The 57671-nt window shown below is 53.6% G+C and carries 42 protein-coding genes and 1 pseudogene (1 of these 43 running past the window's edge); 40 read left to right on the top strand and 3 right to left on the bottom strand.

The features are described from left to right. The 10 genes and pseudogenes from AC0YNV_RS37070 to AC0YNV_RS37025 all read left to right on the top strand — a co-directional run. Window positions 1-1671, top strand: the 3' portion of a protein-coding gene (locus AC0YNV_RS37070) for a helix-turn-helix domain-containing protein (protein WP_475772563.1). The gene continues 663 nt to the left of window position 1, outside the view; the window shows 1671 of its 2334 coding nt (coding positions 664-2334); its start codon lies off the left edge, out of view; the stop codon is at window positions 1669-1671. A 298-nt stretch (window positions 1672-1969) separates the two neighbouring features. Further along, on the top strand, window positions 1970-2845 hold the full coding sequence (locus AC0YNV_RS37065) for an ABC transporter permease (RefSeq protein ID WP_475772572.1): 876 nt from the start codon (window positions 1970-1972) through the stop codon (window positions 2843-2845). Window positions 2846-2862: 17 nt separating this feature from the next. Beyond that, window positions 2863-3744: a carbohydrate ABC transporter permease gene (locus AC0YNV_RS37060; protein WP_475772562.1), complete on the top strand. Its 882-nt coding sequence runs from the start codon at window positions 2863-2865 to the stop codon at window positions 3742-3744. A gap of 121 nt (window positions 3745-3865) precedes the next feature. After that, entirely contained in the window at window positions 3866-5479 is a 1614-nt protein-coding gene (locus AC0YNV_RS37055; protein WP_475772561.1) for an ABC transporter substrate-binding protein, read from the top strand. 95 nt (window positions 5480-5574) lie between these two features. After that, on the top strand, window positions 5575-5778 hold the full coding sequence (locus AC0YNV_RS37050) for a hypothetical protein (protein WP_475772560.1): 204 nt from the start codon (window positions 5575-5577) through the stop codon (window positions 5776-5778). 70 nt (window positions 5779-5848) lie between these two features. After that, on the top strand, window positions 5849-7789 hold the full coding sequence (locus tag AC0YNV_RS37045) for an alginate lyase family protein (RefSeq protein ID WP_475772559.1): 1941 nt from the start codon (window positions 5849-5851) through the stop codon (window positions 7787-7789). Between the two features lie 105 nt (window positions 7790-7894). Next, the gene (locus AC0YNV_RS37040; protein WP_475772558.1) at window positions 7895-11320 is read left to right on the top strand and encodes a hypothetical protein; all 3426 of its coding nucleotides are present in this window, start codon (window positions 7895-7897) and stop codon (window positions 11318-11320) included. A 102-nt stretch (window positions 11321-11422) separates the two neighbouring features. Further along, window positions 11423-14533, top strand: a complete 3111-nt coding sequence (locus AC0YNV_RS37035; protein ID WP_475772557.1) for a heparinase II/III domain-containing protein — start codon at window positions 11423-11425, stop codon at window positions 14531-14533. A gap of 180 nt (window positions 14534-14713) precedes the next feature. Continuing rightward, window positions 14714-15166 carry a family 43 glycosylhydrolase gene (locus tag AC0YNV_RS37030; protein ID WP_475772556.1) on the top strand — a complete coding sequence of 151 codons (453 nt, stop codon included), beginning with the start codon at window positions 14714-14716 and terminating at the stop codon, window positions 15164-15166. Next, window positions 15108-15926, top strand: a pseudogene (locus tag AC0YNV_RS37025) (beta-xylosidase family glycoside hydrolase). Before AC0YNV_RS37030 ends, AC0YNV_RS37025 begins: the two are co-directional and overlap by 59 nt. Here AC0YNV_RS37025 and AC0YNV_RS37020 read toward each other — a convergent pair. Beyond that, window positions 15880-19185, bottom strand: a complete 3306-nt coding sequence (locus tag AC0YNV_RS37020; protein ID WP_475772555.1) for a sugar-binding protein — start codon at window positions 19183-19185, stop codon at window positions 15880-15882. The pseudogene AC0YNV_RS37025 and the gene AC0YNV_RS37020 overlap by 47 nt on opposite strands. A gap of 534 nt (window positions 19186-19719) precedes the next feature. Here AC0YNV_RS37020 and AC0YNV_RS37015 point away from each other — a divergent pair. From AC0YNV_RS37015 to AC0YNV_RS36990, 6 genes are all read left to right on the top strand, one after another. Beyond that, window positions 19720-19992, top strand: a complete 273-nt coding sequence (locus AC0YNV_RS37015) for a helix-turn-helix transcriptional regulator (RefSeq protein ID WP_475772554.1) — start codon at window positions 19720-19722, stop codon at window positions 19990-19992. 79 nt (window positions 19993-20071) lie between these two features. Beyond that, window positions 20072-21118 (top strand): LacI family DNA-binding transcriptional regulator, encoded by a 1047-nt coding sequence (locus AC0YNV_RS37010; RefSeq protein ID WP_475772553.1) that lies wholly within the window; start codon window positions 20072-20074, stop codon window positions 21116-21118. Between the two features lie 233 nt (window positions 21119-21351). Further along, on the top strand, window positions 21352-22434 hold the full coding sequence (locus AC0YNV_RS37005) for a glycoside hydrolase family 172 protein (RefSeq protein ID WP_475772552.1): 1083 nt from the start codon (window positions 21352-21354) through the stop codon (window positions 22432-22434). 22 nt (window positions 22435-22456) lie between these two features. Beyond that, a complete protein-coding gene (locus AC0YNV_RS37000) occupies window positions 22457-24559 on the top strand; it encodes a glucosidase family protein (protein ID WP_475772551.1) in 2103 nt (700 codons plus the stop codon). A 217-nt stretch (window positions 24560-24776) separates the two neighbouring features. Further along, window positions 24777-25754: an aldo/keto reductase gene (locus tag AC0YNV_RS36995; RefSeq protein WP_475772550.1), complete on the top strand. Its 978-nt coding sequence runs from the start codon at window positions 24777-24779 to the stop codon at window positions 25752-25754. Between the two features lie 15 nt (window positions 25755-25769). Further along, window positions 25770-27476, top strand: coding sequence for a glycoside hydrolase family protein (locus AC0YNV_RS36990; protein ID WP_475772549.1), 1707 nt, complete (start codon window positions 25770-25772; stop codon window positions 27474-27476). 94 nt (window positions 27477-27570) lie between these two features. Here AC0YNV_RS36990 and AC0YNV_RS36985 read toward each other — a convergent pair whose 3' ends face one another. Then, on the bottom strand, window positions 27571-27918 hold the full coding sequence (locus tag AC0YNV_RS36985) for a GNAT family N-acetyltransferase (protein ID WP_475772548.1): 348 nt from the start codon (window positions 27916-27918) through the stop codon (window positions 27571-27573). A 433-nt stretch (window positions 27919-28351) separates the two neighbouring features. Here AC0YNV_RS36985 and AC0YNV_RS36980 point away from each other — a divergent pair, with 433 nt between their 5' ends. The 23 genes from AC0YNV_RS36980 (at window position 28352) to AC0YNV_RS36870 (ending at window position 54964) form a co-directional block, all read left to right on the top strand. Further along, window positions 28352-29287 carry a sugar phosphate isomerase/epimerase family protein gene (locus tag AC0YNV_RS36980; protein WP_475772547.1) on the top strand — a complete coding sequence of 312 codons (936 nt, stop codon included), beginning with the start codon at window positions 28352-28354 and terminating at the stop codon, window positions 29285-29287. Continuing rightward, window positions 29277-30326: a hypothetical protein gene (locus AC0YNV_RS36975; RefSeq protein WP_475772546.1), complete on the top strand. Its 1050-nt coding sequence runs from the start codon at window positions 29277-29279 to the stop codon at window positions 30324-30326. Before AC0YNV_RS36980 ends, AC0YNV_RS36975 begins: the two co-directional genes overlap by 11 nt. Continuing rightward, window positions 30307-31317, top strand: coding sequence for a C-terminal binding protein (locus tag AC0YNV_RS36970; RefSeq protein ID WP_475772545.1), 1011 nt, complete (start codon window positions 30307-30309; stop codon window positions 31315-31317). Before AC0YNV_RS36975 ends, AC0YNV_RS36970 begins: the two co-directional genes overlap by 20 nt. Before the next feature lie 170 nt (window positions 31318-31487). Beyond that, complete coding sequence (locus AC0YNV_RS36965) at window positions 31488-32534, top strand: zinc-dependent alcohol dehydrogenase (protein ID WP_475772544.1); 1047 nt, start codon at window positions 31488-31490, stop codon at window positions 32532-32534. Window positions 32535-32592: 58 nt separating this feature from the next. After that, on the top strand, window positions 32593-33435 hold the full coding sequence (locus AC0YNV_RS36960; RefSeq protein ID WP_475772543.1) for a helix-turn-helix domain-containing protein: 843 nt from the start codon (window positions 32593-32595) through the stop codon (window positions 33433-33435). Window positions 33436-33648: 213 nt separating this feature from the next. Continuing rightward, window positions 33649-34701 carry a zinc-binding dehydrogenase gene (locus AC0YNV_RS36955; RefSeq protein ID WP_475772542.1) on the top strand — a complete coding sequence of 351 codons (1053 nt, stop codon included), beginning with the start codon at window positions 33649-33651 and terminating at the stop codon, window positions 34699-34701. A 25-nt stretch (window positions 34702-34726) separates the two neighbouring features. Beyond that, on the top strand, window positions 34727-35857 hold the full coding sequence (locus AC0YNV_RS36950; protein ID WP_475772541.1) for a glycoside hydrolase family 172 protein: 1131 nt from the start codon (window positions 34727-34729) through the stop codon (window positions 35855-35857). Between the two features lie 379 nt (window positions 35858-36236). Next, window positions 36237-37112, top strand: coding sequence for a sugar phosphate isomerase/epimerase family protein (locus AC0YNV_RS36945; RefSeq protein ID WP_475772540.1), 876 nt, complete (start codon window positions 36237-36239; stop codon window positions 37110-37112). Beyond that, on the top strand, window positions 37109-38179 hold the full coding sequence (locus tag AC0YNV_RS36940; RefSeq protein ID WP_475772539.1) for a Gfo/Idh/MocA family protein: 1071 nt from the start codon (window positions 37109-37111) through the stop codon (window positions 38177-38179). The genes AC0YNV_RS36945 and AC0YNV_RS36940 overlap by 4 nt, the downstream gene beginning before the upstream one ends. A gap of 22 nt (window positions 38180-38201) precedes the next feature. After that, on the top strand, window positions 38202-39035 hold the full coding sequence (locus tag AC0YNV_RS36935) for a sugar phosphate isomerase/epimerase family protein (RefSeq protein WP_475772538.1): 834 nt from the start codon (window positions 38202-38204) through the stop codon (window positions 39033-39035). Window positions 39036-39043: 8 nt separating this feature from the next. Continuing rightward, entirely contained in the window at window positions 39044-40420 is a 1377-nt protein-coding gene (locus AC0YNV_RS36930) for a glycoside hydrolase family 140 protein (protein WP_475772537.1), read from the top strand. A gap of 92 nt (window positions 40421-40512) precedes the next feature. Continuing rightward, complete coding sequence (locus tag AC0YNV_RS36925) at window positions 40513-42924, top strand: alpha-L-rhamnosidase-related protein (protein ID WP_475772536.1); 2412 nt, start codon at window positions 40513-40515, stop codon at window positions 42922-42924. A gap of 263 nt (window positions 42925-43187) precedes the next feature. Then, complete coding sequence (locus AC0YNV_RS36920; protein WP_475772535.1) at window positions 43188-44912, top strand: extracellular solute-binding protein; 1725 nt, start codon at window positions 43188-43190, stop codon at window positions 44910-44912. A gap of 99 nt (window positions 44913-45011) precedes the next feature. Then, window positions 45012-45905, top strand: a complete 894-nt coding sequence (locus AC0YNV_RS36915) for an ABC transporter permease (protein WP_475772534.1) — start codon at window positions 45012-45014, stop codon at window positions 45903-45905. Window positions 45906-45917: 12 nt separating this feature from the next. Then, complete coding sequence (locus tag AC0YNV_RS36910) at window positions 45918-46802, top strand: carbohydrate ABC transporter permease (protein ID WP_475772533.1); 885 nt, start codon at window positions 45918-45920, stop codon at window positions 46800-46802. A 93-nt stretch (window positions 46803-46895) separates the two neighbouring features. Continuing rightward, window positions 46896-48647: a sensor histidine kinase gene (locus AC0YNV_RS36905; protein ID WP_475772532.1), complete on the top strand. Its 1752-nt coding sequence runs from the start codon at window positions 46896-46898 to the stop codon at window positions 48645-48647. 1 nt (window position 48648) lies between these two features. Next, window positions 48649-50295: a response regulator gene (locus AC0YNV_RS36900; RefSeq protein WP_475772531.1), complete on the top strand. Its 1647-nt coding sequence runs from the start codon at window positions 48649-48651 to the stop codon at window positions 50293-50295. A gap of 458 nt (window positions 50296-50753) precedes the next feature. Beyond that, window positions 50754-51227: a hypothetical protein gene (locus AC0YNV_RS36895; RefSeq protein ID WP_475772530.1), complete on the top strand. Its 474-nt coding sequence runs from the start codon at window positions 50754-50756 to the stop codon at window positions 51225-51227. Window positions 51228-51477: 250 nt separating this feature from the next. Further along, window positions 51478-51996, top strand: a complete 519-nt coding sequence (locus AC0YNV_RS36890) for an HXXEE domain-containing protein (RefSeq protein ID WP_475772529.1) — start codon at window positions 51478-51480, stop codon at window positions 51994-51996. Between the two features lie 189 nt (window positions 51997-52185). Further along, the gene (locus AC0YNV_RS36885) at window positions 52186-52548 is read left to right on the top strand and encodes a pentapeptide repeat-containing protein (RefSeq protein WP_475772528.1); all 363 of its coding nucleotides are present in this window, start codon (window positions 52186-52188) and stop codon (window positions 52546-52548) included. 16 nt (window positions 52549-52564) lie between these two features. Then, on the top strand, window positions 52565-52894 hold the full coding sequence (locus AC0YNV_RS36880) for a hypothetical protein (RefSeq protein ID WP_475772527.1): 330 nt from the start codon (window positions 52565-52567) through the stop codon (window positions 52892-52894). Between the two features lie 167 nt (window positions 52895-53061). Next, a complete protein-coding gene (locus tag AC0YNV_RS36875) occupies window positions 53062-53772 on the top strand; it encodes a class I SAM-dependent methyltransferase (RefSeq protein ID WP_475772526.1) in 711 nt (236 codons plus the stop codon). Between the two features lie 217 nt (window positions 53773-53989). Next, window positions 53990-54964, top strand: coding sequence for a phosphotransferase enzyme family protein (locus tag AC0YNV_RS36870; protein WP_475772525.1), 975 nt, complete (start codon window positions 53990-53992; stop codon window positions 54962-54964). A gap of 238 nt (window positions 54965-55202) precedes the next feature. Here the strand turns inward: AC0YNV_RS36870 and AC0YNV_RS36865 are convergent, their stop codons facing one another. After that, the gene (locus tag AC0YNV_RS36865; protein WP_475772524.1) at window positions 55203-56177 is read right to left on the bottom strand and encodes an aldo/keto reductase; all 975 of its coding nucleotides are present in this window, start codon (window positions 56175-56177) and stop codon (window positions 55203-55205) included. A gap of 165 nt (window positions 56178-56342) precedes the next feature. Here AC0YNV_RS36865 and AC0YNV_RS36860 point away from each other — a divergent pair, with 165 nt between their 5' ends. Next, window positions 56343-57182, top strand: a complete 840-nt coding sequence (locus tag AC0YNV_RS36860) for a helix-turn-helix transcriptional regulator (RefSeq protein ID WP_475772523.1) — start codon at window positions 56343-56345, stop codon at window positions 57180-57182. Window positions 57183-57671: the final 489 nt, after the last annotated feature.

Raw genomic sequence — 57671 nt, 5'->3', positions numbered from 1 at the left:
ATCTCACATACGGACAGCAGCATGCTGAACGACGACCTCTCCGAAGAAAGTTACGTCCGGCGCATTTGGAACACCAGTCAGCCGAAAGGAACGTTCGAATGGAACAAGGACGGCCGCAAATACCGGGTTACCTATATCAAGTCGGACAGTCTGGGCTGGACTTTCATCGGTATGATCGATTACGAAACACTTCTTGGCAAAGTTAAGGAGATGAAGCAGTTTATTTTGCTGGTAACTGCAGGCATTCTTGTCGTCTTGCTCGGAATCGGAGGCTATTATACGCGAAGAATTTACGGACCGATTCATCGCCTTATCGCAAGTGTCCATAAATCCCCGCACGGAATCGGAAGAAACGAGCGTCCGCTTGCATCTGAGCTTGATCTGCTGGACGGAACATTCGCTTATCTGTCTGAGCGAATAAGCGACTTACAGGCGAACGTCGCCGATTACCAGTCGGCAAAACGCCGGGAGGTCCTTCAGCGGTTGACCGAAGGCATCTGGACGAGCGAGCTGGACATCGTCGGCAAGCTGAAGCAGGTCGGGATCGAGTTCGAGCATACGCTTTTCGCAGCTTGTCTAGTCCGGCTTGATCATTACCGGGATATTCTTGCATCGTACGGCCGAACGGATATCGCCTTGTTCAAATATGCGGTCTCCAATATTGTGACCGAGGTGGCTGCCGGGCATTTCCGGACGGCCGTTTTCGACAGCGGGGATGACGCCGTCGCCGTCATCGTCAATTTTCCGCAGACGGCTGACAAAGGGGAGTTTTTAGAGGCGGTTTTTCGCGAGGCGCAGGCCGGAATCAAGGATTATTTGAAGCTGTCCGTATCCGTAGCTGTCGGCCCCACCGAAGAGGGACTGGCTTCGATCCGGGTTTCGTGGGAAGCCGCTGTCCTCGCATCCCGCTACCGGCTAATCTGCGGAACTGGCAGTCTGATCGACCACGATATCGAGGAGACGAGAATGGCGCTGCAGGATATCGAAACGTCTCACTTGGAGAAGCAGGTGACCGACTGCTTGAAGCTGGGGGACTTGTCGAAAACAAGAGAGGCATTGCAGGAACTTACAGCCTGTATCCACTCCGCTCCGTACGACGAAATAATGCTGACGCTTGCCCAGCTCCTCATCGCAACCGCCCGGACAGCGAGAATGATGGGCGCAATAGACGATGGTGATTCGAACCTCAATATCGGTTTGCTTAGCCAGAGGCTGTATCAGTGGGAGACAATGGAGCAGATCGAAGAGTGGTATATCGCCCTGTGCGAAACGATCATAAACCGCCGCAAGCGGCATTCCGCCCATAAGAACCAGTGGGTCGTCGACAAAATTATCCGGCATATCGAGCAGCATTTCCACGAACCGAACCTGACTGCGGAAGCGCTTGCAGAGGTGGGCGGCCTGTCACTCAATTATATGCGCAAGGTGTTCAAGGATATAGCCGGAGAGTCGATTGCGGCATATTTGGCATCATACCGGTTCGAACACGCGCAGCGGCTGTTGGCGGAAACCGACCTTCCGGCAAACAGGATTGGCGAGCTTGTTGGTTTCGAGAACGCCAATTATTTCTATGTCTCGTTCAAAAAGCGTTATGGCAAAACACCCGACCACTACCGCAAAACGCGCCGATCCAATGCTGCGGAGGCGACGATACCGCCGTTTGAAGCATAAATCAAACAAAGTAGTGGAAATTCACACCCCATTGCCGCTGTATATCGATGTTTTTAATACTATTTCAAACTTTTCACCATGGGATTTCTGAATTACAGTAATCCCATCCGTTGCACAACCGCCTTCCAGGCTGCGCAGCAAATCATCAATGAACAGGAGGTAGATCGGTATGAACGACGCAGGGAAGCCGGTACATCCCAATTACGCCGGCGAACAGGCGGTTGTGCTGCCTGTTGCACACCAGAAGAAGCGCCGCGCTGTCTCGGCATTCTTATATGAGTTGAAGAGCAACAGGTTTATGTATGCACTTGCCCTTCCCGGCATAATCTGGTTTTTCGTTTTCGCTTATTTGCCCATGGGGGGAATCGCCATCGCCTTTCAAGATTTCAAGGCGGTCAAGGGCATTACAGGCAGCGAATTTATCGGCCTGAAAAACTTTCAATTCTTCTTTCATTCGGACGATTGGATCAAAATCGTGACCAACACGCTGTTTCTGAACGTTTTGTTCATCGGATTCGGGACAATTGCGGCGGTCGCAATCGCCATCATGATTACCGAGCTAGGCAGTCGATGGTTTAAGAAAGTGATGCAGTCGGTCATGATCTTTCCGCATTTTCTGTCCTGGACGGTCGTCGCCATGTTCATGACGGCATTCGTAGCTACGGACGGAGGGCTGCTCAACCAGATGCTTGGCATGCTCGGCATCGCTCCAATTCAATTCTTGTCGTCGCCAAAGTACTGGCCCGCCATTCTTGTCCTGCTGCAAATCTGGCACGGGGCTGGCTTTGGATCCATCGTCTATATGGCATCCATTGCCGGTATCAATCCGGAGGTTTACGAATCCGCTTCCATGGACGGGGCCAGCCGCTGGCAGAAAATTCGTTTCATTACACTGCCACTGCTCAAGCCGACCATCATCCTGCTGACGATTCTCGCCGTCGGTGGCATATTTAACGGCGATTTCGGGCTTATCTACGCAATCATCGGCCGCAATCCGGCACTGTATCCGACGACGGACGTCATCGATACGTACGTTTTCCGCGCCTTGATGGATCTGGGCGACATGGGGATGTCCGCCGCGGTCGCCTTTTTACAGTCGTTCGTCGGCTTTATTCTCGTGCTGACCGTCAACTACATCGCCAAAAAAACGGCGCCGGAGTCCGCTATTTTCTAATTGGAAGGAGAGTGCCCATGATCAGGGAAAGCTTCACGGACAAGCTGATCAAAAGTATATTTTATGCGCTGATCGCCTTGTTCTCGATTTACTGTCTCGTCCCATTCGTCGCAGTCGTGACCAGCTCGCTTGCCTCGGAGGCGGAAATTTTGCGCGGTGGCTACACGTTCTTTCCCAGGCAGTTCAGCCTGCAGGCCTATAAGCTGATCTTCCAGGACAATACGATTTACAGAGCCTACGGCGTTACGATATTCGTCACGTTGTGCGGAACAGTCCTGTCGATGCTGTTCACCAGCGCTCTCGCTTATGCCATCTCCGTCAAAAGCGTCAAATATCGTAATGCAATTGCGTTTTATGTTTATTTCACGATGCTGTTCCACGGGGGGCTCGTCGCCTCGTACCTGCTGATATCCAAATATCTGGATATGAAGGATTCCATATGGGTCCTAATCGTCCCGAGCATGCTCAGTGCCTGGAACATGTTCCTTCTGCGGAATTTTTTCGCCACGATTGACGAGTCTTTGGCGGAATCGGCCAAGATCGACGGCGCCAACGACGCGTACATCCTTTTTCGCATCATTCTGCCGGTTTCGCTGCCGGCACTGGCCACGATCGGCTTGTTCTATGCGCTGAGCTACTGGAATAATTGGTTCAATGCGATGCTGTACATCAACGATCCGCATATGTTTCCGCTTCAGTATTTAATCCAGCGGATCATGAACAATCTGGACTACGTCAACCAGTTGGCCTCGGATGTCAATATTCCGAACTTTATACCTCCCGCCGTCACAGTCCGGCTTGCGACAACGATCGTGACGATCGGTCCGATCATTTTTTTGTATCCGTTCCTGCAGAAGTATTTCGTCAAGGGCCTTATGGTAGGAGCCGTTAAAGGCTAAGTCCGCCCAGGCGGTTTAGTATAGATTGCAGAAAAAACTTGGTGTGTGCTTCCGAAGCGAGTTTTTTGCTCGCGATGCAGTGATCCGGGAAGCAACGCAAAAAACTTTTAGGAGGAAAAGAATGAAGGGAAAACGAATGATGGCTGTGCTGATGATGGCAGCGGCGCTACTGGGCACGGCGGCTTGCGGCAATAACGGTGCCGAAAACGGGAATGAGCAACAGTCTGCAACGAACGGACCTGCCGAATCGGATGCACCGAAAGCCGTGACGCTTAAGGGTATGCTATTCGGCGACCAACCGCAGGATATGCAGGCGGTATTGGATGAGTTTGATAAGAGGACGAAGGATTCACTGAATACCAAACTAAACATTCAGTGGAATCCGACTAGTGACCACAAGCAGAAAGTTAAGCTGATGATGGCCGCAGGGGAGGAAACGGACTTTGTCTTCGACGCCGAGTTCATGAATCTGAAGGAGCTGATACCGCAAGGTGCATATGCTGAGCTTGACAAGTATTTCAACAACGATGAATATCCCGGCCTGAAGGCGGCATTTTCCCCGGAATACGTCGAAGCCAATAAGCGGAACGGACATCTGTATACGATCCCATTTACACAGTACTTCTACGACATTCCCGTTGTTTACATCCGTAAGGACCTTCGTGAAAAATACGGATTTCAACAACCAATCGGAAGCTATGAGGAATTACAGAAATTTTACGATTCCGTCCTTGCTCAAGGGCGGGGAGTAACGCCGCTTGCAGTGCAGGGCAACGGAGGATTCCAGGAAATATGGGCCGGCGAAAACAAGGATCTGCCTACGGTGCGCCAGGTACTTATTAACGGCATCCCGTTCATGGTCCATCTGTCGGACGACCTGAAGACGGTGCAGGATATCGTCGTCATGGGCGACCCGGCGTCCGAGTGGGCCAAGCTGCCGGAGCCGTACAATTTGATGAAGACCGCCTTCCCGCAATTCGACAAGTGGGCAGAATGGAGCAAATATCTCGAGAAGGACGTTATCAGCCAGAAGGATAACAAAGCGTACTTTATGTCCGGCAAGGCCGCTTCCTATTACGGTACAATAAGCTCGTTCGCCGCCGACAGGAAAAAGCTGCAGGACACACTTCCGGGGTCCGACCTCGAATTCTTCGTGCTGCGTCAGGGCATTCGCGATATGCAGCCTCACAGCATCAGCACTAACTACAAGGCGAACAATTCGATCGCCATCCCGACTACGTCCAAGAACATCGACAGGACGATGAAATTTTTTGACTGGCTGTTCAGCAGCAAGGACAACCACGATCTGTTCGAATACGGCATTCCCGGCAAGCATTGGGAGGCTGTCGGCGACAATCAGGTCAAGCTGCTCGATGAGTCGAAAAACTATACATTTCCAGGATACGAGTTTACCTGGAACCCGATGATGATCCGATTAAGCAGCGATCTGGACGAAACATCCAAAAAGTATTTCGAATATTCGGCCAAAGCGGATACGTATTATAACGCCATCCTTGGCAGCTTTACCTTTGACAGCAGTAACGTCAAGACAGATTTCGCCAATATGAGTTCGAAGACGGAGTCATTTGTCCAACTGCTAAAGGCAGGGCAGATTAAGGACTGGGAGGCGGAATCGACCAAGCTGAACGGCGAGCTTAAATCACTAAGCTTGGACAAAATCCGCGCCGAGCTGCAGAAGCAGGTACAAACTTATCTCGATAACGGCGGCAAATAGACGATACTCTGCAAAAAACGCCGGTCTCGCGCAGCAAACGCACGAGGCCGGCTGCATGAACAAGCCAAGCAGAAAAAACGATGACGAGGGGCTGAATGATGCCACAGAAGAAATTGCCCACATACAGACGGCATGTTGGCAGCTCAGGCACGAACGTGCCGGAAGGACGCTATACATTCGCGAACGGTTTGTTTGAATGGGCGACGGCGGAAAGAGACCAAGGTATCTACCAAGTAGCAGTCGCATACGACTTCGGCAATTATACGATTACCAAGGTTGTGGAAATTAAAGTGGAATAAAGAGGAGTCGGGGCCGATCGGACCAGGCTTGGCCCCATACCATACAATACCATGACACGGAGGGGATACGATGAACGCCAATACAACGATAGGTAAAATCGCCGCCATTCTAACCGCGGCCTGCCTGCTGCTCGCGCTGCTTCCAGCGGGGGCGGGTCACGCCGCTGGTCCGCAGAAGGCTTTCGCGGATAAGAACTTTCTTCATCCCGGGATGCTTTTTACCAAGTCTGATTTGGAGCAATTAAGGAGCGGCGTCGCCTCCGGCCTATCTTCTGCTCTTGTCGAGTGGAATATGATGCAGTCCAGTCCACTGGCGCAGCTCGGCTTTGTGCCGAAGTTTCCAACGGTCGTTTATCGGAACGCACCGAGCAACGACGGCAATGCCGACCTGCAGAACGCCTCCTCAGCAGCGTTCATTCTGGCTGTGGAATGGGTGGCGACGGGCAACCGCGCTTACGCTGACAAGGCGATTGCCATTCTGGACGGGTGGGCCGAACATTTGACCGCGATTGAGGGCCACGATGCCCAGCTTGCAGCGAGTCTGAATGGCTACAAGTTGCTGAACGCGGCGGAAATTATCCGTTACACGGACGCCGGCTGGCCGCAGGAGCGCATTGACAAGTTTACGTTGATGATGGCGGACGTGTTTTATCCTCTTACCTCTACGTACGGTCAGGTCAACGGGGGATGGGCGAACGGGAACTGGGACGCGGCCGATATCGTCTTCAACCTTTGCTTCGGCATATGGAGCGGCAACGAAGACATCTACAACGAAGCTGTCGAGTATTACAAGAACGGTGAAGGCAACGGGAGCATTATGCACTATATCCAAAACGGTGAGGGCCAGGTGCAGGAGAGCGGCCGCGATCAGGGGCATACTCAGCTCGGTCTTGGACTTCTTGCAATGGCGGCCGAAATCGGCTGGACGCAGCGCCACGCGCAGCCGGGAGGCGGCGATATGTACGCCTACCCCGACAAATCGTACCGACTGCTGAAGGGAGTTGAATATACGGCCAAATACAATCTTGGGGGCGACGTCCCGTATACGCCGATTCCCGGCATCGGCTATACGCTCGAGGATATGGGGAAGGGCTACTCGTGGATACCGGGCCTGAACATTTCCTCGATTTCCAGGGGACGCTTCAGCCCGATTTACCACCAAATCTATAACTTTTACAAAAACGACGCTGGCGTACCCGCATCCATGCTTTCCTATACGGAGCAGGTGATCGCCCGTAACCCGATCGACATGTTTAACTATGATTGGCTGCCGTTCGGCGGCTTGCTGTTCGACAAAGACACAGATCCCAAGCTCGGAGAGTGGGGCACACACGAAACCGTCACACTCCAAAATGTTTATCAGGAGCTTCACGTGTCGGATACAAGCTATGTCACCGCAACGGACGATCTGGTGCCAGTGCGGGTGGGCGCGAATACGTTGGACCCGGCCGCACTATTTGCGATGGAATATATGGGGAAAGCCGAGCAGTTCGCCTTCCGGTCGCTTCAGACCGGCCGCTACCTGACCGTCGGGGCGGACGGGACGTTGACCGCGGACGCCGAGACGGTCGGGCCCGCCGAAACGTTCGCATATATCGACAACGGCAGCAGAGGTAATATCCGGTCGGTACTGACCGGCAAGTACGTCGGCATGGACGCAGTCACGAACGAGCTGAATGCTAACGTCGATGCGGTGACGAACGATTACAGCCGGTGGAACCTGCTGTATCCTGCAGCACCTCCGGTCACGACAGCGGAGCTGTCCGCCCGACCGCGGGGAAGCAGCGATGTCTACAAGCAAGGGGTCAAGCTGAAGCTGACGACAGCTTCCAGGCTCGAGATCAAACAGACGCGCTACAGTTTCGACGGAGGCCAGACGTGGCAGGTATATAGCGAGCCGGTCTCCTTCGTCCGCAACGGAGCGTACACGGTCTGGTACGGCTCGGTTGACGAAGCGGGCGGAGTCGAGCGCGCCAAATCAATTTCCTTCCGCGTCGCCGGCAAGGGCTGAGAACGGTAAAGCAAAATCGGGCATCCCGAGGAACGCTGGACAGCGTGTTCTTTGGGATGCCGCTGTTCAGAACAAGGACAAATGAAATGATGGGATGGAGAAAAAATGGACGTTGTAACGAGTATCGACTTGTTAAAAGACTGGAACGCATCCGGCCGTTGGACCGATGGCGGCTACGTGCTTGAGAATGGTGTGAAGCTGGAATTTCCGGCGCCGGTGGGAGCCGTTGGCTGGTATCCGATCGGCTTCGAGCGCGGGAACGATTCGGCCCTCGATGCGATGGGTTGGTTTGGGCTGCGGCTTGAGATGGAGACCTGCGAGGTCGAGACGGAAGTGACGGTGCGCGCGGATTTCATGGACAACCGCTCGGCGGAAGCGACCGTTTTTCTGTCTGGACGGGGACAGCACGAGGTATTCGTGAAGCTGGACGACTTCGACATCGAAACGTGCAAGGGGAATATATGGCGGTTCTTGAAGCGCTTCGAGCTGCAAGGCTGCGCCAGACTAATAGCGGCCAGCCTGAAGCGGGGAGAGCGGCTGTTCGTGAATACGGCCGTTCTCGGTAAATCGGGCGACCCGGGCGAGAAGGTCCTATATACGTTTAAGGTGTATAACTGCCAGAATCGCAAGACAGCCGTCTCCGTCAAGCAGATCGCCCGTGGCTGGGAATCGCTCATCGCTTCCATTACGCCGTCACGCTTCGTGCTGGAGCCATACGGCTGCCAGGAGGTTGCAGCCGAGGTCATTGTACATGACGGCATGGTACCGGGCGGCCACGAGAAGACAGCGCTGCGCTTCGTCGCAGACGGTGACGGAGCGGGCTCCTTGGAGATTGAATTCAAGACGCTGCGCCGGCTCAAACACCCTTATATTTACCATAACGAAGAGCAGTGGCGGGAGACGAGAGCGAAGATCGACTCCCTTCCGAAATTCCATCCCGTCTACCAGCGTATTATCGCTACGGCCGATGCCTGGGTTGTCGGGCCGCCCGTATCCGACAGGGATTACTGCTACGAGACGCGCGAGGAGACGAACATCATGTCGGTCGCTTACGCCTACGCGCTTACGAATGACGTGCGTTACGCCGAGAAAGTGGCCTGTTTTTTTCGCTATTTCATCGACGACTACCCGAAGAAGAAAAAAGGCTGCAGTCAAAGTTACGTCCAGGAGGGGCACTTTTTCCAGCATCTTGCCATCCCATACGACATCATTTGCGATGCAGGCGTGCTGACGCCTGAAGATCATCTGGGAATCGAAAAATGTTTCCGCATTTATATGGATATTCTGGACCATCACCTTCAGAGAGGCCATATCTCCAACTGGCTGCTGTCCGAAATAACAGGCGCACTCTATTGCGCGCTAGCCCTGCAAGATTTCGAGCGGGCGGAGCGCTTCGTCTTCGGCACAATGGGTTCGATAGACCAGCTGACATACGGCCTTTTTAATGACGGATGGTGGCATGAATGTTCGGTGGGCTACAACATTTGGGTATCGTCCATGTACATCCACACCGCACATGCACTGCTGCCATTTGGCATCAATCTATTGCATACACATTTCCCGATGCCGTGGGGCGAAGAAGTGCACAGCACGTATCTCGGCTCGGAGCCGAAGATACGGTTCGGAATGGTCAATAAACGATGGGGAGGGAATACAAAAAACTATATATGCATAAAGGATCTGTTCGACGCGACGCTTCCGTTTCTGGACGACAGAGGGGTACTGTTCGGCATCAGTGATTCGGACGAGAAAAAGCTTGAAGGCGTCCATTTCGGCTCTACCTTCGACCTGGCCTATCGCTATTACAAAGACCCCGAGTATATCCCAGTCATTGAACGGAGCGGAGAGGCAGATCCAATCTTTGGGCTCGCGGAGCTGCCCCAATTCGAATCGTCTCACGGGGCGAATAATGCCTATTCGGACAATGTCGGCGTAGCGATGCTGAGGAGCAGGGCTCCTGGACGGGAGCGTAGCGAGCAGATTCAGGCCGTCCTACGCTACGGCTCGCATGGCTACGCGCACGGCCACTACGACCGGACGGGCCTGCTGTCTATCATGCGCTACGGCCGCAGCTTCTATAATCCCGAACACGTATGGTGGGGCTACGGGCATTTCATGTACAAGTTTTACGTGCAAAATTCCATGACCAAGAACATGGTCGTCGTTGACGAGAAAATGCAGATGCCAAGCGATTCGAGGAGGAAGCTGTTCTATGGCGGACAGGCAATCCAGGCAGTCGCGATTGAGACAAATTCAAAGTGGGCCTATCCCCCCTATGGTGGGATGATCTACCGCGACGGCGAGACGCTGCGGGAGCGGAGCGCGATGAACGCCTGCTCGCTGCCGGAGCTGGGGAATGGGGAGGGCTGGCCGGCAGGTCCCGACGCACCGGCTTACGGCGAGCTATCCGGCTCTACCGAGCCGATCCGGCAAATTCGCGTCATGGGCGTGACGGACGATTATCTCGTCCTGTTCGATTACATGCAGGGAGAGACGGAGCACCAATACGACAGTCTGTTCCAGATTAAAGGTTTTAAGGAACTTGCCGCAGACAGGGCCGAGCAGCTCGGGCACACGAGCCAGTGGACGGAAAACCCGCTCTCCGACGCGCGCTTCATTACCGATTGCCGCTGGTATGAGATGAGCGGCACGAGCGTTGCAAAGTTCGAGACGATATTCGGGGAGGGTGAGGACCAGCGGGGCAACCGGAGCAACCATAACGAACCGGGTTTGCTGAAAATGGACGTGCATACCGCCTGGCCACGTGAATCCATGCAGGTAATCGGTCGGGCGGCGGAATGCCACGACATCGCCGTGCCGTTGATCTATAAAGTCGAGGTGGACGGGGAATTACGTGCGGAGGGCGATTTCGGGGCATGGCTGCTTGGCGAGGGCCGCTGCGATATCGAACTGCGTGGCGCTAAGACGTTGGTGCTGCGGGTGATGAACGGCCCCGTCTTCAACGAGCAGAACTATCCACAGCGAACGAAGCAGGCGCTATTCTTGGGCGAGGCATATTTCGTCGCGGCGGACGGGAGTAGGCATTTGTTAAGCGAATTGCCTTTGACATACACAAACACCGACCGGGGCTTCGGCTTCGGCAAAGATTACGAGGGAGGCCGCGTCACCATTGTCGGGAACGAATATCCGAACGCGATACCAGCGAGTCCCGTCGATCACGAACGGGAAGGTGTCATCACAGCCGATCTGAGCGGGTTGGATGCGGTTCGCTTCGTCGGCCTGATTGGGGCGGACGCGTTTCCCGGTGACGAATCTCAGCGGCGAGTTACGTACGGGGTACGGACAAGCGGCATCGTCGGACGGTTTATTACGGTCGTAGAGCCGTACGAGAAAGAGTCCGCGATTGACGCCGTCGAAGCGGAGGATGAAAATACGGTCCGCGTGCGGCTGAAGGATGGCCGGATGCAAATCATTACGGTGAACCGTATCGGCCAGGACGACCCGTCAATCCGTTACGCAGAATATAGGGAAGGCCGTCTGCTCCGCGAAGAGACGGCGATCAACAAGTAGTAATCGTTTCGGCGCGCACGAATGGGCAGAATTGAACGGGAGCGTGATCGGCGCATCGATCGCTTCCAGGGAAGAGGACATCATGCAGGGAGGGACACAACAATGAAGAAGCAGACGCCGGCCGCACATTTGGAAGAATTAATCGGTAAAGCGATGTCGCTGCTGGAGACACAGGGAGATTATTATACGGATGGAGCGAAGCTTGCCTTGACCGATATGGTCGAGGCGGCGGAAGCGGCTCTGGAAGCTGGGGACAAGGTTCCGTTTGTCCGAAACCGTGAATTTATGTGGCCGCGGGAGGAAGAAGCGATTCTGTTTGCGACGCGCCGCTTCACGATGGCACCATCCTACAACGAAGACGGATGCGTATACCATGAATACGGTTTGGAGCCTTCGCTTGAATGGTTCGAGTCACAGGATGTAAGGCGGGAAGGCCATCACGGGCTTGCGGACAAGGCTGGTCTGGCTATCTCCAAAGCAGGGGAAATTCTCGGCGCAGCCGCGATCGGCAGCGGAATCGGTGAATACGATGCTGCCGCCAGAGAGAGGCTCGTCAGCTCCGTCGGGCGCTTGAAGGCGGCGAGGAATGCTAGCGACGGTGGAGACAGGTTGGCCCGCGCCATTGTCGAGTGCTTCAACCGGATAAGAGACTTCCGTTTCTCTAGGGTGATGCGAACGGATACCGATCCGGAGTCGACGCTGTATATGACGAAGGACGGTATGCGGGAGGCGAGAGATAGCTCCGCGAAGGACGAATGGCTTAGGCAGCGGGCTGATGAGATCATGCGTATCGCGGAACGCTACGATTTAGCCTATATTGAGAAAGCCGCTGAACTGATCGCGAAGGAAGAGGCGGATTACGAAGAAATCAACCGTCATTTCTATGTCTGGAGCTCGACAGACAAAATCGTCAATTTTACCGTCCCGGAGAAGGCGGTGAAGGCAATCTTGTCGTTCATCCTCCCGTCGGAGGAGAACGAGGAGGATGGTCTCGGCCATGTATGGATTGACGATTTGGCCGTTCTTACTGCCAGCGGAGAGAAGCTTGACATACTTAACGGCGGGTTTGACGAAGGAATCGAACAGCCGCTGCATTGGAAGCCGGAAGTTCGCAAGGGCAACCCGGTAATGAAATGGGAGGATATCTATCCGTTCTGCGGCGGCGGAGACCGGTACGGCATTGATGGAGCCAATCCGTCATCGCAGGTGGCTGCGCTGCGCAAGGATGGAATCCCGTGCCGTTCGCTCTATTTATGTAATCCTTCACGTAAAGACGAAGGCGCGTGGACTTACGGAGAGGAATTCGCCGTCAAAGGCGGGACCGGCTGCACGCTGACCTTCGCGGCCAAGCTCGACGGCAAGCTGAAGACGGGCATGCGGACGGTCATTGTCTTTCTGGACGAGGCGGGTCGTGAGGTCGACCGGTTCAACTACATGTTCAACCGTAAATCGTCGCTGGGTAACGGCTGCTTCCAACTGACAATGCAGTGCGACGCCATCCGTTACGCATTCATGGCGGAGCGGACGTACGCCCTTAAAGCGAAGCAAGCGCTGTTGTATACGCTGAACGACTTTTGCCAAGGTGCGGAGCATTGGCTTGTCACCAACCTGCGGCCCCAGGGGAGCGATTCCTATGGCGCCGTTCAGGGCGGACGCCTGCTATGCAGCGCGGCTGTGACGTATTCCCTTATTAAGGATGCGAGCTTGTTCTCCGGTGAGGAGAAGCGGCAACTGTACGACATGGTCGGTTACTTGCTGCGATATATGCTCGATCTTCGTGACCGTACCGAACTGACGGCTGAGGGCGCCGGGCACGGCTGCAGCAACTGGCAGACCGACATGTGCGCGGGAGCGGCGTATATGATGCTTGTGCTGGACGATTTTCCAAATCGCAAAGCATGGCTTTATAACGCACATGCCGTACTGCATGCTCAGCTCACTCAGAATATTAATCCGGATTGCTCCTGGCCGGAATCGATTCGTTACCATCATGCGGCACTTGAACGGTTTGCCGGCTACGCCAAAGTAACGTCCCATGGCATGGGCGACAATTGGTTTGCAAATACACCACTTGCAGGCATGTTCGGCTTCAGCCTGCGAACGCAGACGCCGGGCTGCAGCTATTTCGGCGGGCGCATCGGGACGCCGCCGTTCGGCGATCATGCACTCGGCGGCGGCGCGGAGTTCGGCAGCTACGCCGCGTATTTAGGCGATATCGAGCAAATCGACAAGCAGCTGGCTGACCGGATGTTTCATACGTGGAAGCTTGCCGGCATGCCGGCGAAGAAGCTTTGGGGCGAAGCCGTCGTATTGGAAAATGTGCTTGGAAAAGGCTCCACTTACGTTCCGGATAGTCCGCTTGAGCTGGGCTCTGTGAACGATTTGACAAACGCCGGCATTTATATATTCCGAGACGGCTTCGGCACTCCTGAGCATAGCTACTTTGCCATCATGTCGAGCCCGGAGCCGATCGGCCATGGACATCTCGATCAAGGCTCGTTCATTATTTACAAGGATGCCGTCCCAATTGTCATGGACTCGGGCATCGAAGGCTATTTCGACAGCAGCACCAGCTGGCACCTCAGTTCGTATTCCCATGCTTGCCTGCAATTTTCCACGAGGCAAAAGGGTATTGAAAAGAGCGGTACAGGCCCAATCAATTTGTCCGCGGGAACCTACAGCCTCGAACGGGGATGGGTCGATGTGCCGCGTACCAGCAGAGTGATCGAGTGCGCCATCGAGGGAGATATCCGGACGATTACAATCGAAATCGGGAACGCGGAGGGAAGCGGCCGGCATATTCGTCATGTGCGGCACTACAGGCGGGCGAATCTTTATTTCATTCGGGATTCCGTGGAAGAGTTCGACGGCGAGGTACTGTTCAGCCTGCCGGTAGCGGCCAGGCGTTCCGCCGTTGACGGCAGCCGCGTCTATTCGGAAGGAAACTGTGGCGTCGATTTGGAGACACTGTTCTTGACGCCGCTAAGCGGTCTCCGGCTGGAAAAAGGGCGCTCGACTCCGTTTTTCGACTCAGGGGACGGGGACGCCTGCCTGATGGAATATATACGTGCGACGGCGAGAGCGAACGACGGCTTCGCAGCGGTTCTCTACCCGAAACGCGCCGAAGCCGCTCCGCTGCGGGTCGACCTGTTGGACAGGCAGCAAGCAGTCGTAATTGCAGGGCGGGAGACGCTGACGATCGATTGGTCTTGAGACGAGGCATGCTGCGCTTGAGCCTCCTGTTCAATCAGAATACCGGAACCGGCATTATCGACATTAAGATTGGGTTGGGAAATAATTTTCTTTAAAAAAGTCGCGTAAATCGCGGCGATTGTTCTTGTAATCAGTGTGAGCATTTTGGATAACCGCACTTTTGACATGAGGCCCAGCGTCATGAAAGTCGAGTCCCGCACAGTCACGGAAGGTCCGTTTCTGTTCAAGCTTAATGGCTGGTATTACCTGCTGCTCGCTGAGGGAGGAACAGGATGGAATCATGCCGCCACCCTGGCAAGATCCCGACATATCGAAGGTCCTTATAAATACGATCCCGAATATCCGATCATCACCACGGTTGATGAGCCGGATTACCCGCTGCAAAAAGCCGGGCATGGCGCGATTGTCGAGACGCAGAACGGGGAATGGTATATGTCTTATATTTGCGCGCGTGCCCTTCCCGGCCGCAGGCTGTGTCCGCTCGGCAGGGAGACGGGACTTCAGAAGATGCTATGGACGCAAGACGGGTGGTTGCGAATGGACGGAGGAAGCAGACTTCCCCAATTAACGGTTCATGCACCTGTTCTTCCTCCCCACCCGTTCCCCGGAGCTTCCCGAGACCGATCATTTTGACGAGAAGGATCTCGGGATGCACTATCATACCCTTCGCGTTCCTGCGGATTCATCCTGGCTTAGTCTGGAGGAGCGGCCGGGTTTTCTTCGTCTATATGGCAGAGAGTCGCTTTATTCCTTGTTCAGGCAAAGCATGGCTGCCAGAAGACTGCAGCATTTCATAGGGGAGGCGGAGACCTGCGTCGAATTCGAACCCGAGCATTTTGATCAAATGGCAGGGCTTGTGCTCTATTACGACGATGCGGATCATTTCTATCTGCGGATCAGTCGCGATGAGGAAAGAGGCAAGCATATTGCGTTGATCGTATCCGAGCAAGGGCGCTATGACGAACCTGCAGAGGCTGTCGTAAATGCAGAGGGGTAGGAACGGTGCTATCTCCGGATAAACATCGAATTTGACCGGGTTCAATTCAGCTGCTCCAAGGACGGCAGGGAATGGACGAAGGTGGGTCCTGTGCTTGATCTGGGCCAGCTGTCGGATGAGTACCAGGGGAAGCTTGGTTTTACAGGCACCTTCGTAGGCTTGGCCTGGTGCCGCCGAGGCATGTGGAGTGCGGCTGAAATGAACAGTGCGACAAGCAGGCAAAACGATGCGATTGATTTCATCGATGTTACCCCCATTTTTCGTATGTGGGACGTGAGAAGCCCGGATGGGTTCAGCGATGCGGCTGACTGCCTCCACCCGGGATATTGTCTGGAATTTGACGACTCGGCTACATACTGCCCAGCAGGTGATTGGCCACATAGGCAATATCGGTGATATCGATAATACCGTCTTTGTTCATATCCAGCTTCGCGTTATAGCCGCTGTCGCCCTGTGACTTGCCGAATGCTTTTGCTACGGCGGACAAGTCGTTGATACCGATGCCTGCGGGAAGGGATACGTCAGCGTTGGCTACCACGAGATGAACAGCGCCCACCGATTGGAAAGGCAGGAGTGCGGAATCGCTGTTTGTCCACGTCGCGCCTTCTTTGATGGCAAGATCGAAGCTGCCGGACGCCTTTGCTTTCAGGCGAATATTTACAAGGGGCAGCTGGTCGGCTGTACGGCCAGGGGTGTCGCCCTTCAATGTGCCGATCAGGCGGATCTTGCCGTCAGCGGGATCGCTGACGAAAAATACATTCTGATCCGGTCCGGCAAATTCCTCGCTTACCTGTGCATCGATAAACTCGAATTTGCCCGCGTCATATTGCAGCGTGGAATCGAATCCGTAGAGATCATCGGCATTGGCTGCGCCGACGACCAGATCCACGGATTGGCCTTCATCCAGCAGGTCTGCGGAAGAAAGCGATTGAAGCGTCATGGCGGTCAATACCGTATCGTTAATAACGAAGGCATGGACCCCTCCTGTCCGGTCGGACCATTGCGCCGATGCTCCGGCCGATACATTGACTGGCCCGGCGGCTTTTGCTTTCAGCCTGACCTTCATCAGGGACAAATCGCCGGATTTTCCTTCGCCTGCACCGAGCAGCGTTCCAATCATCCGCACGCCGCCGTCGACCGGCCGGGAAGCGAAATACGCATCATCGCCGTTTACGCCGAATTGATCGCTCAAGGAGGCATCCACCAGCTCGAAGGCACCCGGATCGAAGCTCAGCGCAACGTCGAAGCCATATAAATCACCGGCGGATTTGGCTCCCAGTGTAACTTCGACGGTATCTCCCGTTTGGACGTAAACGCTGGAATTATCGATAGACAGCTTCGTTTCCGCAGCTGGCGCGGCTGCGTCCATCAGCTTGGCGACGCCCATGTAGGAAGGGTTCAGCCATATATCGTTGTTCGTTGTGTTGTAAGCAATCTTGTATCGGCTGCCTCCGCCCAAATCGTTGTCGGATGCGGCATCCGCACCGATAAAGGCATTTGCCGCAGGCGTTATGCCAAGGGTGGACCAGGGGATGCTGGCTTCCACCGTATAGCCGCCCGGGATCTCGGCCGTTTTGTACACGGCTCCGGTGATAGCGTTGTGCTTGTATTCATTCAGCGCCGTACCGTCGCGTTTGAAGGCGTATTGGTAATCGTCCGCCCCGTAGACCTGGCTCTTCGAGTTGTCCATATCAAGGAAGGCTTCTACTGTATCATTCGGGTTATCGGTAGTGCTGTCCATAATCTGATACAAATAATATAAGTTCACATCGTCCCACATGGTCTTTACCGTACCGGAAAATTCCGCGGGCGAGGAGGGCGTCCCGATGACATTCCTGGCAAGAGGAACCTCCTGAGCGCTGTCCCAAACCGGGTCGGCTGAGCCGTCAATCGTAGGCGCCTGCTGCGTTTCCGCGATCGGAATGCCCGTGAAGCCGGCCAAGCTCAGCACAGCGGGATCGCTTGTTACCGATCCGTAAGGGCTTGTGATCTTTACTGTATAGGTCCCGATTGTCTGTGCAGAGACAGACTTGATAAACAGCCGGCGGCCCGTCTCGTTTGGAAGATCCTGTCCGTCCCGCTGCCACTGGAACTGCAGATCCGGAGTGCCTGTCGCGTCAACGGTGAATGCGGCGGTTCCGCCTTCACCGGCCGTTACAGACACCGGCTGGGTGCGAATGGCCGGAAGCACCGGAGCATCCTCATCCGCTGCTGCACCGACCAGCGTAACGACAGATTGCGCCGGAACAGTCAGCGTATCCGTTGCGGCTACGTTCCCGAGCTGCAGCGCCTGTTCGCTCTCGGAGGAGCGGATAACAGAATATTCTGCAGGGATACTGCCGCCGTATACCTGCATGACGACCGTTTTAGCGGTGCTTCCCGTGTTGACCAGGACGGTTGTCAATGTTTTCTGCTGACGGTGGGTGAACGAGGAGACAAGCAGCTCCGGGTCGCTCGATTGACTGTCCACCTGCACGGCGCCGGGCCTGATGTACCGGTAATACTGCTTGGACGCATAGTAAGTCGGATTAGGCCCCGCATCGGAAATCAGGCTGAATTCGGAAGGAGTATGCTCGGCGAGTGACCAGAAGACCCAGGCGCTCGTCTTTCCATGCTTCAAGGCCAGATTAATTGACTTTGCAAGCGCCATGGCGCCGCTCCAGTCCGGCGTATAGCCGGAGGTTTCCGTCATCCATAACGGCTTATTGTACGCGCCGGCAGCTTCACTCAGCTGCTTCCAATTGTCAATATTGGCGTTGGGGGCGCTTATGCCGTCAGCCCCGTAGCCGTGAACGGCGAAGATATCCGTCAGGTTCCGGGTTTCCTCATCGGCTCCGATCGCATTCATATAGGAGATGATCCGGTCCGTTGTCTGTACGTCCTCCGGACCGAACAGCTTCGTCCGGATGCCTTCCTGCTCGAACCGCTGGCCCACATACTTCATCACGCGCGCCAGCTCGTCAGGTGTATAGACTGCCGACTGATATGGCTGGCCAAAGGCGGGCTCGTTGGCGATACTGAGGGCGTAGATGTCGACGCCGGCCTGCTCTTTCATCACCTTGATATATTCGATTAGCCATTTTGCATATTCTTCCTTATAATCGTTCGGGTTCTCGCCGGAGGGAATTTCGCTCATAATAAGTTTGTTCCAGCTCGTATCCTCGCCGAAAATGCATTTCACATATTTCATCCAGTAAGGCGGGCTCCATACGCTCGCAATAATCTTCAGAGGCTCTCCGGAAGCTTCCGACTTTTGTTTAAGCGCTTTCAAGTAATCGATATGCACATTGAGTGCAGAGGTCTGGGATTGGCAGGAATTCGCCGGCAGGGCGCCGTCGATATTCCAGTTTCCTTTTTCCTGCTCGAAATTCGACGGAACCTCGTCCCTGAGAATCGTAAGACCCAGGTCGTCCACGATCCGATCCAGGAAGCCGCTGTCATAATAAGGGCCGGGCTCCCAGCCCGGCTTGTTCCCGCCGAAGCCGCCGAAGCCTTCGATTTGCTGATACTGAACCGATTTGTCGATCGTAATAACAGCAGTTTGTTCCTGCGGGGCCGAATCCGCATAAGATCTTCCGGCAGACAGCAGGCTGCCGCCGACAAGCAGCGCCGCTGCCAGCAAAACGGATATTGAACGTGCAGCAAAATGTTTCATGATCAGACACCTCACTTATTAGGATGGACAAGCTAAAAGCAATTACCGCTTACGGTCAATCGCTCTTTTACGGAACCTCCCTCTATGCGCTGCCGTTCATCCATCACGGGCATCAAGATACAATTTGTATCTTGATGCCCGTACAAAAAGACATAAACGGCGCCTTTTTCCCTTCAACCATTATAAAGCGGGCGCTCGCGACCCCATGTGCGAAATTCGCCTGATTGATGTGTGAAACCCGGCCGATGGAAAAGGCCAAAATCTACCGTGGACCGGACAATTTTCTATATGCGGTCCGGTCCGCTTCCAGTTATGCTGGGATTGACACCTTCGTGCTGTCAGCCAAACGGTACGAAATTGCGGGTATCAAGCAATGGCTTTGTCGCCCGTCTTACGCGACGGGGACACAAAAAAGGAAGAAGCCCATATAAACAGGCTTCCTCCAATCCTGGTGTCCCAAGCTAGCTCAGCTGAATGCTGTTGATTGTGACAGAGCCGGATGTTACGTAGACTCTGACGCTGTGCAGCCCTGCAATGGCGGAGCTGACGGGCTACAGCCAGCGGTACTTCCGCAAAGCGTTCAGCAAGGCCATCGGGATGAGTCCGATGCAGTTTTTGGCGCAAATCCGCATCGACCGGGCGAAGCACCTGCTGTTCGAGCCGCTGTCGATCAAGCAAATCGCGCGTGCAGTCGGCTACCAGGATCCCCTTCATTTCTCCAAGCAGTTCAAAATACGCATGGGGTATTCCCCCAAGCAGTACCGCGAATACGCCAGGCAGAAGCTGGCCGCAGGAGAAGCCTTATAGAGGTTGTTTACTCATTTATAGATTGCCTGCAGGCAATTTGATATACTTTCTTCTATCAGATCAGCGAAAAGGGGATCGTATGAAAAAAAGAGTAAACCTCTCGGATATCGCAAAAGTGATAGGCATCTCGAAAATGGCAGTCTCTCTGGCCTTGCGGGAGGACAGGTCGATCAGCAGGGAAACCATCGATAAGGTCAAGGAGGTCGCCAAGCAGTTGGGCTACACGCCAAACCGGCTTGCCCAGGGTCTGTCGAGCGGAAGATCCTCCAGCATCGCCGTTATCGTGGGGGGGTCGTTCTACGACAGCTACCATGAGCAGTTCATCAGGGGAGCATTGCCGCATGCCATAGAGCGGGGATATACCTTGTCGGTGGGGATTACCGATAAAGATAAGCTGAACGAAAGCGAATTGATTGAAAAGTTCCGTCATATGATGGTGGACGGTTTTCTCGTCTTTCACAGTCTGGACGATACGCCTTACCGGAAGCTGACCAAGCAGGGCGTGCCGTATGTGCTGTATACCAAATATTTCGAGCAGCTGTCATGCGATTATGTCGTTGGCGACGATTTTTCCGGCGGATACGCGATGACGGAGCATCTATTGGGACTTGGGCACCGCAGGGTCGCCTATCTGTATGACGAGGGGCTGGCGGAATCATCGGAGATCATCAACCGCAAAAAAGGCTTCCATCAGGCGATGTCCGATGCCGGGTTATCTTCGGATCACCAGACCTGCATCCCCTTCGCGACCGATTTCGATCCGGCGTCTCTGAGCAGCCGCAACACTCTGTTTACCCGATTGTTTCTAAGCGAGGACCGGCCTACCGCCCTCTTCGTATGCAATGATCTTACGGCCTCATGCGTATACCTCCTGCTCAAACGGCTTGGTCTGCGCATACCCGAAGATGTATCGGTCGGGGGCTATGAGGGCGTATTCATCGGCCAGATCATGGATCCGCCGCTGACGACCGTAGAAACGCCGATCAGGGAGATGGGGCGAAGAGCCTGCCAGATTCTTATCGACAAAATCGAAGGAACGGCATCGTCTGCCGAAGTGATCAATATCAAGCTTAAACCCGAACTGAAGGTGAGAGCTTCGACGGTATTCCAAAAACACGTTGAGTAAATATCAGCAAGCAAAGAATCTGATCTATCTTTATCGGTAAAGTCAAATATATCTTCTCTTTCAGGATTTTCTTGCTATGTTCATCCATGGGCAATAAGGCGATTCGGAATGGGAAGATTTTTTATGCTTTTTTTTCGATTGACGGTTTGGAAGGATTTCCTTATAATAACTTTACCGGTAAAGTTGAGTTTGCCGTTTTGCCATCATTTATCATTCATGTGAGGAGTGAAGTCATGGAATTTAATGGAGTTGGTTTGCACCTGGGAAATTTGATGCAGCTTTCCAAAGCCCGCACGCGCTCGATCAGCGCGGAGAATTTTACGGGAGAGAAGGGCAAAGGAGGCATGTCCACAGACGGCATCAGCGCGTCATGCGCCCGCGAGCTCGGACAGGGCTGGAAGGTGTCGCCGGCTGTCACGCTGAGGGCGAAAGAAACCTTCGTGCTTGCCGACATTGCAGGTCCCGGGATGATCCAGCATATGTGGATGACCTGTGCGCCCGAGAGATGGCGGAGCCTCATTCTGCGCATGTACTGGGACGGTGAAGAAAGCGCTTCCGTAGAAGTGCCGCTCGGGGATTTCTACTGCAGCGGCTGGTGCGAGCGAAGCATCGTCAACTCGATTCCGATCTCCGTTATGACCGGAGGCGGCATGAACAGCTATTGGCAGATGCCCTTCCGCAATGCGGCGCGCATCACGATTGAGAATCTTGGCGGAGAAATTCCGCAATTTTTCTATCAGATCGATTATACGCTGACTGATATTCCGGACAATATGGCTTATTTCCATGCGCAGTGGCGCCGCAGCAATCCGGTTGGCTATGCCGATGTGCACACCCTATTGGACGGCGTTCAGGGAGCGGGCCATTATGTGGGTACCTATCTCGCGTGGCAAGCCAACAATAACGGCTGGTGGGGCGAAGGCGAGGTCAAATTCTATCTGGACGGGGATAAGGAATTCCCCACCATCTGCGGAACGGGAACTGAGGATTATGTGGGAGGCGCCTGGGCATTCGAGCAGGTGGAGGGCGAAGGCTATCTGCCTTTCTCCGCCCCGTATCTTGGTTTCCATCAAGTATCCAAACAAAACGGGTTCTCCCGGGTCAATCAGCGTTTTGGCATGTACCGGTGGCATATCCTCGACCCGATCCGCTTCGAAACGGATTTGAAGGTGACGATCCAGGCGCTTGGGTGGCGGAGCGAGGGAAGGTATTTGCCGCTGCGGGATGATATCGCTTCAGTAGCCTACTGGTATCAGACCGAGCCTCATGCTCCGTATGCCCCTATGCCGGGCAAGAACGATCTGGAAGTCATTTAGCACTAGAAGGAGCTGATTCGGCATGACTGCAGAAGCCCGTTATACCGTTCATACGATGATTGAGCACATCAGGATGGCAGAGCTTAAGAAGGAGCATCCGGACTGGATCTGGAACCGCAGCGATACGCATGTCATTCTGGGGGTTCCGACCTCCCATGAGGGATACAAAACGGTCGTTGAGCCGGGAAATTCCTTCTCCCCCGGGCACCGGACATACGGAGTCTCCACCTGGGTTTACACCGGCGGAATGCTCCATGCGCCGGAGGAGAAGCCGCAGGAGCAGCTGGCCTGGTCGCTGCTGGAGGGTCATATTCCCGTACTGACCTCCGTCTGGCAGGCGGGAACCTTCCGGATTACATCGCGTTTGTTTGCGGACGGGGATCCGGGGACGACGGATATCCGCAACTATTTTACGGTGGATATCGAGAATACGGGAACTGCCGCCGGGACCGGTACGTTCTATCTGGTGACCCGATCGTTCGGCGCAGCCGGCGGTCCGGTCAAGAGTCTCGGGATGCGGGGAAGCGCGCTGGAGATTAACGGTGGAAAAGTGATGGCGGCCACGGTGCCGCCGGACCGCTTCGGAGCCGTCAGCTACGGGGCGACGGGGAAGGATATCTCCGTATTCCTGAAGAAGGATGCTTTACCGGAAGGAGACCTGGTGAACGATCCTTCCACATGGGCCAGCGGTGCAATGGCCTATACCCTTCATCTGGAGCCGGGCGGTAAAAAGTCGTATTCGTTCGTCTGTCAGGTTCATGCCGACAACTGGATGGTCAGGAAAGGCGCGGACGATTCGCTGGGACCCGGAGATGTTGAGCGAATTATGGATGACTTTATCTCCCGGTGGAGAGCCGGAAGCAGAATCAAGCTGAACCTGCCCGACCGGCGGTTTCAGGAGGGAATGCAAGCACAATTAACTCATATGTACATGGCAACAGTAGCCTCAGAGCCGCGGATCAGCGCGATCTCCTACCCGCTCTGGTGGCTGAGGGACGGGGCATATGTACTTGTGGCGCTGGATAAAGGCGGCTATACGGATTTTGTCAGGGAGGCCGTGATCAATGCCGCCCACCGGGATGCCTTCGGCGGATTCGGCGCAGAAGGGGACGGACCGTCCAACGGGATCTGGATGCTGTCCGAGCATTATCTGCTGACGCGCTCCAAATCCTTCCTGGAGCTTGTATATCCACATATCGAGCGCAAGGCGGAGCTGATCCGGCAGATGCGTCATACCATTGTGCCGATTCTTCGGCACAGTGAGATCCGCACCTACGAAATGCTGCTGAGGCCGGACAGCGATGTCATGTGCCAGCCTGCCAGGGACGGCTTGATTAACGGACGGATGGATCATCACCAGCCGACATTATGGATTAACGCATACGCTTACATGGCGCTCAAGCGGGCAGCCATGTGCGCGGAGGAGCTGGGCATTGAGGGCACCTGGTTCGATGAGGAAGCGGAGGATCTGAGAAGGTCCCTGCATCTCAAGGCTGAGCAGATCTTTGGCGACAATCCGCGGGATCCCAACTCGGCGCTCTGGCCGACAGGATGGGCGAAGAAGGACGATCCGATCATCGTCCGCGGCATGGAACGATTCTGGAATGAGGAGCGTTACCCGAACGGCGTGCATGCTCCTGAGGACATGTGGACGTATTTCGAAGCGGGCCAGGCGCATAATTATCTGTTGATGGGACAGCGGGAGCGGGCATGGCTCTCAATCGATTTCTTTCTGAACAAGCACGCGGCGCCTGGACTTTACACATATCCGGAAGGGAGCGACGACGAGAATACGTCCCTTCAATGGCATCGTACGCGGGGATGGGACCAAATCCCGTTCATTACTCCGCACTGCTGGACAGCGGCGGAATTGTTTCTGCTGCTCCGTGACTGTCTGGCCAGGGAGGAGGACGGGACGATCTTCATCGGCTCCGGAGTTCCTGCTGCCTGGATGAGCGAGGCTTTCTCTGCCTGGGATATGCCGACCTATTATGGAAGCGTCGGATTCGAATATTTTCCCGAAAGCAGAACGCTTCGCGTATCGGTGGAGCGGATGCCGCCAGGCGGGGTCGTGTCCGAGCTGCCTGGGGAGGTTGTGCTGGAAATCGCTCAGGCAGGCCATTGACGGCTGGAAACAGATGAATTCGTACCGGCATGGACAGATTCGAAAATCGCTTGCCGGTACGTTTTGTTTCACGATTATGCTCAAGGTGAATGCCGGTATATCCTGCAAGTCGGAAACGGGGGAGAAATAGGGGATAAACTGGTGAAGCCTGAATGGGTCTCAACACCCGCTTGGTTACGAATACGCCGCTTCACTCATCGGAGGAGATCATGCAAATATGAGATACCATAAAATTCCGGGAACAACGTTGGAGCCTTCCGTCATTGGTTTGGGTACGGCCGATTTTGGCACTGCCCTCGGCAGGGAAGAGTCCTTCGCGCTGCTCGATCTTTATTTGGAGCTTGGAGGAACGCTTGTCGATACCGCGCATGTGTATGGCGATTGGGCGGATGGAGGCAGGGGCGCAAGCGAGAAAATGATAGGGCTGTGGCTGCGCGAGCGGGACACCAGGAACCAAGTCATTTTGTCCACGAAGGGGGCGCATCCGCCCCTGAAAGAGATGTCGAAGCCGCGGCTGGATGAAGGCTCGATACGCAGCGATCTGCACGACAGCCTCGAACGGCTGCAGACGGACAGCATCGATTTGTACTGGCTTCACCGGGACGATCCCCGGCAGTCAGTCGAGTCGGTCATGGATGCGCTGCATGAGCATGTTGAGGCAGGGCGCATCCGCTATATTGGCGCTTCCAACTGGAAGAGCAGCCGCATCGAGGCAGCCAACCGGTACGCCCTGGAGAACGGCCGCACTCCGTTAATCGGCAGTCAGCCCCATTGGAATCTGGCTTCGCTCAATCCCGTTCTGCCCGCCGACAACATGGCAGTTGACGACTCTGAATATGCCTGGTATGCAGCTTCAGGACTTGCGGTATTCGCCTTCTCCTCACAGGCGTCCGGCTTCTTCAGCGGGAGATATGGACGCGATCTGAAGCCGCAAGGCGGCCGGTCGGCTCTGGTGGAAGCGATGTACGCCAATGAAGAGAGCTATGCCAGACTGGACCGGGTTCGGGAGCTGGCGAGAGAACTTGGCGCGAGCGGTTCGCAGATTGCGCTGGCGTATCTTGTCTCGCAGCCCTTTCCGGTGTTTGCCCTGATTGGCGCCAATAAGCTCTCGTATCTGGCAGACAGCTGCGGGGCGGGAGATATCGCCCTGACGCCCGGACAGCTCCGCTATCTGATGAATGGATACCCCGAATAAGAGAGGAACAAGCAGATGAAACTGCATGCTATCCGTCTGAATGACATTCAAGCAGGCGGCGAACTGCGCGATAGAATCGAAGCGAGCTTCGGAAGACTGGAGGAGGATGACTTCCATCCGGATCGGGTCTACAGATCGCCGGAGTACGACTGGCCAGGCGATCAGGAGGGCCGTACGATGCTCGCGCTTGTGATGCTGGCGCAGGCATCAGGCCGCGAACCCCGCTATTTGCAGGATATCGTCGACAGGATCGGCGGTGCGTTGAATGAGAGGGGCTTTTTTGGCAGGATGCTGCCCTGTGGAGAGAACGATGAGCAGCAGTTATCCGGCAACAGCTGGTTTCTGCGTGCGTTGTGCGAATATTACGAATGGAAGCAGGACGAGTGGGCGCTCCGCCGCATCGAGACGTTAGTGCGCAATTTACTGCTGCCCGCCGCGGGCTTCTACAGGCAGTATCCCGTTCGGCCGGAACAACGCGTGTTCGCCGGAGAGGCATCGGGAACATTGTTGTCCGGGCTGATCAGCGGCTGGTACTTGTCCACGGATATTGGCTGCGCCTTCATCATGCTGGACGGGGCGACGCACGCCTATCGGCTGCTGCGCTGGCCGGAGCTTGGCGTTCTGATCGAGGAAATGATCGAGGTCTTCACCGGCATTGATTTTCTCGAAGCTTCCATGCAGACGCATGCAACCCTGTCCGGACTGCGCGGCATGCTGCGCTACTGCGAGGATACCGGCAGGGAGCCCATTCTCGAACAGGCGAAGGCCTTGTACAGCCTATATATGGGATACGGCATGACCGAGAATTATGCCAATTACAACTGGTTCCGCCGGCCGGAATGGACCGAGCCCTGCGCTGTGGTCGATTCATTCCTGGCATCGGTCGACCTGTGGCGGCTGACAGGCCAATCCGTCTATTTGAACACCGCGCACCATATTTATTATAACGGGATCGGGCACGGGCAGCGGCCAAACGGCGGCTTTGGCTGCGACTGCTGCTCCGGCGCGCGCGAGCCGTATCTGTATCCTCTGGCTAATGTGTTCGAGGCATGGTGGTGCTGCACGATGCGGGGAGGCGACGGCTTGGCCCGCGCTGCCTCGTATGTCCTGTTTCGCGACAGAGACGCAGCCATCGTGCCTTTCTTTCATCCGGCTGCCGTCCGGATCGAGAGGCCAGAAGCAGAGCCGCTGCAGGTTGAGATAACGACAGGTTATCCGCTTGAGGGCTGGCTGCGCATCAAGCTTGGAGGAGAGCTACCGTCCTTATCGGATTCCGGCGACGCGCTGCAGTGGCGCATATTTCTGCCGGATTGGATGGATCGCGGCAGTCTGACGCTATTCGCGGATGGCAGCGGGACGGCCGTGCGGATTGAGAATGATTTTGCGGTCGTGGACGGAATGAGGCACTCGCTGGAAATCCGCTTCGGGATCGGACTGCGCGCGGAGCCCATAATCAGCCGCAGCACTCTGATGGGAGGCTACCGCTCGTTCCGTCATGGCGCGCTGCTTCTCGGACTGCGCGCAGTGGAGGAGGAAGTTGTGCTGGAAGACGGCTTTTGGACGGAGCCGGGCGGTCGGATGGCTGAATACCTGCTGCATGCCGTTCCCGCCGGACTCGGCAGCTCAGCTGTCTATGAGCTGAAGCCGATCCATGATCTGTTTCGATTGCCGGAGGAACAGGCGAGGGTGGACCGCAAGCAAATACTGTTTCGCCTGGCCTGAACAATTTTAGAAAAGTCCGTATATGAGTTCTGCGCCCATAAAATACGGCAGGCTTTCCAGAGAATAAAGTCCTGTAATAGTCTGCCGTACTTTGTTATCTATCCAGAACCATAAACATGCCTGTCATACCCGGCGAGTAATCCTTGAATCCGAACGGCTCGTAGAAGGTATCTTGTCCGCCTGATGCGAATAGTCCGACAAATGCGATGCCATTCGGATGCCTGCATTTTTTTATATAGGCAAGCAGTTGCTCGACAATTAATTTGCCGACCCCATTCTTCTGATGATCGGGCAGAACGGCCACATCCTGTATATAAAAATACATGGCTCCGTCACCGACTATTCTGCCCATGCCCACAACATTTTCTTGATGCACGACAACTGCGGAATAAACGGAATTAGCGATAGAATGCTCTGTCATCCCGGTATCGACCTGCCCCATCCTGTGTTCTGCTATTCTCCTATCTCTCTGCTTAAGAGCTAGAAACGGAGCTTGCAGAGTGCTCCGATGGTACATACATTCTACAAGCATTGCAGTCAATCCTCCTTCCCGATGGTGATTATCCAGGTTAATGGCGCTTCAAGCGCCCGCAATAAATAGAATTATGCCGCTTCCGTACTGAAAGTAAATAAAAGACAGCGGATGTCAACAGACGACAATAGCGGGCGCAGGCGGCGGTTGCTACAATTTAGTGAAAGAACCCGCCGCACAATTTCATCACTGGCCTGTTTGCATTTTGTTGAGAGCTGCAGACCGTATTCGGGCCGGTCGCGGCGTCGCAGAGGGGGCGGCAGTTCGGAGAGATTGTCCTCTGTCGGGAACGGCGAAGATTGCGCCCGCGCAGCCAACAAGCTGCCGACCGCTATGAGAGAAGGTGACTATACTGGTTAATCATAAATGGTTTGTCCCGGCGCTGCACATGGCAGAGGTGTTCCACCATGCGATTGAAGGGCCGGGTTTTCTGCCTGATGCGGTAGAACGCTATGCTGCCGAAGGTTACTACGGCGGATTGGAAATCGGCATTGTGAAAGATGGCGCTGCGCGGCGGCGGATTGCGGATGCAGTGCGTACAGCCGGTTTGTCGCTTACGCAGTGGCTTACCCGTCTTATCACGGAGGAGCGGTTAAATTTGTCCGCCATCGATCCTGCAGAGAGAAGACAGGCGGTACGGCGCATCGCCGATTATCTGGAGCCGGCAGCCGAATGCGGCGCAACCCATATTGCCGTGGTCAGCGGGGAAGATCCCGGCGAGCCGCTCCGCGCGGAGGCGGGCGAGCGGCTCGCGGACAGCTTGAGCGAGCTCGGCGAGGCTGTCCGCCGCTATGAAGGAATGGGGCTGCTCATTGAGCCGCTGGACAGGGGGGCTCATAAAAACCGGCTGCTTGGACCGACAGAAGAGGCCGTCCTGCTGATGGAACGGCTTGGCGGCGTTCGCGGACCGGTCCGGCTGTCCTGGGATACCGCGCACGCTGCCCTGTGCGGCGAAGGGCTTGCCGATTCATGGCGGCTGGCTGCCCCGTATACGCCGCAGATTCATTTGGCGAATGCGGTACTTGACCGGCGCGATCCGGAATATGGTGATTACCATAGGCCTATTGGAGCACCGGGCTTTCTGGATACCCGTTTTGCCTGCGGGTTGTTCCGTCAGGCGAAGGCCGCTGGACTGCTGGAGAGCGCCACGCTGCGCGTCGCTGTCGAAGTGCGCACGGAGACGGGAGATCCCTTTGCCGTCGAGCGCGCGGGAAGAGCGCTGCTGGAGTCGATACGGCAATCGCTGGAAGAGGAGGAGAATGCGGCAGATGAAGGTTAACAAGCGGATATTGGCCGAGCTGCCGATGGTCTATGCAGTGCAGCGGATTGATCTACGGGGCGGGACGCATCTGCTCGCGGCAAGCGAGGACAAGCGGGAATGTCTGTTGTTCTCGCCGCCGGATTGGAACGCCTCGGCCGTCTGGCAGCGGCCGGGCGGGACGATGAACATGACCGCTTATCCCGGTCGGCCGGGCGAGCTTCTGGCGATACAGAAATTTTTTCCGATTTTCCAGTCGGAGCATGCTTGCGTTATCCATGCAAGTCAAGGTGCATCCGTCGCAGAGCCATGGCAGGTGCAGGAGCTGTTCCCGCTGCCGTATGTGCACCGGATCGAGACGGTCCAGGCCGGTGGCGTGCCGTTCCTGATCGCCGCGACGCTGTGCGGGAGCAAGCGGCATCAGGAGGACTGGTCGTCGGCAGGTGCCTTATACGCTGCGCGGTTCCCGGAGGAGCCCGGCGGGGAGTGGGAGCTTCGGCCGATTCTGACCGGACTTACGAAAAACCACGGCCTGCTGATTGACCGGACGGATGGAACCGAGGCAGTTCTTGTTTCGGCCGAAGAGGGGCTGTTCCGCATTTCGGTTCCCTCGGAACCGAAGGGGGAATGGCTTGCAGAGCGGATGCTCGACCGTCCGGTTAGCGAGGCGGTACTGCTCGATCTGGACGGCGACGGGGAACTGGAGCTTGCAGCGATCGAGCCGTTCCACGGTGATCGTCTGGCCGTCTACAAGCGTCGGGCGGGACGTTGGGAGCCGATATTCGAGAGCGGCGTCAGCTTCGGGCATGTGATCCTTGAAGTGAAGGCAGCAGGGAAGACGGGGCTGCTTGTCGGGAACAGGAGCGGAAGCCGGGCTCTGGAAATCTGGCTGCCGGATTCCTATTGCGGAGAAGGGGAGCTTCGGTTCGGGAAATTTGTCGTCGACGAAGGAGTCGGGCCGACACAAGCGCTGGTTGTGGAAGACAAGGAAGGTCTGAAGATTTTATCGGCCAATCATTACAGAGGGGAAGTGGCGCTCTATGAAATCGAACTCGAATGAAAACCGCAGCGTGGCGGTAACGGATTACACGTATCCGAATCTTGCGCCGGAGAGGGCGATTCTTGAGCCCTTGGGCTTCCGGTTTGTTACCGGGCAGTGCAGGACGGAGCGGGAGGTTGCGGAGCTCTGCCGGAACGCCGATGCCATTATGACACAGTACGCTCCGATAACCGCCGCAGTCATCACGCAGCTGCAGTCCTGCAAAATCATTGTCCGTTACGGCATCGGAGTGGACAATGTTGATATTGATGCGGCAGCGGCAGCGGGAATTGCGGTCGTGAATGTTCCCGATTACGGGATAAGCGAGGTGGCCGACCATACCTTCGCCCTGCTGCTGTCGGCCGTGCGGAAAATTCCCGAGATTGTAGGCCAGGTCCGCAGCGGAATCTGGGACAACGCTCCTTGCAGGCCGATCGCCGGACTGTCCGGCAGAACCCTGGGCCTTGCCGGCTTCGGCAATATCGCCAGGGCGGTCGCCCGCCGGGCAATGGCCTTTGATCTGCAGGTCATCGCCTGCGATCCGTTCGTCCAGCCGGAAATATTCGCTCAATACGGCGTCCGCCGGGTGGAGTGGCCCCAGCTGCTGCAGGAGAGCGACCTGCTGTCCGTCCATTTGCCGCTTACGCCGGATACCCGGCATGTGCTGAACGAGACAGCTTTTAACCAGATGAAGCCTCACGCGCTCTTGATCAATACTTCGCGCGGGGCGGTCATCGATACGGATGCGCTTGTTCATGCGCTGCGCAGCGGCACAATCGCCGGTGCCGCGCTCGATGTCATGGAAGAGGAGCCGGTGCCTTCTACACATCCGCTGCTCGGGCTGAAGCAGTGCATCGTGACCAGCCACTGCGCCTGGTATTCGGAGGATTCGATGATCCGTCTTCAGCAATATGCGGCGATGGAGATCGGCCGTTTGTTCACCGGGGAGCAGCCGAGGCATATTGTGAACGGCATCGCCGTTTCGCTCCAGCAGCCGAGCGACACGCCGTGAACCCCGGCAGGGAGTCCGGGAAGAAATTTTCCGCTCCTCATACCTGTATAAATGACAAACATTGATGTGGAATTGCAATGGAGAAAGCGCTTCCCCGGATGATAAGATGACAATGATGGAAGGCAGGCAGAGCTATTTCTTCTGACCAATCAGTGAAGGAGGCTGCAGCAGTGGGAAAGGTACTGGTATTCGACCGGGAACGCTCCGTCCGGATCGATGAGTATGAGGAGAGGCCGCTTGGGCCGGGAGAGCTCAGACTGCGGACGCTTTATTCGGGGATCAGCGCAGGCACGCAGCTGACCGCCTATCGGGGGACGAATCCGATGGTCGGCGGCATATGGAACAGGGAGCTGCAGCTGTTCGAGAAAAGGCAGCCGGGCAGCACGTTCTATCCTGTTGTCGGCGGATGGGCTTACGAGGAAATCGGCGAGGTGGTTGAAGCGTCGCCCGATGTACAGGAGGTACGGGCCGGCGATCTCGTTTACGGGACATGGGGACACCGCAGCTCGCATGTCGTCACGGAGGCGTTTGCCCGCGAGCATCGCCTTGCTCCGGGTCTTAAGCCGATCATTGGCATATTTTCACAGATGGGCTGCATTGCATTGAATGCCGTACTGGACGCCCATCTCCATGTCGGCGAGACGGTGGCGGTGTTCGGCCAGGGCGTTCCCGGACAATTGGTCGCCCAGTTGGCCAAAAGAAACGGTGCAGCAGTTATCGCGGTCGACCTGGACGATTACCGTCTGGCCAAATCCAGAGATCTGGGCGCCGACTATACCATCAACAGCGGTACCTGCGATGCTGCAAAGGAAATCAGAGCGCTCACAGGGGGCTGCGGCGCGGATGTCGTGATTGAAATCTCCGGCTCCCCGCATGCGCTGCACCAAGCTGTCCGTTCTGCGGTGTATAACGGACGCGTTGTGGCGGCGGGCTTCTATCAGGGGCAGGCGGAAGGGCTGTATCTCGGAGAGGAGTTTCATCATAACCGCATCCAGATCGTGTGCTCGCAGATCAATGCAGTAGCTCCTGAGCTTAGCAACCGGTGGAGCCGGATCCGGATGGAGCAGACGGTCTTCCGGCTGGCCGGTCAAGGCGTGCTGAATTTGGAGGGGCTTATTACCCGGATCATGCCGTTCAGCGAAGCTGCGGACGCTTATGCCATGCTTGACCGGCAGACGGAGAAGAATCTTCAAGTCGTGCTGAGCTTCGATGATTAGGCGGCAAAGCGCGGCTGAATCCGGGAGCCTTCAGCAGGGGCTGGTGGCAGGGAAGCCTTTGGCAAAAACCGATCCCTGGTTCTCTCTCGTGGAGAAAGCGGAGCTGAACATGCTGCAGTACGATATGCATAAGCGGCGCGAGCTGCAGCAGCGAAGCCGGGTAATGCCGTTCTATATTGTATCGTATATCAAGTCCGGCGCCTCCAGACTGCATATGGAGGGCCGGGACTATTACGCCAATCCGGGTGATGTGCTGATCATTCCCGCGCATATGCCGCATGATCATGTCATGGACACGGGAGAAGAGACGGAATTTCTCTGGTGGCATTTCAATCTGAAGATAGCCGGGACGATTGATGCGCTGAGCGCCTTCCGGTTCCCCGTGTGCTTCCGGCTGCAGCAGCCGGAGCGATTCGAGCAGGTGTTCCACGAGTACCTGCGCTGCGCGACGTCTTACCGTTCGATCGCAGATGTGCTGATGAAGAGCGCGAAGGCGATGGAGCTCGTTGCGCTGATCATCGACGAGGCGCTGCGGCACCCTGACATGCAGCTCAAAAGCGCGTTCTCCGATGCGTTCGCCGGCATACTGGCCGAGCTGCTGGACGAGTCCGCGTCCCGCTGCAGTCTGGCGGAGCTGGGCGAGCGCTATCATTTGCATCCGACGTATATCAGCAACCATTTCAAAAAAATGTTCGGCATCACGCCGATCCAGCTGCAGAAGCAGTTGACGCTGGACAAGGCAAAGAAGCTGCTTGAGACTGGAGGCTGCACCGTCAAGGAGGTCGGATTGCTGGTCGGTTACGAGGACATCGACGACTTCTCACGGTTCTTCAAGAGCAAGGCGGGGCTGTCGCCGCAGCAGTATCGTTTACGGTATGACCGTGATGCCGGGAGGGGCTAGCAGTATGTCCAGTCATCCGTTTTCCGGCTTGCAGGGATAGGCTTAGGGAGATATTGGGTTGCGGCAAGATGACCGGTTATAACGGTTTTGTCGGTCTTGAATATTTTCCGCAGGGAGACGGAGAGGCCGCTTTGCGCAAATTTCTGGAGGAATTCGGCTCTTTTATGCCGGCACGGGTATAACGCTTAAAAGCAATCAAGGAGGAGATGCATCATGTCGAAACGGCTTATTGCAGCTGAACCGCGGGTGGCGGCGCTTCAACCCTATGACGAGCAGCCCTTAGCACCTGACGAAGTCAAGGTCAAGCTGGATTTCGCTTCACCCAAGCACGGATCGGAGCTGGCGGATTTTCGGGGTGAAAGCCCGCATCTCAAAGAATATTACGATCCGAAGTGGCATGCCTTCATGCCCCGCACGCATGGTGAAGGCATGGTCAAGTACGGAGAGTGGAACCTCGGCAACCAGTGGGTGGGCACGATCAGGGAAGTCGGTTCCGCTGTGACTGGTTATCAGATCGGCGAGAGGGTATGCGGTTATGGCGGTATCCGGGAGACGCACAATGTCAAGGCCGTGGACAACTTTTATTTGTTGAAAATGAACGAGAGCATGTCATGGCAAAATGCGGTTTGCCTCGATCCGTCCATCTTCGCCCTTGGCGCCATCCGCGACGGCGGTCTGCGGCTTGGCGACCGGGTCGCCGTCTTTGGTCTCGGCGCTATCGGGCAAATCGCCGCGCAGATGGCGAGGCTCGCGGGCGCCTCCTATGTGGCGGTGGTCGACCCCATTGCGGAGCGCAGAGAGGTCGCGCTCCGCAGCGGGGCGGACCGCGCATTCGATCCGGCTGCCGAGGATGTCGGACTGCGGCTGAAGGAGGACACGGACCGGCTGGGCGTGGATGTCGTCATCGAGACGAGCGCTAGCGAAGCTGCGCTTCAGCATGTGCTGCGCGGGTTGGCTTACGGGGGCACGATCGCTTTTACCGGCTGGGCGAGAGCCTTTCGCGGCGGGCTTGATCTGGGACGGGAAGCGCATTTCAACAATGCGAAAATCGTATTCTCCAGAGCATGCAGCGAGCCGAATCCCGACCACCCCCGCTGGAGCTTCAGAAGGATCGAGCAGACCTGCTGGGAAATGCTGTCCAGCGGCATCTTGAATTGCGAACCGATTATTCATCCGGTCGTTCCGTTCGAAGAAAGCGCAGAGGCGTACGAGAACTATGTGGATCGCCATCCCGAGCGCAGCATCAAGCTTGGCGTCCGATTCTAGCAGGAGAGGAGAGGAGAAAACGGCCATGAAATCGCTGGACAGCATCTATCGGCTGCAATCCGGAATCCGCACCAGGCGGATATCCAGCTATGATCGCAGCGGCGGCAACCGGGATTCCGTCCCGATTGCCGCCGGGGAGACGAAGGAAATCGCCAGGATCGAAGGGTCGGGGATTATCCGCCATATCTGGATCACCGTCAGTGCGAAGGATCCGATGATCCGCCGCAATGCGGTTATCCGCATGTATTGGGATGGCGAAAGGAAGCCGAGCGTCGAATCGCCCCTGGGCGATTTTTTCGGTCAGGGCTGGGCCGAGAACTACTCCTTCATCTCGCTGCCGCTGGCCGCCGCTCCGCAGAAGGGAAAGGCGCTGAACTGCTATTTTCCGATGCCGTTTGGCAGTGGAGCCCTCATTACGGTGGAGAATGAATCGGAGGAGCCGATAGACTCCTTCTATTATTACGTGGATTATGAAGAGCATGACAGGCTTCCCGATGACGCCGGCCGGTTTCATGCCCAGTGGAGGCGGGAGCTGACGGAGGTTAACGGGGATGACGGCGAGAACGAGGGGCTTGAATTAAAGCCGCAGATGCCCAACAAGAGCGATGCCAACAATTATATGTTTGCCGATATTGAGGGCAAGGGACATTTTGTCGGGCTTAATTATTATGTGGATAATCCGAGTCCGATGTGGTACGGCGAAGGTGACGATATGTGGATGATTGACGGGGAGGAGTGGCCCGGGTCCATGCACGGCACGGGAACGGAGGATTTCTTCAACAGCTCCTGGTGCCCGGATGAGCTGTATCTCCATCCTTATTTCGGTTACGCGAGAGTGACGGATCAGACGGGCTTTCTTGGACGCACCCATTGCTACCGGTTTATGCTGGAGGACCCCGTATACTTTGAAAAATCGCTGCGCGCGAGTATCGAGCACGGACATGCCAACGTGCTTACTCTGGATCTGGCTACTGTCGCCTATTGGTACCAGAATGAACCGCACAAGCCGTTCCCGAAGCTGCCGGATAAGGGGGAGCGGCAGAATATGCCGGTGCTCAATCTTCACGATATCCATTACTGGCGGCAGGAATACCGCAGCGCATTCGGCGGCGGAGCGAAGCTGTGGGGCGACGAGTGGCGGAAGAACCGCCCCTAGGCCTGGGGATTACGCTGCTGTCGGCGGCAATGTCAACATAAAGCATTGCATGTCAATTAGCTCTTATAGAAACGCTCCGCAGATGAGGACTATAATTTGGGTGAGCTTCAAAGACCGGCGAAAAACCTGGCTGTGCATGCGGAAAATGTCTCCGATACTCACAAGTTTTATAGACATGTTGGCCGCTTGCCGCTTGTCGAGGAAGCTGCTGAATAGCTTTGTTACCCTATTTGTTGAATTCGGGGTGCAAAGGTCGCAGGCGGAGGCTTCCGAAGCAGCCTTCTTTCAGGAAGCTTGCGGCTTACGCTACTACGGAGGGTTTCCGCCTGCTCCGCCGGTTAATCACCGGACCTTTAAAAGAGACGGAGGAACAAACGACATGCAGGTCATTTCCGGAAATAAATGGACCAAAGCGGGAAAATGGGGGTATGCCGGACCTTGGTACGGCGAGCTGACAGCGGGCGGCAATTCTGTGCGGGATCGGCTGCAAATGCTGAAGCGGTACGATCTGGAGGTATTCTCCATCGGGCTTGAGGAGCTATCCGGCCTTCCGGAGGCAGAAAGGCAGTTCGTCCGGGATTTCCTGGACGAGAATGGCATGGAGCTGGCCGTGCATACGGGTTATCCGTATATCACCGCAGACAAGGAAGAGATTCATGCGGGCAACGAACGGATATTAAAATGGCTTGCCGGTCTGACAGGGCTAAGAAAGCCGGCTATTGTCATGACCGGGGCGCGCTACACGAGCCGGTTCGACCGCCGGATTCCGCTTGCCTCGGCACTGGAGCGGCTGTCGGCAGCCATAGCTCCTCTCGCTTCCGGCTGCCGGGAGCTCGGAACCCGGCTCGGCATCGAAAATCACGGCGATTTCTACTGCTCCGACCTCGTTCAGGTATGCCGCGAGACACCGGAGCTTTATTTGATTCTGGACACCGGCAATACCTTTCTCATTGGTGAACGTCCCCTGGAGGCGTTCCGGGAGGCTGCCCCCTACGTCATCGGCACGCATTTCAAGGATCACAAGGTTCGCCCGATGCTCAAGGCCCGGCCGCTTCACTTCGAGGTTGGACCGTCGGCGCTCGGCGAAGGGGATGTGCCGCTGAAGGAGTGCTACAACCTGCTGCTCCGGCAAGCGCCGTTTCCTGAAGAACTGATTATGGAAATCGAAATGATCTGTCCGGATGATGAAGCGCCAACCGCCTGCCTGGATAAATCGCTTGCCTACATTCGCACACTGGATGGTGACCCGTCATGACAGAGCGTAATAAGCCGCTGCGGGCGGTAGTCGTAGGCTGCAATATGGGCCGCAATCAGGCGGCGGCGCTTGCCGCGTCGCCCGAATTTGAGCTGGCAGCGGTCTGTGATTTGAACGGAGAAACGGCCAGCCAGGTATCCGCTAACAGCGGAAATCCGACCGTTTACATTGATTATGAGGATATGTTGGCTGAGGTTCGGCCGGAGGCGGTCGTCATTGCCACGCCGAACATTACGCATGCGCCTTTCGTACTGATGGCTGCCGAAGCAGGCGCACGCGGTATTTACTGCGAGAAGCCGATGGCAACGAATCTCGGTGATGCTCGCCGGATGGTCCATTTATGCCGGGAACGGGGGGGCACCTTGGTCGTCGGACATCAGCGGCGGATGAGCGCGGTATACGGGAAGATGCGCGAGCTTGTCGACGGAGGCGCAATTGGGGATCTCCGGCTCATCCGCGGCTCATGCGCCGGAGATCTGCTCTCCGACGGCTCGCACACCGTTGATTCCATGCTGTATCTGCTCCATGACCGTCCGGTCCGCTGGGCCTTCGGACAAATTTGCCGCAAACCGGGTGTGTCGCCTGAGATCGCAGCCGCCCAGCGGTATGCGTTCACAGGCAGACGATATGGTCATGCCGTGGAGAGCGGAGCTATCGCCCACTTTGAATTCGAAGGCGGCATCCGGGGGGAGCTTCTGACCGGAGATATGCAGCTGCCGGGCGGAGGCTACCAGGACATCGAGATCATCGGCAGCACAGGAAGATTGTGGCGGCGCGGAGACCGCAGCGACCCGCCGCTGCTAATTTCAGATTCAGCATCCGGCGGGTGGCGGGCCGTGCCGGTTGAGGAGGAATCGAATGCAGCCGTCTTTGCCGGCGTATTCGGTGCGATGGCCGACTCGATCCGCAGCGGGTCGCCTCATCCTATGGATGGTGCAATCGCCATGCGCGGTCTTGAGATGCTGATTGCGGTATTCGAATCCGCAAGATTTCATTCGGTTATTGAATTTCCGCTGACGCAGGAGGCTTTTCCCCTGGATCTGATGATTGCCGCAGGACAGCTCTAATCGAAACAAGGAGGAATGACGTATGACGATCGCATGTTCCACTTCGATCCGCTGCGGCAGTCCGGCGGAAACGGCGCTGGGCACAATCCGGCAGCTGGGCTTCACCTATATTGATCTGCTTGCCATTGACGGCTGGGTTCATGTCAATCCAAGCGATCTGGTCTCTGACTGGGAGGGGACGTTTCACCGTCTGGATCATCTGCTGTCTGCGAATGAGTTGATTCCGCTAGCACTCAACACGGGTACGAGTCCGCAGCTGCATGACCGTTCCGCAGCGGCAGGCGCCAAACGGAACGGGGAGCTTGCGGCGCTGCTCAGGCTGATGAACGTCTACGGGGTGCAAATCGCGGCCATTCAGCCGCGCAGCGCTGACCGAACCCGGCCTTGGGAGGACGTGCTGGCGGACTGCGTGGCTACACTTCGGGAGTATGACGCTGCCGCCCGGGTCGCAGGGGTGACATTTGCGCTTGAGCTGCATATCAACAGCCCGTTCGAAACGCTTGATCAGGCCAGAGCACTGCTGGCGGCCATGCCGGAGGTTCGGCTGGTTTACGATCCGAGCCATTTCGTCATGCAGGGCATCGATATCCGCGAGACGGAATGGCTGATGGATCATGCCGTTCATGTGCATCTGCGGGACGCCGCACGTGATCGGATGCAGACGCATCTCGGAGAGGGAGACGTGGATTTTGAATGGATGCTTGGGGCGCTGGCGCGCCGCGGCTACAAGGGCCATTTCTCCATTGAATATCTGGAATCGGGCGATATGGATATTATGGACGATGTAATTGGCGTCAGGGATAAGATTCTTCAATTTTTTCCGGAATCACCGGCGAATCCGGAGTCAAGGCGGTGAATGGGCGCATGTTAGGCGTATCGGAGAACAAACGGTTTCTTGTGCGTGCAGACGGCACGCCGTTCATTTATGTGGGCGACACGGCCTGGGAGCTGTTTCACCGGCTGAACAGGGAGGACGCCGCATTCTATCTGGAGAAGCGCAGCGCCCAGGGTTTTACCGTCATTCAGGCTGTCCTTCTCGCCGAACTCGACGGGCTGGCCGAGCCTAACGCTTACGGAGACGTTCCGCTTCGTCAGGACGAGTCCGGGGCATACGATCCGTCCGCGCCGGCCGTTAATCTGGACGGAAGCGATTATTGGCAGCATGTTGATTATATCGTGCAAAAGGCGGCTTCCCTGGGTCTTGTCATGGGACTTGTTCCTGCCTGGGGAGATAAGGTGTCGCTGGGCAACCCGTTCGCCAAAGGCCCGGAGATTTTCAATCGCGGCAATGCCCGGGAATACGGCCGATATATCGGGACCAGATACAAGGCTCAGCCAAATATCGTGTGGATTCTCGGCGGAGACCGCAATCCTGACGGGAAGCTCGACGTCTGGCGGGCTATGGCTGAGGGGCTGCGCGAAGGCGACGGTGGGGCGCATCTCATCACCTACCATCCAAGCGGCTTGTATTCCTCCTCGATCTGGTTCCACCACGAGCCGTGGCTGGACTATCACACCAATCAATCGGGGCATGGAGCCAGACACCTCGATAATTACAATATGATCACGAAGGATTATCATCTGTATCCGCCGAAGCCAACCTTCGACGGCGAGCCGCGCTATGAAGACCACTCCGTCAACTGGAACGAGGAGAACGGTTATTTCTCCGACTGCGATATCCGGCAGGCTGCCTACTGGCAGGTTCTTGCCGGCGCGTTCGGCCACACATACGGCCATACGAGCGTATGGCAGTTCTATGAGCAGGAGCGCATGGCATACAGTGGGGCGCGCTTTAATTGGCGGGAGGCGCTCGACCGGCCGGGTGCGGGACAAATGAGGCATCTTCGCACTCTGATCGAATCCCGTCCGTTCTTGCACCTTCAGCCCGATCAAGGGCTGATCGCCGATCCGCTGCATGGTCAGGATCATATCCGGGCCGCTCGGGGCGATGATTACGCCTTCGTCTACAGCGCAACAGGCCAGCCGTTTGCAATGCGGATGGGCCGCATCGCAGGCGACAGCGTCAAAGCGCATTGGTACAATCCGCGCAGCGGCTTGTGCGAATGGAATTCGGGAGAGCTCCCGAACAATGGACTCCTGCAGTTCTTTCCGCCGAGCTCGGGTATTGGCGAGGACTGGGTGTTGGTTGTTGACGCTGCGGATAAGTGCTGCGCACGGGACGAAGCATCCACCGACGTGGGCTGCGCACGGGACAGACCATCCGTCGACAGCCATCCATAGAACAGACTAGCGGATAGTTCTGCATCAGCTGCAGAATCGGCAGATCAAGTTCTGCATCAATCTCAAGATCATTCATATCTGGAGGGATAACTATGCAGCAGTCGAGACAATGGCGCGGGAGATGGATCTGGCGCGAAGGCCTTCCGCGAACTGACAATGGGAATGAGCTGGTATATTTCAGGCGTTCGTTCATGGTGCCGGAAACCGGCTGCAGGCTTGCGGTTCATCTGACCGCCGACAGCCGGTACCGGCTGTATCTGAACGGCCGGCAGGTGCTGATCGGGCCGGCCAAGGGCGACGATCACGTCCACTATTATGAATCGGCGGATCTCTCGGATTATCTCTTGACGGGTCTTAACGTTCTTGCAATATGCGTGCTTCATTATGCCCCTGGAGGTCCGCTGTCGGGTCCAACTGCGATCCGCCGCTCGCCCTGGGGCGGATTTCTGCTGGATGGCGAGCTGCAGGCTCCCGGCGGGGATGAAGTGGAGTCGCTTGCCACCGACGAGAAGTGGAAATGCCTCAAGGATGAGAGCTACCGGCTTGGCTACGAATCGTATATGTCCGCGATCTGGCTCGGCGGAATCGAACGGATCGACGGCGGCCTTGTGCCTCATGGCTGGCAGGAAGCCGATTATGACGACAGCGCCTGGCAGAGTGCGGCTGCCTTTATGGATACGCGCAGCGATTTTGGCATTCTTACGCCATGGCAGCTTGAGCCCAGATCGATCCCGCCGATGTTCGAACGGGAGACGGCGTTCAAGGGCGTGAAGCGCTCGGGCGGAGAAGGGGGACCTGCGTTTGAGCGGGCGGCGGTCAGCTTTTTCACGGATGCCGGTTCTGACACTCCGGCGCTTGTCATCGAACCCCTTAGCCGGGTCTGGGTAGAGCTCGATGCAGGAGAGCTTACAACGGGATTCCTGCGCGCGGAATGGACGGGCGGCGGGGGAAGCCGTCTGCGTATCCTCTGCTCGGAATGCTACGAGAAGCCAGCCGCCGGGAACGGGCGCAGAGGCAAGGGCATCCGGGACGACAGCTCGGATGGAATGGAACTGCTTGGCGACTCGGATCAATATATCGTGTCGGGCCGTGCTCAGCCCGAAACTCCGATACGGGAGAGCTATGAGCCATTCTGGTTCCGGACATTCCGCTATGTGAGGCTTGAGATCGAGACAGGCGCCGAGCCGCTGCACCTGCATCGTTTCTACTACCGGGAAACGGGTTATCCGCTGGAAGCCAAGACCACGTTCCGCTGCTCGGATGAGCGGCTTGCGCCGCTATGGACCATCAGTCTCAACACGCTGGCGAGAAGCATGCATGAAACCTATGAGGACTGCCCGTATTATGAGCAGCTTCAGTATACGATGGACACAAGGCTGGAGATGCTGTTCCATTTCAGTGTCAGCGCAGACGAACGGCTTGGCCGCAAGGCGATCCGTCACTTTCACAATTCCCGTCTGCCCTCGGGAATCCTCCAGTGCCGTTATCCTTCGGCCGAGCCCCAGGTGATTCCCGGATTTTCCGTCTACTGGATTCTGATGCTGCATGATCATTATTTGTATTTCGGAGATGAGGACCTGCTGCGGGAATGCCGTGCCACGGCAGACGGCGTTCTGGAATGGTTTCACGGCAGGCTGACGCCTGAAGGCCTTGTCGGTCAATCCCCGCCGGAGTATTGGGCTTATGTCGATTGGGTGGAGAATTGGCCGTTCGGTGTTCCTCCGGCGGCGCAGCAGGGACCGGCAGCCGTATACAGCCTGATGTACATCGTGGCGCTCCGCAAAGCGGCTGAGCTGATGGCCTGGTCAGGCCGTGAAGGGTTATCGCGGGAATACTTGGAGAAGGCGGAGCTTGTAAAAGAAGCCGTACGGGAATTGTGCTGGTCGCCGGAGAGGCGGCTGTTCCGGGATGGCCCCGGGGTGGAGCAGTACAGCCAGCATGCCCAGATGTGGGCAGTGCTCGCCGGGGTCTGCGCCAAAGAAGAGGCCGGACAGCTGATGGAGCGCACCCTGGCCGATTCGAGTCTTGCCAAAGCCTCCTACTCCATGGCGTTCTTCCTGTTCCGCGCTTTATCGGAGGCGGGGCGCTACGATCTGGCCTATCCGCTCTGGAAGGATTGGCAGCGGATGGTTGATCTCAATATGACGACCTGGGCAGAGGACCCGGTCGGCCAGCGGAGCGACTGCCATGGCTGGGGAGCCGTGCCGCTCTATGAATTTCCCTCCGAGATCCTGGGAGTGAAGCCGTCCGCTCCTGGCTACAGCGCTATAACGATAGCGCCGAAGCCGGGGGAATTGTCATGGGCGCAAGGCAGCGTGGCAACTCCCCGCGGTATGGTTGAGACGGGATGGACGATCGCTGAGGGTGTTTTTCGTATGACCGTCGAAGGGCCGCACGGCATTCCCGTTCTACTGACCCTGCCGGATGGAACGCAGCGCCATTTTCAATCGGCGCAAGGAATCGCCGCCGAATGTCCCATGACCGATGCCGTCTCTCCTGCATAGGCAGAGCGCCGGTTATCCTCAAGCATCAGATTGAAATAATAAGCCTATTGGCAGATCGGAGCATGGCATGAAGCTCTGATCTGCCATTATTTTTTGACCGGCCAGAAGCGCGGAATTAGACATTATTGACTTCCATTCTCTTCCGTTTACTTTTGTAAACAAAGGTCAGGTCATGTCAATACATTCATATTTATCAATACCGAAACCTTCGTTATGATGGGGCTGTAAGGAAAACGGACATGAAAAAAGGAGGTTGCGCAACAATGAAGCCCATAAAGCAGCTAATGCTTCTGTCATGCGTGCTGATTCTCGTATTGGTAAGCGCATGCGCCAAATCCAATGAACCGGCAAGCGGCGGAGGAAACGGAAACGCAGGCAGCACGGAAGAAGCAGTGAATGAAGCATCCGGCAATGCCGGGCAGGAAGCTGTAACCGACATCAACGCGAAATACGCCCCGCCGATTACCATCTCGCTTGTAAGAGACCAGGATCCGTCGATCACCTTCAAGGAAGGCGAGGATTTTAACAACAACAACTGGACCAAAGCATACCTAGACGAGCTCGGAATTGTAACGAAATTTGACTGGATCGTTCCCAGCGATCAGTATGATGCGAAATTGAATATTGCAATCGCTTCCAATAATTTGCCGGATATCTTCCGAGTCAATGCCTCGCAGCTCAAGCAGCTTGTCGATGCCGGCCTGCTGGAGGACCTCACGGATGTCTACGACACATACGGCTCGGAACTGACGAAAAAGGCGATCGAGCTGGGACCGCTGGCCAAGGCCTCCGCTACCTTCGACGGCAAGCTGATGGCGATCCCACCGGATGAGAGCGGTTACGATGGCGGATTATCGCTCATGTGGCTGCGTTCCGATTGGCTCAAGAAGCTCAATCTGGAGGTTCCGAAAACCTGGGACGATCTGGAGAAGGTGATGGATGCCTTCGTCAATCAGGATCCGGACGGCAACGGGAAGAAGGATACCTACGGACTGGCTTTGAATAAAGATCTGTACAATCAGGGCATTGGCGATTTGAATGGCGTATTCAACGCATTCGGCGCCTATCTGAATATCTGGATCGAGGGCAAGGACGGCAAGCTTGAATACAGCTCCATCCAGCCGGAGGTCAGAACGGCACTCGCGAAGCTGCAGGAGATGTTCAAGAAAGGCTTGATCGATCCCGAGTTCGGCGTCAAGGACACCGGCAAGGTCGGGGAGGATTTTGCCAATAACAGGATCGGCGTGGAGTTTGGGGCGCTGTGGAATTCCCTCTTCCCGCTGCAGGACACCATCACCAAAAATCCTGATTCCGACTGGATCGCGGCAGGAGATGTGACGGCAACGGGGAGTCCCGTGAAGTATACCGCGGACCTGAATTTCGACAGTTATATGGTCGCCAAGAAAGGGATAAAGCATCCCGAGGCGCTGATCAAGCTGCTGAATTTTGCCAATGACAAATTATATAGCGGCAATGCGGATCCGAAGGTATTCCATACGGAGATTGTCGGGGATAAAGAATACGCCCACTTCAAGGAAAATGTTGTTCCTGTCGGAGGAAGCAATCCGATCGGCGGCAACTTCGGACACTTCAAGAAAGTAACAGCGGCATTGACTGCCAATGATCCGGCCGGGCTTAACCCGGAGCAAAAAGGGTACTATGACAAAATCGTGGCCTTCAATGGCGGCGACCGTACCACCTGGGGCACGGCGCGCGTATTCGGTCCGGAAAGCTCCTATACGGTTATTGAAGACATCCTCAGCAACAAGGACCAGAATCTGATGTTCACCAAGTTCTATGGAGCGCCAACGGAAGCGATGGCAATGAAGCGTCCTACGCTCGAGAAGATGCAGCTCGAGACATTCACGAAAATCATTTTCGGCTCGCCGATCGAAGAATTCGATAAATTTGTCGTCAACTGGAAGAAGCTGGGCGGCGACCAAATGACGCAGGAGGTCAATGACTGGTACGCCGCACAGTCCAAATAGCGTGAATAAGCAACATTTAAGAAGAAGAATGATAGTGTCATTCCTATCTTTCTTCTTCTTTCTCATGACGAAAGGTTAAAGATTGGAGGATACCCCAGGATGAAGAAGATCAACAGCCATCTGCCCTATCATTTCATGCTCCTTCCCGGTGTCATTATCGTACTCATTTACAGCTATGGTCCGATGTTCGGCGTCATGATGGCCTTTCAGAATTTTATACCGGCAAGGGGCTTCACCGGCTCGGAATGGGTTGGTCTTGGCAATTTCAAATATGTGCTGGAGATGCCCGATACGTTGACGGTGCTGTGGAATACGATTTTTATTTCGCTGATGAAAATCGTTGCCGGTCTCTTCGTTCCGATCATCATTGCGCTCTTGCTGAACGAGGTCAGCAAGAATCTGATCAAGCGCGGAATTCAGACACTCATCTATTTGCCGCATTTTCTGTCATGGATCATCCTCGGCGGAATACTGATCGACGTTCTCTCTCCATCTACCGGCATTGTCAATCAGGTGCTCGGCACGCTTGGCTTGAAGCCCATATATTTTCTGGGAAATAACGCATGGTTTCCTTACACGGTTGTCTTCACCGACCTGTGGAAGGAATTCGGATTCGCTACCATTGTCTATCTGGCTGCATTAACCTCGATCAATCCGGTACTCTACGAAGCGGCTATCGTGGATGGGGCAAACCGCTGGCGGCAGACGCGGCATGTCACTCTGCCCGGCATGGTGCCGATTATTGTCCTGCTTACTACGCTCAGTCTCGGCAATGTGCTGAATGCGGGGTTCGATCAAATTTTCAACTTATATTCGCCCCAGGTATACGAAAGCGGGGATATCGTCGATACGATGGTCTACCGGCTCGGTCTTGTGGATGCGCAGTTCGGACCGGCGGCTGCCGTCGGATTGTTCAAATCGGCCGTGTCGCTGCTGTTCATCTCCATATCCTACATGCTCGCCTATCGGCTGGCCAATTATCGTATCTTCTAGGGGGTGCTTCCTGTGAACTATCAATTGACGGCGGGTAGAAGAGTGTTCAATCTGCTTAACTATACCTTTCTGATTGCATTGTCTCTATTATGCGTGCTTCCGCTGGTTCACGTATTGGCCATCTCGCTCAGCGACAAAACGGCTGCCTCGACGGGCGAGGTCGTGCTGTGGCCGGTGGATTTTACCTGGCAGGCCTACAGCTACGTGCTGGGCAAGCCGGAATTTATGCGCGCATTCTGGATTACTATAGAACGGGTGGCGCTTGGGACAGCCATCAATATGTTTCTGACTATTCTGCTGGCCTATCCGCTCTCCAAAGAGAGCCGGGTTTTCAAGTACCGGACGGCATATGCCTGGTTCTTCGTCGTTACGATTCTGTTCAGCGGAGGTCTGATTCCGACTTATATGATCGTGAACGAAACCCGGCTGCTGGATACGATATGGGCGCTTATTATTCCGGGCGCGGTGCCGGTATTCAATGTGATCCTGCTGCTCAATTTCTTCCGGGGGCTGCCAAGGGAGCTGGAGGAGGCGGCATTCGTAGATGGGGCGAGACCGTGGACGGTGCTGTGGCGGCTGTTCGTCCCCCTGTCGACGCCGGCGCTTGCGACGATTACGCTGTTTACGATTGTCGGGCACTGGAATTCCTGGTTTGACGGCTTGATCTATATCAACAATCCCGAGCATTATCCGCTTCAAAGCTACCTGCAGACCGTCATTATCAAGACCGACCTGCTCATGCAGTCGGCCTCCGATCTCAATTCGCTGGCCAAAGTATCGGAGCGAACGTCGAAGGCGGCGCAAATTTTTATGGGGGCGCTGCCGATCCTGATCGTCTATCCGTTCCTCCAGCGTTATTTCGTCAAAGGCATCGTACTGGGCAGTGTGAAGGAATAGCAAAGAGGGGAACCGCGGCGCAGGACTGATCATTTTTTTCCATGATATAATGTTGGGAATGGAAGGGAATGATCCGAAAGGAAGTCGATTGATTTGCCCCGTCTGCGATTAATCAAGCCTCCAATCTTCGTGAAGCTGGTGCTTGCATTCCTGCTTGTCATTATTCCGCTTTATACGATCAGCATCTATCTCAATAATTGGGGAGCATCCAGCGTCAGGGACGAGATTTCAAGCTCAATGAAAGCACGGGTTCATTTCTACATTCAATCGCTGTATGTGGAATTTGACCGGATTCAAAAGCTGCAGCAGGAGTTTATCAACGACGATGATTTGCGGATGCTCAGCGTAGCCAGCTCGATCATGACTGATCTGGAGCGGACTGAGGCGACAATCCGTCTGGAAAACCGGCTGCGCCTGATCAAAAATTCAAGCCGCTACATTACGAGCATGAATGCTTTCGTACCGGAGCTGGGCAAAACGATCGATTCCCAGAATCAGTACAATTCGGCCAGCCAGGAGGAGCTTCAGCCGCTCATCGACGCTGCAAGCCGCAGCGAATCACCGATCATCCCCTGGAAGGACAAGGTTTATATTTGCCAGAGGTATCCCGATATCGGTTATCCGGAAGCGCTTACTTTCTTTCTGAATCTGGAGCTGTCCAAGCAGGAAATTCAGCGCGAACTGGAGCAGTTCATCAGCTTCAAGGACGAGAAGGCCGTGCTGTTCGGCAGCGGATTCGAATGGGAGGTTACCAATTCGACGGACCAGGAGCTAATGCAGCATTTGCAAGAAATCGTAGAGCATCTCGTGCAGAAGGGCGATTCGGGTACGCAGATGGACAGCTTTGCCTATAACGGCGAGCGCTATATCCTGACGCTGGAACACTCGGCTGCCTTCGATATTACGCTGCTCATGTTTATGCCGGAGGAAAATGCGCTCGGTCCTCTAAAAACCTACAATGTCTGGTTCTGGATCTTGTCGATCTTCTCGCTGGTTATTGTTTTCCTCTTCTCGTTCTGGATCTACCGGATCATCCACCGGCCGCTGAAGCAGCTGGTCCGCACCTTCCGCAAGGTGGAGAAGGGCAATCTGGATGTGCAGCTGAAGCCGACCAGCAATGACGAGTTTGAGTATCTGTACCTGCAGTTTAATTCCATGCTGAGCCAGCTGAAAATTCTGATTGAGGAAGTGTACGAGGAGAAGATCCGCTCGCAGAAGGCGGAGCTGAAACAGCTGCAGGCGCAGATCAATCCGCATTTTCTATATAATACGTTCTTCATTTTGAACCGGATGGTCAAGGTGGAGGATTATCCCAAGCTCAGGCCGTTCACCAGGCATCTGGGCAATTATTTCAAATTCATTACCCGCAATGCCTCTGACGAAGTACCGCTCCGGGAGGAGATTGAGTTTGTGAAATCCTATCTGGAAATTCAGAAGATCCGGTTCGAGGATCGGATCCGCGTCGAGCTGGCGGAGCTTCCGGAAGCGTATGAACAGACGCTGGTGCCCAGATTGACACTGCAGCCGATTATTGAAAATTCCTTTAAATACGGATTGGAGAGCGTCGCTTCGGGCGGCCTGCTCCGTATTTCATTCGAGCTTCAGGGAAAATTGTTCGTCATTATCGTTGAGGACAACGGCAGCGGAATGAGCGATGAGGAGATCTGGACGCTGAGCCGCAAGCTGTCCGATCCGCCGCCCCAGCTGGAAAGTACAGGAGTCATCAATGTGCACAAACGGCTGCAGCTGAAGTATGGTCCTGAAAGCGGGATCGCCATTATGACAAGCGGCAAGCTCGGCGGTTTGAAGGTTTGTTTGTTCATTCCAGCAGGAGAGGATTGTTGACATGTATCGAATGCTTATTGTGGATGATGAGCCGTATATCGTGGCAGGCCTCAAAGAACTGTTCGAGGAGGCGGAGGAGCCGGAGCTGGATATTTACTGCGCGCACTCGGCGATGGAGGCGCTGTCGCGGCTGGAGCAGACGAGGATCGATATCGTCCTGAGCGATATCCGCATGCCGGGTATGTCAGGACTTGTGCTGCTTCAGCATATCCGGAGCAGGTGGCCAGCCTGCAAGGTGATTTTTCTATCGGGGCACAACGAATTCTCCTATGTCCAGGAGGCGATCCGCCACGGCAGCGCGGGGTATTTGCTGAAGGCGGATGATGAAGAGGATATTTTGAAAACTGTGATGAAGGTTATTGATGAGCTCGCAGGCGAGCAGCATATGCAAATTCTGATCGACAAGGCCAAGGAGCAAATGCATAAGGCGCTTCCGGTGCTGCAGAAAAATTATTTGATCGGCCTGACCGGAGGGGAGGCAGCGGGCTCCGCTAACCGTCAAAGGCAGTTCGAGGAGCTCGAGCTCCCGCTGGAAGCGGAGCGGAGGCTGACATTGGTTGTCGGCAGAGTGGACCACTGGGGGGATGGCTTCACTCCGATCGACAAGGAGCTGCTGCTGTATGCCGTCCAGAATATTGCTTACGAGGTGATCAGTCACGCCGCGGAGGCGGTTCCCGTCGTATACGACCGTTCCCGTTTCTTCTGGATCATTCAGGAGCATGCTGTACATGAGGAAGAAGGAAACCATTCCTCGCGCTTCGTCCACGAGTCGCTGGACTTTATTCAGAGCCAATGCCGTCTTCTGCTCAAGCTGCCAGTCTCCCTGGCGGCTACGCTTGAGCCGTTCCTATGGCATGAGCTGCCGGAAAAATACGGCCACTTGAACCGGCTGCTGATCCGCGGTCTCGGCCAGGGGGATGAAATGCTGCTGTACGAGGAAGCGAGAAACACATGCAGCGATGAGGAGGCGGGAGCAGGGGGGCACACCCGGGAAGCAGCAGCCCATCGCCGGCACGCCGGGCTGAATCAGCTGAGCACGCTGCTGGAGAGCGGCAATCGGGAGCAGTTCGGGCTGCTGCTGAGCGGCATTGCCGAACGTACGGCTGGACGTCCCTACGGGGAGATTCAGGAAACCTATTACACGGTTGCGACAATGATTCTGACACAGATTAATCGTTGGGATGTTTATGAAGAAGTTGCCGCGCAGCTGCCGATGAACGCCCTGCTGTCGCTGAACAGTCATGTTTCATGGCTGGAGGCGGGCAGGTTTCTTCAACGGGCAGCGGAGATCCTGTTTGGGCTGCTGGACAAGGACAAGTCCGACAAAAGCAATGAGGTCGTAGAACGGCTGCACCGGTATATTATGAGCCACATTGCTGACGATCTGTCACTGGCGCGGCTTGCGGATGTCGCCGGATTGAATTCAAGCTATCTCTGCAGACTCTATAAACAGCTGACAGGCATCGGTCTATCCGATTATATTACGAATGTGAAGCTTGCGGCAGCCAAGTCGCTGCTCAGAGAATCCAATCTCAAAATCAGCGAGGTCGCAGCGCGCATAGGCTTCGATTCAGGTTATTTTTCCAGGTATTTCAAAAAAATTACTTTGTTGACCCCCCAGGAGTATCGGGAAAAGGTTACAAAATAATACCATAAATGGGATAGTTGATTTTTATGCATGGGTGGTAAATTAATTCACTGACAACGAGTTTCTTAAAATGTCCGGTTACATTAAAGTTGGAAACTTAACAATAAAGTTGAAACCTTTACAATAAAGTTGGAACCTTTACATTAAAGTTAGAACCTGAACAATTTTAGTAAGCAACCAGAAGCGTCCCGATGGATTATCCTCGGGACGTTTCTGTACTCAGGAGCATCTATAATGAATTCCATTTGGTGAACGGCTTAATGTCCGCAAGAGTTCACGAACGGCAACCTTTCGTTCAACTAACTGGGTACGTTAGTACAAAGGCATCTATAATAAAGAGGAAATTCCAAATCGGTGAGGGAGGAGAGTTTTATGAGGAGGAAATTCTTGTGTCTTATCTTGCTTCAATAGCTTAATGAATAATGGAGCATTTTTGTATTGCAATAAGGGGTGAAGCAATGAGGAGTATTTCTTGTGCCTTTCTAGCGCTGTTTATTTTATTGACTGGATGTAATGGTAATAACCTAACCGATAAAAGAAATATCTCAATGCTATATGATCTCAAGGAACCACATAAATTTCCGTTTGAAGTTGATGATGTTCGTACGGAGATAGCCGTTGACAATATAGATGTACTCCAACAATTTGTTTTTCATTACAAAAACAAACAGACTACGCAAGAAATAAAGTATATCTTAAGTAAGGTTATTGATAATCCAGAGAAGGTATCTAAGCAAGGTATACCCTTTGAACTTGAAAATGGTAAGCAAGCCTATTACCGAGAAGACGAAACATCCCAATCAATATGGTGGGAAAGTGAGAATGGCTTTTTAGCTCGCTTTGTATATTACATTAATGGCGATCAAGAGCCATTAAAAGAAAATACACTTACTCAAAGTGTGCTAATTGATTTAGCTAATCAAGTTCAATAGTATAAAATTGGATTTGGGTACGCGGTTCAACTAACTGGGTACGATAGTGGAGGAGCTTGCTTCGAGGCAGCTTCTCTTTAGTTTATTGAAGTAACGGGTACGATAGTGCAAAGGCCAGGAACAGATCGCCGCGGTAGGCAACTGTTCCTTTTTCGTTGAAGTAACGGGCAGGATAGTTTCAAGAGTATGTTGAAAATTAATTGGTAAGTTGTATTTAGTCAATTATTTAACTCATTCTTGGAGGTATCTGATGGAGCTAGAGTTTTGGATTTGGATGTTTCTTGTTGTGTTTATGATTCATAACTTTGAAGAAATCTTTACAGTCGAACACTGGTATAAAAAAATATATCCTCGATTACAAGAGCGATTGCCCGATTTAGTTCGACAACAATTAGAAAATATAAAAGCGATGACGGCAGGACAATTTGCCATGGCAGTGTTTGTCTTGTTTTTACCAGTCACCGTGCTACTGATCATCTCAGTGACGACAGAACTATATTTTCTTTTTCTCGGGGTCAACCTCTTCTTTGCTTTGAATATTCTAGTTCATCCTTTACAAGCCTTTTTTTTGAAACGGTATGTACCTGGCCTATGGACCTCTCTATTCGCAGTCCTGCCCTATAATATCATGCTCTTCCCCATTCTGGAGGAAGCAGATATACTAGGTACCCGTACAATTTTCTTATCTCTCTTGGTTGCCGTATTGCTGTTGCCCACGGTTCCGTTGGGTCACAAGGTAGCAGAGTATTGGCAAAAGAATTATACCTAATTTAATCGATGGCAATAATAAACGCTTGTTAATCGGCTTCATTAAGCTATACGAACGGGTACGATAGTGCAGAGACCAGGAACAGATCGCCGCGGCAGGAAACTGTTCCTTTTTCGTTGAAGTAACGGGCAGGTTTGTGTGGTCGCAGTGTAGAACATAAATCATCAAATAACTATTTGAGGTGTGAAAATGGATAGCGAAGTTACAGCGGTTGGATTTTTGGAAATGCTTCAACAGGGACAACGGTCATTCTCAAAGCTTTGTGTTGAAGACGGGGAGCTAACTGAAGTTGGTTTTTCAAACCTTAACTTTGAGGAGTGCCTATTTTCGGTAAATTTTACTGGTTCGAGTTTTGAAAACACGAGGTTTATCAAATCAAATCTAAAAGCATGTATTTTTTCTAATTGTATTTTTAACAATGCGGTATTAGTTGGTAACTTACTAGATGGCACAGACTTTTCGGGAGCGAAGGTAGATGGAATTACTTTTATTGACAACACCTTTCATTCCATAGTAGTTACAGAGTCACATCTTGCTGAAATGATACTTTAAATTAAGGGAGAAACGAATGACAATAAACAAAAAGAGATCTAGAAGAATATCGGTCAGAGATGACAATTATATATGGACTGTTTCCCCAGGAAGCGGATATATCATCATGATAGCCGAACATGAAATCACTAGAGGGATGCGCCTTGAGGTTTATGTTGAATCAGATATCGACAGCGCTTGGGTAAACTTCCCTAATACAGAACATCTGAATATGAAAATTGTTAGACCTAGTGACGTTGAATATTTTATTTGTCAGGCGCTCGATCAAGGGTGGACTCCAAAAGTAAAAGGAACACCTGTAGTTTTTGATTTTGACGGTAAGTTTCTGAAAAGAAGATTACGCTAACGGGTACGATAAGTTGAAACGATACAGGGAGCAGATTGCCGTAGCAACTGCTCCCTGTTTTATTGAGGTGACGGGCAGTAGAGCAGAATAACTGGATTGATTCGCAAAGGGATTGGAACGATTTCATCCGAATATATAGACATAGATTTTCTTAAGGAGACGATGCAGTGAATGTATTCAATCGTGCACGAAGTAAAGAAATCAAATATCATGATAAGTTTTATGCTGAGACTAAGTTATTCCAATCTGGCAGCTGGCTTTCCCACCCAGTGAAAGTTGTACTCGAAAATTTAACACATATAGAAAAAAACAAAATTCAAGTACTTGATCTTGGATGTGGGGTCGGAAGAAACAGCATACCAATTGCTCAACAAATTCAAGCTTATAACGGGAAGGTGCATTGCATTGATTTACTGCCTTCAGCTATCAAATTATTAAACCAATATGCGGGGCATTATGGAGTTACCGATACAATCGTTACACAAGCGGCTGATGTGGAGAATTTTCTGATTAATAAAAACACATTTGACTACATTATCGCTTGTTCTTGTTTAGAGCATGTTAGCTCAGAAGCAGCTTTTCAAATTAAACTTGAAGAAATGAAAGAAGGAACAACAGATGGAGGTATAAATTGTATATTAATGAGCACAGAAGTAAAAGAAATAGACGTACTTTCTGGAGAGGAACAGGAGGGTTTGATTGAATTAAACCTTTCAACAGAGAAAGCATTTACTTACCTTAAGGAAGTGTACACTGGCTGGGATGTATCAATAGAAAAAAGTGTTCAACAGGAAATTCAGGAAGAAAAGGATGGTAGAGCAATTATTTTTAGAAGCAATTGGATTACATTTGTAGCTCAAAGCAAGGGATTGAGCTAACTGGGTACGATAGCATAATGCCGAAGGGCTGCCGCGCGGCAGCCCTTCGCTACGTTAACGGCAAGTGATATAATTCTATATGCTATCAATGAGTAAGATGGTGGTTAGGTGGACGCTGAATTTCTCCTAAGATGGGAGCAAGAACATAGTGCAACAAAAGCGCCACAATTGATGGTTTCTGGAACACTTTTCGTAGTAAAAAGAAAGTAGGAATTATATGCTTAAACTAGAAGTGAATTATTCCATCTTTTCGCCAACATCCTTAGTAGCTATTGTTAATGAACTGTACAATTTTAGTAATGTTTTGGAATGCAGGTTTCTTACGAATGGAGTTAATGATACCTATTTAATAAATACCGATAAGAGTAAATACATACTTCGTATTTATAAAGCTAATTGGAGAAGTAAAAGTGACATTGATTTTGAAGTTGAACTCTTAAGATACTTAATGTCTAATGAAATTCCAGTTTCTCATCCAATACCAAAGAAGGACGGTAGTTATATTACTGAAATTCAAGCACCTGAAGGTCTTCGATTCATTATTCTTTTTTCATACGCAGAGGGTGATTTCTTAGATAATAAAGAAAGTGCTTTGTTATATGGTGAACAAGTAGCTAAGATGCATTTAATTACGGATACTTTTAAAAGTAGACATAAACGGTTTTCAATTGATCTAGATCATTTGCTTATTAAACCCATTCAATTAATAAAACCAATTTTTTCACATAGAACTGAAGACTTAAAATACTTAGAATCATTAGCTGTTCATTTACAAAGACGCATTGAAAATGTTTCGCCAATTTTAGAATGGGGATATTGCCACGGGGATCTCCATGGATGGAACGTACATTTTTATAACGATACATTAACTCATTTTGACTTTGACTGTGGTGGATATGGGTGGAGAGCATATGATCTTTCTGTATTTCTATGGGTAAGAGTGCGAGGTCGTACAAAAGAGCATTTTAAAAACGAACTTTGGAGCATCTTTTTGGAATCGTACCTCAAACTGAAGTCTTTATCAGAGACCGATCTTGAATTGATTTCAACTTTTGTAGCAGTCAGAGAAATATGGTTAATGGGACTTCATGCGGAAAAATCACATATCTGGGGATCTAATCATTACGATCATCACTTTACTCATAATTTAAAGTTTCTCCAAGAATGGTGCGAAGAGAACGGAATAAAGTAATTCAACTAACGGGTACGATAGTTGAAGAGTTGCTTCGGGGCAGCTCTTTTTTCTTTGTTGAAGTAAACCATTCCTGTTAAGGCTAAGAATGGCCTTTGTCAAAAAAGGAGCGCCTCGGTATGATGGGTTTGTCCAAGGGTTAAATACCCAACACCATCTAGGAGGCGCTCTTATCATTCTGTTGAATCTAATCGGCATACATATTGGTTTACATTAATTTTTATTGTACATTCCAAGGTTAAATATCATTTTGATTTGGGGCGGCATTCTGCGCAATCTCTCTTATAGTTGCAAGTACAGATCCATCTAGCTCGATATCAGCTGCCCTTTGCGCGTTCAGAATATGGTCTGGTTTTCGTACACCTATAAGTGTGCTTGTTATAGCAGGATGTGCTAGGACATAAGCAAGAGCTAATTCAGCAACAGTTAAATTAAGCTCTCTCGCGACATGCTTTAGCTGTTCGACAACGGCGATATTTTGCTTATAACCTTCCCCTGAATGGGAAGGTGATTTGGATCGCCAATCCTGCTCATTAAAGCGAGTACCGTAAGTGTAATTACCCGAGAGTAAGCCCGATGCGAGAGGGCTGTAAGCGACTACGCCAAGCCCATGCTGTATACAAAAGGGCAGCTGCTCAGTCTCAACATTGCGGTTGAGGATGGAGTACGGGGGCTGCAGAGAATCAACATGTCGCACCTTCAAAGCATCACTGATTAGCTCAACAGGGAAATTACTGACCCCTACATAACGAATTTTACCATCATGTACCAATTTATCCATAGCGCGCATTGTTTCTTCTATCGGTGCATAGGTAACATTATCCGGCCAGTGCATTTGATATAAATCGATATAATCGGTATCCAGTCTGCGCAAGGATTGCTCTGCTTCTTGAATGACGGACTCGTACGTTCCGTTTCGTGTTAAATTCCCCTCATCATCCCATCGCAGACCGCATTTAGTGGCAATGATGACTTGACTGCGTTTTCCATTCAGAGATTTACCCACTACTTCTTCGGAGTGACCATAACCATATGCAGCGGCTGTATCAATAAAATTAACTCCTACATCGATTGCGGCATGGATGCTATCCAGTGAGAGTTTGTCATCTTGCTTTCCCCAAGAGTAAGCCCAACCCTCACCACCTATTGCCCATGTGCCGAACCCAATCACGGATATTACCGGCCCTGTTTTCCCTAGTTTACGATATTTCATCGGTAATCTCTCCCATTCTGTTTATCCTAGCATGCTCCACAACATGTGCTGTGCTATAATTATTCCATAAAAAAATAGGTGTAAATAGGAGTTAAATTATCATAGGTGTAATACCACCCGTCTAAATAGAATCTCCTTACATTCCTTCTGATGGAGTTGAGCGATATGATCACGAATAGTAGGCGCAAAGAATTGGGACATTTTCTGCAAACACGCAGAAAGCGTCTTGATCCAACTGTCTATGGTATTGAGAAAGGAACAGGACGGAGGACGACAGGGCTTAGAAGAGAGGAGCTGGCGCAAGTCGCTGGAGTGGGACTATCTTGGTATACTTGGCTTGAGCAGGGACGAGAGATTAATGTCTCCCACCAAGTGTTAGACAGCATCTCCAGAGCATTACAATTGGATTGGGTGGAACGGCGGCATCTATTTAATCTGGCATTAGATCCGCATGATATTTCTCATTCGCCTCAATCAACATTGGAACAGGAGCCAGCCCTTCAAGGCATATTGGATTGCTGGGTATTTTCCCCTGCATATGCAGTAGATCGTAATTGGAACGTTGTGGGCTGGAACTCTTTAGCCAGACGGGTTTTTGTTGACTTTTCTAAGCTTGTTGGAAGGGATCGCAATCTCGTCTGGTTTTCCTTCACCAATCCTGAACAGCGTCAACTGGTTGTCAATTGGGAGACGGAGGCGAAGAAATGTATTGCGCTGTTCCGGGAAAATAGCGACCAATACGCAGATAGTTCGTGGTTCGGTGAGTTTATTCATGATTTAAGCGAAGCAAGTCCGGAGTTCCGCGAATGGTGGCCGTTACATGAACTTCTCGTTACTCATGGCGGCATTAAAGAACTGAATCACCCTAGGGCAGGCAGATTGCTTCTAAGGCCTACGATTTTACTTCCCGCAGAGTTGCCTGATCTAAGAATCCTTTTATTTACTCCGCTTTCTCAAGAAAATACGTTAGAGAAACTGAAGAATCTTGCTGTCTCGACAGATTAAAAAGCGTTGATCATTATTGGTTTGGGGAGCATTACACGTTATTAAAAAAGTCAGGCTATCCCACAAAGGATGGCATTTTTGCGGTCTTTGTAGACACAGTCCGTACCCTTATCGGGAAGATCCACTATATCATCAGCGTATCTACACGCTTGCAGGGATCGAATACCCCCAAAAAAGAAGAATTCATTTTGGGCTTCATTGTTCACCTAGACAGAATTCAGGACTTACATTTACGACCATTAGCAGTAAATAATTTTATTAGATGGGTTATTTTCGGAGTAGTCTGTTGTTTTATTAGAACACAGTATGAGGTGAAATCATTACGCTATACCAGCTAATAGGTTGTCAATATTTAATTATTAATGAGCCAAACGAGGGATGTTATACTGGTAAAAGGGAATGGCAAATAACCGTCCCTTAGATTTTGGGAAGGTTTTCCTCAATGTCTAAGTATTTCTTTTTAGTCTAAGCAGAAGGTTTCTTTCTTGG

This window comes from Paenibacillus sp. JT31N11 (assembly GCF_056269285.1).
This window is presented reverse-complemented; position numbering and strand designations above follow the sequence as displayed.

Coding starts and splice junctions, on each gene's coding strand:
- AC0YNV_RS37010 (WP_475772553.1), top strand. CDS start 20,072: ATGAAAAAAAGAGTAAACCTCTCGGATATCGCAAAAGTGATAGGCATC.
- AC0YNV_RS37005 (WP_475772552.1), top strand. CDS start 21,352: ATGGAATTTAATGGAGTTGGTTTGCACCTGGGAAATTTGATGCAGCTT.
- AC0YNV_RS36990 (WP_475772549.1), top strand. CDS start 25,770: ATGAAACTGCATGCTATCCGTCTGAATGACATTCAAGCAGGCGGCGAA.
- AC0YNV_RS37030 (WP_475772556.1), top strand. CDS start 14,714: ATGAAAGTCGAGTCCCGCACAGTCACGGAAGGTCCGTTTCTGTTCAAG.
- AC0YNV_RS36995 (WP_475772550.1), top strand. CDS start 24,777: ATGAGATACCATAAAATTCCGGGAACAACGTTGGAGCCTTCCGTCATT.
- AC0YNV_RS36930 (WP_475772537.1), top strand. CDS start 39,044: ATGTTAGGCGTATCGGAGAACAAACGGTTTCTTGTGCGTGCAGACGGC.
- AC0YNV_RS36915 (WP_475772534.1), top strand. CDS start 45,012: ATGAAGAAGATCAACAGCCATCTGCCCTATCATTTCATGCTCCTTCCC.
- AC0YNV_RS36955 (WP_475772542.1), top strand. CDS start 33,649: ATGTCGAAACGGCTTATTGCAGCTGAACCGCGGGTGGCGGCGCTTCAA.
- AC0YNV_RS36935 (WP_475772538.1), top strand. CDS start 38,202: ATGACGATCGCATGTTCCACTTCGATCCGCTGCGGCAGTCCGGCGGAA.
- AC0YNV_RS36920 (WP_475772535.1), top strand. CDS start 43,188: ATGAAGCCCATAAAGCAGCTAATGCTTCTGTCATGCGTGCTGATTCTC.
- AC0YNV_RS36975 (WP_475772546.1), top strand. CDS start 29,277: ATGAAGGTTAACAAGCGGATATTGGCCGAGCTGCCGATGGTCTATGCA.
- AC0YNV_RS36945 (WP_475772540.1), top strand. CDS start 36,237: ATGCAGGTCATTTCCGGAAATAAATGGACCAAAGCGGGAAAATGGGGG.
- AC0YNV_RS37040 (WP_475772558.1), top strand. CDS start 7,895: ATGGACGTTGTAACGAGTATCGACTTGTTAAAAGACTGGAACGCATCC.
- AC0YNV_RS37060 (WP_475772562.1), top strand. CDS start 2,863: ATGATCAGGGAAAGCTTCACGGACAAGCTGATCAAAAGTATATTTTAT.
- AC0YNV_RS37020 (WP_475772555.1), bottom strand. CDS start 19,185: ATGAAACATTTTGCTGCACGTTCAATATCCGTTTTGCTGGCAGCGGCG.
- AC0YNV_RS37050 (WP_475772560.1), top strand. CDS start 5,575: ATGATGCCACAGAAGAAATTGCCCACATACAGACGGCATGTTGGCAGC.
- AC0YNV_RS36870 (WP_475772525.1), top strand. CDS start 53,990: ATGCTTAAACTAGAAGTGAATTATTCCATCTTTTCGCCAACATCCTTA.
- AC0YNV_RS36940 (WP_475772539.1), top strand. CDS start 37,109: ATGACAGAGCGTAATAAGCCGCTGCGGGCGGTAGTCGTAGGCTGCAAT.
- AC0YNV_RS37055 (WP_475772561.1), top strand. CDS start 3,866: ATGAAGGGAAAACGAATGATGGCTGTGCTGATGATGGCAGCGGCGCTA.
- AC0YNV_RS36925 (WP_475772536.1), top strand. CDS start 40,513: ATGCAGCAGTCGAGACAATGGCGCGGGAGATGGATCTGGCGCGAAGGC.
- AC0YNV_RS37035 (WP_475772557.1), top strand. CDS start 11,423: ATGAAGAAGCAGACGCCGGCCGCACATTTGGAAGAATTAATCGGTAAA.
- AC0YNV_RS36900 (WP_475772531.1), top strand. CDS start 48,649: ATGTATCGAATGCTTATTGTGGATGATGAGCCGTATATCGTGGCAGGC.
- AC0YNV_RS36890 (WP_475772529.1), top strand. CDS start 51,478: ATGGAGCTAGAGTTTTGGATTTGGATGTTTCTTGTTGTGTTTATGATT.
- AC0YNV_RS36865 (WP_475772524.1), bottom strand. CDS start 56,177: ATGAAATATCGTAAACTAGGGAAAACAGGGCCGGTAATATCCGTGATT.
- AC0YNV_RS36885 (WP_475772528.1), top strand. CDS start 52,186: ATGGATAGCGAAGTTACAGCGGTTGGATTTTTGGAAATGCTTCAACAG.
- AC0YNV_RS36950 (WP_475772541.1), top strand. CDS start 34,727: ATGAAATCGCTGGACAGCATCTATCGGCTGCAATCCGGAATCCGCACC.
- AC0YNV_RS37045 (WP_475772559.1), top strand. CDS start 5,849: ATGAACGCCAATACAACGATAGGTAAAATCGCCGCCATTCTAACCGCG.
- AC0YNV_RS37065 (WP_475772572.1), top strand. CDS start 1,970: ATGTATGCACTTGCCCTTCCCGGCATAATCTGGTTTTTCGTTTTCGCT.
- AC0YNV_RS36860 (WP_475772523.1), top strand. CDS start 56,343: ATGATCACGAATAGTAGGCGCAAAGAATTGGGACATTTTCTGCAAACA.
- AC0YNV_RS37000 (WP_475772551.1), top strand. CDS start 22,457: ATGACTGCAGAAGCCCGTTATACCGTTCATACGATGATTGAGCACATC.
- AC0YNV_RS36985 (WP_475772548.1), bottom strand. CDS start 27,918: ATGGGGCAGGTCGATACCGGGATGACAGAGCATTCTATCGCTAATTCC.
- AC0YNV_RS36895 (WP_475772530.1), top strand. CDS start 50,754: ATGAGGAGTATTTCTTGTGCCTTTCTAGCGCTGTTTATTTTATTGACT.
- AC0YNV_RS37015 (WP_475772554.1), top strand. CDS start 19,720: ATGGCGGAGCTGACGGGCTACAGCCAGCGGTACTTCCGCAAAGCGTTC.
- AC0YNV_RS36970 (WP_475772545.1), top strand. CDS start 30,307: ATGAAATCGAACTCGAATGAAAACCGCAGCGTGGCGGTAACGGATTAC.
- AC0YNV_RS36880 (WP_475772527.1), top strand. CDS start 52,565: ATGACAATAAACAAAAAGAGATCTAGAAGAATATCGGTCAGAGATGAC.